The organism is Eikenella sp. NML120348 (assembly GCF_001648435.1).
GTDB lineage: Bacteria > Pseudomonadota > Gammaproteobacteria > Burkholderiales > Neisseriaceae > Eikenella > Eikenella exigua.
Genome location: NZ_LXSP01000004.1, coordinates 112853 through 167854, shown reverse-complemented (window position 1 = coordinate 167854; position 55002 = coordinate 112853). Strand labels below are relative to the sequence as shown.

At 53.6% G+C, this 55002-nt stretch carries 55 protein-coding genes, 7 tRNA genes, 1 other RNA gene and 6 pseudogenes (2 of these 69 only partly in view); 37 read left to right on the top strand and 32 right to left on the bottom strand.

Features of this window, described 5'->3' with window-relative positions:
* From A7P99_RS07895 to fur, 7 genes are all read right to left on the bottom strand, one after another.
* Positions 1-387, bottom strand: the start of a protein-coding gene (locus tag A7P99_RS07895; protein WP_067447954.1) for an IscS subfamily cysteine desulfurase. Its footprint begins 828 nt before the window's first position; only the first 387 of its 1215 coding nucleotides appear in the window; it begins with the start codon at positions 385-387; its stop codon lies off the left edge, out of view.
* 133 nt (positions 388-520) lie between these two features.
* Complete coding sequence (locus A7P99_RS07890; RefSeq protein ID WP_067448210.1) at positions 521-940, bottom strand: Fe-S cluster assembly transcription factor; 420 nt, start codon at positions 938-940, stop codon at positions 521-523.
* A 189-nt stretch (positions 941-1129) separates the two neighbouring features.
* On the bottom strand, positions 1130-2824 hold the full coding sequence (locus A7P99_RS07885; protein ID WP_067447956.1) for a glutamine--tRNA ligase/YqeY domain fusion protein: 1695 nt from the start codon (positions 2822-2824) through the stop codon (positions 1130-1132).
* Between the two features lie 138 nt (positions 2825-2962).
* Positions 2963-3559 (bottom strand): bifunctional nicotinamidase/pyrazinamidase, encoded by a 597-nt coding sequence (pncA, locus tag A7P99_RS07880; RefSeq protein ID WP_067447958.1) that lies wholly within the window; start codon positions 3557-3559, stop codon positions 2963-2965.
* Between the two features lie 69 nt (positions 3560-3628).
* On the bottom strand, positions 3629-4450 hold the full coding sequence (dapD, locus tag A7P99_RS07875) for a 2,3,4,5-tetrahydropyridine-2,6-dicarboxylate N-succinyltransferase (RefSeq protein ID WP_067447960.1): 822 nt from the start codon (positions 4448-4450) through the stop codon (positions 3629-3631).
* A gap of 197 nt (positions 4451-4647) precedes the next feature.
* Positions 4648-5397, bottom strand: a complete 750-nt coding sequence (aat, locus tag A7P99_RS07870) for a leucyl/phenylalanyl-tRNA--protein transferase (protein WP_067687148.1) — start codon at positions 5395-5397, stop codon at positions 4648-4650.
* A 44-nt stretch (positions 5398-5441) separates the two neighbouring features.
* Complete coding sequence (fur, locus tag A7P99_RS07865; protein ID WP_185737504.1) at positions 5442-5891, bottom strand: ferric iron uptake transcriptional regulator; 450 nt, start codon at positions 5889-5891, stop codon at positions 5442-5444.
* 87 nt (positions 5892-5978) lie between these two features.
* Between fur and A7P99_RS07860 the strand changes: the two genes are divergently transcribed.
* From A7P99_RS07860 to A7P99_RS07830, 7 genes are all read left to right on the top strand, one after another.
* Positions 5979-6365, top strand: a complete 387-nt coding sequence (locus A7P99_RS07860; protein WP_067448212.1) for an outer membrane protein assembly factor BamE — start codon at positions 5979-5981, stop codon at positions 6363-6365.
* A gap of 36 nt (positions 6366-6401) precedes the next feature.
* Positions 6402-7217: a 4-hydroxy-tetrahydrodipicolinate reductase gene (gene dapB / locus A7P99_RS07855; RefSeq protein ID WP_067528636.1), complete on the top strand. Its 816-nt coding sequence runs from the start codon at positions 6402-6404 to the stop codon at positions 7215-7217.
* 32 nt (positions 7218-7249) lie between these two features.
* Positions 7250-7525, top strand: a complete 276-nt coding sequence (locus A7P99_RS07850) for an oxidative damage protection protein (RefSeq protein ID WP_049257916.1) — start codon at positions 7250-7252, stop codon at positions 7523-7525.
* 90 nt (positions 7526-7615) lie between these two features.
* Positions 7616-9400 carry a DNA primase gene (gene dnaG, locus A7P99_RS07845; protein WP_067447966.1) on the top strand — a complete coding sequence of 595 codons (1785 nt, stop codon included), beginning with the start codon at positions 7616-7618 and terminating at the stop codon, positions 9398-9400.
* A 40-nt stretch (positions 9401-9440) separates the two neighbouring features.
* Positions 9441-11384 carry an RNA polymerase sigma factor RpoD gene (gene rpoD, locus A7P99_RS07840; protein WP_067528634.1) on the top strand — a complete coding sequence of 648 codons (1944 nt, stop codon included), beginning with the start codon at positions 9441-9443 and terminating at the stop codon, positions 11382-11384.
* A gap of 48 nt (positions 11385-11432) precedes the next feature.
* Positions 11433-11508: transfer RNA gene (locus A7P99_RS07835), tRNA-Ile, on the top strand.
* A 199-nt stretch (positions 11509-11707) separates the two neighbouring features.
* Positions 11708-11796: transfer RNA gene (locus tag A7P99_RS07830), tRNA-Ser, on the top strand.
* Positions 11797-12104: 308 nt separating this feature from the next.
* Here the strand turns inward: A7P99_RS07830 and recA are convergent.
* Positions 12105-13190 (bottom strand): recombinase RecA, encoded by a 1086-nt coding sequence (gene recA, locus A7P99_RS07825; protein ID WP_067528632.1) that lies wholly within the window; start codon positions 13188-13190, stop codon positions 12105-12107.
* 152 nt (positions 13191-13342) lie between these two features.
* On the opposite strand from recA, the gene trmB reads away from it, so the two are divergent.
* From trmB to ispH, 4 genes are all read left to right on the top strand, one after another.
* A complete protein-coding gene (gene trmB / locus A7P99_RS07820) occupies positions 13343-14038 on the top strand; it encodes a tRNA (guanosine(46)-N7)-methyltransferase TrmB (protein ID WP_067447972.1) in 696 nt (231 codons plus the stop codon).
* 250 nt (positions 14039-14288) lie between these two features.
* Entirely contained in the window at positions 14289-14780 is a 492-nt protein-coding gene (locus tag A7P99_RS09795; RefSeq protein ID WP_255361307.1) for a DUF4184 family protein, read from the top strand.
* A 139-nt stretch (positions 14781-14919) separates the two neighbouring features.
* A complete protein-coding gene (gene lspA / locus A7P99_RS07810) occupies positions 14920-15426 on the top strand; it encodes a signal peptidase II (RefSeq protein WP_153705563.1) in 507 nt (168 codons plus the stop codon).
* 31 nt (positions 15427-15457) lie between these two features.
* Positions 15458-16390, top strand: a complete 933-nt coding sequence (ispH, locus tag A7P99_RS07805; protein WP_067528630.1) for a 4-hydroxy-3-methylbut-2-enyl diphosphate reductase — start codon at positions 15458-15460, stop codon at positions 16388-16390.
* A 352-nt stretch (positions 16391-16742) separates the two neighbouring features.
* Here ispH and A7P99_RS07800 read toward each other — a convergent pair whose 3' ends face one another.
* The 3 genes from A7P99_RS07800 to groES all read right to left on the bottom strand — a co-directional run bounded on the left by A7P99_RS07800 (position 16743) and on the right by groES (position 19583).
* The gene (locus tag A7P99_RS07800; RefSeq protein ID WP_153705562.1) at positions 16743-17267 is read right to left on the bottom strand and encodes a hypothetical protein; all 525 of its coding nucleotides are present in this window, start codon (positions 17265-17267) and stop codon (positions 16743-16745) included.
* Between the two features lie 332 nt (positions 17268-17599).
* Complete coding sequence (gene groL, locus A7P99_RS07795) at positions 17600-19243, bottom strand: chaperonin GroEL (protein ID WP_067444056.1); 1644 nt, start codon at positions 19241-19243, stop codon at positions 17600-17602.
* A gap of 52 nt (positions 19244-19295) precedes the next feature.
* Positions 19296-19583 (bottom strand): co-chaperone GroES, encoded by a 288-nt coding sequence (gene groES / locus A7P99_RS07790; RefSeq protein WP_067528628.1) that lies wholly within the window; start codon positions 19581-19583, stop codon positions 19296-19298.
* A 215-nt stretch (positions 19584-19798) separates the two neighbouring features.
* Between groES and A7P99_RS09790 the strand changes: the two are divergent.
* A pseudogene (locus A7P99_RS09790) lies at positions 19799-20137 on the top strand (3-dehydroquinate synthase); the annotation flags it as partial.
* Between the two features lie 367 nt (positions 20138-20504).
* Here the strand turns inward: A7P99_RS09790 and A7P99_RS09785 are convergent.
* A pseudogene (locus tag A7P99_RS09785) lies at positions 20505-21157 on the bottom strand (IS1595 family transposase).
* Positions 21158-21201: 44 nt separating this feature from the next.
* Between A7P99_RS09785 and A7P99_RS07770 the strand changes: the two are divergent.
* From A7P99_RS07770 to grcA, 3 genes are all read left to right on the top strand, one after another.
* Positions 21202-21513: a molybdenum cofactor biosynthesis protein MoaE gene (locus tag A7P99_RS07770; protein ID WP_082880691.1), complete on the top strand. Its 312-nt coding sequence runs from the start codon at positions 21202-21204 to the stop codon at positions 21511-21513.
* 397 nt (positions 21514-21910) lie between these two features.
* Positions 21911-22249, top strand: coding sequence for a hypothetical protein (locus A7P99_RS07765; protein ID WP_067440978.1), 339 nt, complete (start codon positions 21911-21913; stop codon positions 22247-22249).
* Positions 22250-22332: 83 nt separating this feature from the next.
* Entirely contained in the window at positions 22333-22722 is a 390-nt protein-coding gene (gene grcA, locus A7P99_RS07760) for an autonomous glycyl radical cofactor GrcA (RefSeq protein ID WP_049257642.1), read from the top strand.
* A 243-nt stretch (positions 22723-22965) separates the two neighbouring features.
* Here grcA and glmU read toward each other — a convergent pair whose 3' ends face one another.
* Both glmU and A7P99_RS07750 read right to left on the bottom strand, forming a co-directional pair.
* Positions 22966-24336, bottom strand: a complete 1371-nt coding sequence (glmU, locus tag A7P99_RS07755; protein WP_067447988.1) for a bifunctional UDP-N-acetylglucosamine diphosphorylase/glucosamine-1-phosphate N-acetyltransferase GlmU — start codon at positions 24334-24336, stop codon at positions 22966-22968.
* 93 nt (positions 24337-24429) lie between these two features.
* Positions 24430-24699 (bottom strand): hypothetical protein, encoded by a 270-nt coding sequence (locus A7P99_RS07750; protein ID WP_067447990.1) that lies wholly within the window; start codon positions 24697-24699, stop codon positions 24430-24432.
* Between the two features lie 236 nt (positions 24700-24935).
* On the opposite strand from A7P99_RS07750, the gene A7P99_RS07745 reads away from it, so the two are divergent.
* Positions 24936-25544 (top strand): hypothetical protein, encoded by a 609-nt coding sequence (locus A7P99_RS07745; RefSeq protein WP_153705561.1) that lies wholly within the window; start codon positions 24936-24938, stop codon positions 25542-25544.
* Between the two features lie 64 nt (positions 25545-25608).
* Here the strand turns inward: A7P99_RS07745 and A7P99_RS07740 are convergent, their stop codons facing one another.
* Entirely contained in the window at positions 25609-26154 is a 546-nt protein-coding gene (locus A7P99_RS07740; protein WP_067687142.1) for an MFS transporter, read from the bottom strand.
* Positions 26155-26230: 76 nt separating this feature from the next.
* The gene (locus tag A7P99_RS07735) at positions 26231-26881 is read right to left on the bottom strand and encodes a pyrimidine 5'-nucleotidase (RefSeq protein ID WP_067528620.1); all 651 of its coding nucleotides are present in this window, start codon (positions 26879-26881) and stop codon (positions 26231-26233) included.
* A 203-nt stretch (positions 26882-27084) separates the two neighbouring features.
* Here A7P99_RS07735 and fba point away from each other — a divergent pair, with 203 nt between their 5' ends.
* Positions 27085-28152, top strand: a complete 1068-nt coding sequence (fba, locus tag A7P99_RS07730) for a class II fructose-bisphosphate aldolase (protein ID WP_003824241.1) — start codon at positions 27085-27087, stop codon at positions 28150-28152.
* A gap of 129 nt (positions 28153-28281) precedes the next feature.
* Here the strand turns inward: fba and A7P99_RS10125 are convergent, their stop codons facing one another.
* Positions 28282-28425 (bottom strand): hypothetical protein, encoded by a 144-nt coding sequence (locus A7P99_RS10125; RefSeq protein ID WP_153705560.1) that lies wholly within the window; start codon positions 28423-28425, stop codon positions 28282-28284.
* A 25-nt stretch (positions 28426-28450) separates the two neighbouring features.
* On the opposite strand from A7P99_RS10125, the pseudogene A7P99_RS07725 reads away from it, so the two are divergent.
* From A7P99_RS07725 to ffs, 4 genes and pseudogenes are all read left to right on the top strand, one after another.
* Positions 28451-29307 (top strand): annotated as a pseudogene (locus A7P99_RS07725) (homoserine O-acetyltransferase); the annotation flags it as partial.
* A gap of 84 nt (positions 29308-29391) precedes the next feature.
* Positions 29392-29568, top strand: a pseudogene (locus tag A7P99_RS09780) (hypothetical protein); the annotation flags it as partial.
* Positions 29569-29739: 171 nt separating this feature from the next.
* Positions 29740-30018 carry a hypothetical protein gene (locus tag A7P99_RS07720; protein ID WP_067440955.1) on the top strand — a complete coding sequence of 93 codons (279 nt, stop codon included), beginning with the start codon at positions 29740-29742 and terminating at the stop codon, positions 30016-30018.
* Positions 30019-30255: 237 nt separating this feature from the next.
* Positions 30256-30353, top strand: an RNA gene (gene ffs / locus A7P99_RS07715) — signal recognition particle sRNA small type.
* An 81-nt stretch (positions 30354-30434) separates the two neighbouring features.
* Here the strand turns inward: ffs and A7P99_RS07710 are convergent.
* Positions 30435-30629, bottom strand: coding sequence for a hypothetical protein (locus A7P99_RS07710; protein WP_067440952.1), 195 nt, complete (start codon positions 30627-30629; stop codon positions 30435-30437).
* 171 nt (positions 30630-30800) lie between these two features.
* The gene (gene rsgA / locus A7P99_RS07705; protein WP_067447998.1) at positions 30801-31676 is read right to left on the bottom strand and encodes a ribosome small subunit-dependent GTPase A; all 876 of its coding nucleotides are present in this window, start codon (positions 31674-31676) and stop codon (positions 30801-30803) included.
* Between the two features lie 132 nt (positions 31677-31808).
* Here rsgA and dxs point away from each other — a divergent pair, with 132 nt between their 5' ends.
* Both dxs and A7P99_RS07695 read left to right on the top strand, forming a co-directional pair.
* Positions 31809-33677: a 1-deoxy-D-xylulose-5-phosphate synthase gene (dxs, locus tag A7P99_RS07700; protein ID WP_067687139.1), complete on the top strand. Its 1869-nt coding sequence runs from the start codon at positions 31809-31811 to the stop codon at positions 33675-33677.
* 693 nt (positions 33678-34370) lie between these two features.
* Entirely contained in the window at positions 34371-34571 is a 201-nt protein-coding gene (locus tag A7P99_RS07695; protein WP_067528616.1) for a hypothetical protein, read from the top strand.
* Positions 34572-35052: 481 nt separating this feature from the next.
* Here A7P99_RS07695 and A7P99_RS07690 read toward each other — a convergent pair whose 3' ends face one another.
* From A7P99_RS07690 to A7P99_RS10115, 4 genes are all read right to left on the bottom strand, one after another.
* Positions 35053-37449 carry a TonB-dependent receptor gene (locus tag A7P99_RS07690; RefSeq protein WP_067448005.1) on the bottom strand — a complete coding sequence of 799 codons (2397 nt, stop codon included), beginning with the start codon at positions 37447-37449 and terminating at the stop codon, positions 35053-35055.
* Positions 37450-37688: 239 nt separating this feature from the next.
* The gene (locus A7P99_RS07685) at positions 37689-38315 is read right to left on the bottom strand and encodes a hypothetical protein (protein ID WP_197476517.1); all 627 of its coding nucleotides are present in this window, start codon (positions 38313-38315) and stop codon (positions 37689-37691) included.
* Positions 38312-38458 carry a hypothetical protein gene (locus A7P99_RS10120; protein ID WP_156496202.1) on the bottom strand — a complete coding sequence of 49 codons (147 nt, stop codon included), beginning with the start codon at positions 38456-38458 and terminating at the stop codon, positions 38312-38314. The genes A7P99_RS07685 and A7P99_RS10120 overlap by 4 nt, the downstream gene beginning before the upstream one ends.
* On the bottom strand, positions 38455-39453 hold the full coding sequence (locus tag A7P99_RS10115; protein WP_156499720.1) for a hypothetical protein: 999 nt from the start codon (positions 39451-39453) through the stop codon (positions 38455-38457). The genes A7P99_RS10120 and A7P99_RS10115 overlap by 4 nt, the downstream gene beginning before the upstream one ends.
* Positions 39454-39494: 41 nt before the next feature.
* On the opposite strand from A7P99_RS10115, the pseudogene A7P99_RS10705 reads away from it, so the two are divergent.
* A pseudogene (locus A7P99_RS10705) lies at positions 39495-40463 on the top strand (recombinase family protein); the annotation flags it as partial.
* A 543-nt stretch (positions 40464-41006) separates the two neighbouring features.
* On the opposite strand, the gene A7P99_RS07670 reads toward A7P99_RS10705, so the two are convergent.
* Positions 41007-41081 (bottom strand) — tRNA-Glu (locus tag A7P99_RS07670).
* A gap of 10 nt (positions 41082-41091) precedes the next feature.
* A tRNA-Arg gene (locus tag A7P99_RS07665) sits at positions 41092-41168 on the bottom strand.
* Positions 41169-41436: 268 nt separating this feature from the next.
* On the opposite strand from A7P99_RS07665, the gene dapE reads away from it, so the two are divergent.
* Entirely contained in the window at positions 41437-42573 is a 1137-nt protein-coding gene (gene dapE / locus A7P99_RS07660) for a succinyl-diaminopimelate desuccinylase (RefSeq protein WP_067687130.1), read from the top strand.
* 277 nt (positions 42574-42850) lie between these two features.
* On the opposite strand, the gene A7P99_RS07655 is transcribed toward dapE, so the two are convergent.
* From A7P99_RS07655 to A7P99_RS07645, 3 genes are all read right to left on the bottom strand, one after another.
* Positions 42851-43651, bottom strand: coding sequence for a 1-acyl-sn-glycerol-3-phosphate acyltransferase (locus A7P99_RS07655; RefSeq protein ID WP_067528602.1), 801 nt, complete (start codon positions 43649-43651; stop codon positions 42851-42853).
* Positions 43652-43672: 21 nt separating this feature from the next.
* Positions 43673-44422, bottom strand: a complete 750-nt coding sequence (locus tag A7P99_RS07650; protein ID WP_067528600.1) for a GNAT family N-acetyltransferase — start codon at positions 44420-44422, stop codon at positions 43673-43675.
* A 279-nt stretch (positions 44423-44701) separates the two neighbouring features.
* A complete protein-coding gene (locus A7P99_RS07645) occupies positions 44702-45247 on the bottom strand; it encodes an RNA 2'-phosphotransferase (RefSeq protein WP_067448019.1) in 546 nt (181 codons plus the stop codon).
* 361 nt (positions 45248-45608) lie between these two features.
* Here A7P99_RS07645 and rpmB point away from each other — a divergent pair, with 361 nt between their 5' ends.
* From rpmB to lolD, 4 genes are all read left to right on the top strand, one after another.
* On the top strand, positions 45609-45842 hold the full coding sequence (gene rpmB, locus A7P99_RS07640; protein WP_035579964.1) for a 50S ribosomal protein L28: 234 nt from the start codon (positions 45609-45611) through the stop codon (positions 45840-45842).
* Between the two features lie 25 nt (positions 45843-45867).
* A complete protein-coding gene (gene rpmG, locus A7P99_RS07635; RefSeq protein ID WP_003822324.1) occupies positions 45868-46023 on the top strand; it encodes a 50S ribosomal protein L33 in 156 nt (51 codons plus the stop codon).
* Between the two features lie 356 nt (positions 46024-46379).
* Complete coding sequence (locus A7P99_RS07630; RefSeq protein ID WP_067448021.1) at positions 46380-47630, top strand: lipoprotein-releasing ABC transporter permease subunit; 1251 nt, start codon at positions 46380-46382, stop codon at positions 47628-47630.
* A complete protein-coding gene (gene lolD / locus A7P99_RS07625) occupies positions 47623-48303 on the top strand; it encodes a lipoprotein-releasing ABC transporter ATP-binding protein LolD (protein ID WP_067448023.1) in 681 nt (226 codons plus the stop codon). The genes A7P99_RS07630 and lolD overlap by 8 nt, the downstream gene beginning before the upstream one ends.
* A 278-nt stretch (positions 48304-48581) precedes the next feature.
* Here lolD and A7P99_RS09765 read toward each other — a convergent pair whose 3' ends face one another.
* Together A7P99_RS09765 and A7P99_RS07615 are read right to left on the bottom strand one after the other, a co-directional pair.
* Positions 48582-49010 (bottom strand): tetratricopeptide repeat protein, encoded by a 429-nt coding sequence (locus tag A7P99_RS09765; RefSeq protein ID WP_231866528.1) that lies wholly within the window; start codon positions 49008-49010, stop codon positions 48582-48584.
* A gap of 192 nt (positions 49011-49202) precedes the next feature.
* Positions 49203-49355 (bottom strand): annotated as a pseudogene (locus A7P99_RS07615) (hydroxymethylbilane synthase); the annotation flags it as partial.
* Between the two features lie 100 nt (positions 49356-49455).
* On the opposite strand from A7P99_RS07615, the gene A7P99_RS07610 reads away from it, so the two are divergent.
* Complete coding sequence (locus A7P99_RS07610; protein ID WP_067448029.1) at positions 49456-49833, top strand: hemerythrin domain-containing protein; 378 nt, start codon at positions 49456-49458, stop codon at positions 49831-49833.
* 117 nt (positions 49834-49950) lie between these two features.
* Here the strand turns inward: A7P99_RS07610 and folD are convergent, their stop codons facing one another.
* Complete coding sequence (folD, locus tag A7P99_RS07605) at positions 49951-50814, bottom strand: bifunctional methylenetetrahydrofolate dehydrogenase/methenyltetrahydrofolate cyclohydrolase FolD (protein ID WP_067448031.1); 864 nt, start codon at positions 50812-50814, stop codon at positions 49951-49953.
* A 379-nt stretch (positions 50815-51193) separates the two neighbouring features.
* Between folD and A7P99_RS07600 the strand changes: the two genes are divergently transcribed.
* The 7 genes from A7P99_RS07600 to rplI all read left to right on the top strand — a co-directional run bounded on the left by A7P99_RS07600 (position 51194) and on the right by rplI (position 53110).
* Positions 51194-51271, top strand: a tRNA-Pro gene (locus tag A7P99_RS07600).
* 32 nt (positions 51272-51303) lie between these two features.
* Positions 51304-51380: transfer RNA gene (locus A7P99_RS07595), tRNA-Arg, on the top strand.
* Between the two features lie 12 nt (positions 51381-51392).
* Positions 51393-51468 (top strand) — tRNA-His (locus tag A7P99_RS07590).
* Between the two features lie 251 nt (positions 51469-51719).
* Positions 51720-52094, top strand: coding sequence for a 30S ribosomal protein S6 (gene rpsF / locus A7P99_RS07585; protein ID WP_067448033.1), 375 nt, complete (start codon positions 51720-51722; stop codon positions 52092-52094).
* Positions 52095-52104: 10 nt separating this feature from the next.
* Complete coding sequence (priB, locus tag A7P99_RS07580; protein ID WP_067441469.1) at positions 52105-52401, top strand: primosomal replication protein N; 297 nt, start codon at positions 52105-52107, stop codon at positions 52399-52401.
* A 6-nt stretch (positions 52402-52407) separates the two neighbouring features.
* Positions 52408-52638, top strand: a complete 231-nt coding sequence (gene rpsR, locus A7P99_RS07575; protein WP_067441425.1) for a 30S ribosomal protein S18 — start codon at positions 52408-52410, stop codon at positions 52636-52638.
* 19 nt (positions 52639-52657) lie between these two features.
* Entirely contained in the window at positions 52658-53110 is a 453-nt protein-coding gene (rplI, locus tag A7P99_RS07570; protein ID WP_067448035.1) for a 50S ribosomal protein L9, read from the top strand.
* Positions 53111-53483: 373 nt separating this feature from the next.
* On the opposite strand, the gene A7P99_RS07565 is transcribed toward rplI, so the two are convergent.
* A protein-coding gene (locus A7P99_RS07565; RefSeq protein WP_156496201.1) for a M3 family metallopeptidase crosses the window boundary here: on the bottom strand, positions 53484-55002 show its 3' portion. 515 nt of this gene lie beyond the right edge of the window; 1519 of the gene's 2034 nt are visible here — the last part of the coding sequence; its start codon lies beyond the right edge, outside the window; the stop codon is at positions 53484-53486.

Sequence of the window (55002 nt, the reverse complement as noted above, 5' to 3'; positions counted from 1 at the left end):
GTTTTCTTGTACGCCGAGGTAGGTGACTTCAAAACCTTGGCGTTCGAGGTCGCGCATGGTGTCGAGCACGGCTTTGTGTTCGGTTTTGACGGTGATGAGGTGTTTGCCTTTGGATTTATAGAAGTTTGCCGCGCCTTTGATGGCGAGGTTGTCGGACTCAGTCGCGCCGCTGGTGAAGACGATTTCTTTGGGGTCGGCGTTAATTAGGGCGGCGATGTTGGCACGGGCTTTTTCAACAGCTTCTTCCGCCGTCCAGCCGAATGTGTGGCTGTTGGAGGCGGGGTTGCCGAAGATGTCGCTCAAATAGGGAATCATTTTTTCGGCCACGCGTTTGTCTACGGGGCAGGTGGCGGCGTAGTCGAGATAGATGGGGGTTTGTTTGGCCATGATTTTCTCTGTTTGGTATGTGGTTGTGTAATTAATTCATAGCGGAAGCGCATTTCCAAAGCGGCTGGCTTACCCCCGCAGAAAGAAATAAGTGCCTTAGCTATAGTGGATATGGGTAAGGTCGATGGCGGCATCATGACAGGTAGTGGCTATGCCTTTTATCAAGCACATCTTGCAGGGAGATGCTGTTCAGGTAGCCTTGGATGGTTTGGTTGAGGTTCTCCCATAAATCATGCGTGAGGCAGGGCGTGCCGTGATGGCAGTTGGTTTGGCCGCCGCAGCGGGTGGCATCCAGCTTGTCTTCGGCGGCATAGATAATTTCGGCAATATTGATGCCGTCGGGCGGGCGGCTGAGTAAATAGCCACCACCGGGCCCGCGCACGCTTTCTACCAGCCCGGCGCGGCGTAGCTTGCCGAAAAGCTGCTCAAGGTAGGATAGGGAAATATTCTGCCGACCGCTGATGGCGTTGAGGCTGACGGGGTTTTCGTGCCCGTACAGCGCCAAATCAAGCATGGCGGTTACGGCAAAACGGCCTTTGGTGGTTAATCGCATAGGGCTATGGTCTTGTTGCATCAAGGGGATGCGGATTTTCCAATACCCAAGTAATTTAGTCAAGTATAGATACTGTCCGGCATGAAAGCAGGCTACCTGAAAATGACGTTTCGGCGCAGCCGAAGCAAAGTTTCTGCGAAGCTAAACCTGGCTCTGCCTTTTTCAGGTAGCCTTTGCATCATCGCAGGGTTATTGGGCTTTAGCCTGCCAAGTATCGCGCAAACCCACCGTTTTGTTAAACACGGGCTTGCCTTTTGCATGGTCTTTGCGGTCGGTCACGAAATAGCCCAGCCGTTCGAACTGCCAGCGGCTCTCCGCAGGCAAATCATTGGCGGCGGCTTCAACGTAGGCGGTGATTTCTTTAGCCGATTCGGGGTTGAGGAAATCGGTAAACGGCAGGTATGCGCCGTCCTCGCCGCGCACGGCATCAGGGCGGGGTTCGGTAAACAGGCGGTCGTACAGGCGCACGGTGGCGGGAACGGCATGTTCGGCCGAGAGCCAATGGATAACGCCCTTCACTTTGCGGCCTTCTGGGTTTTTGCCCAAGGTGTCGTAATCCAGGCTACATTTGAGCTCAACGATGTTGCCGCTGGCGTCTTTCACCACTTCGTCGCACTTCATCACATAGCTGTGGCGCAGGCGCACTTCGCCGCCGGGCGTCAGGCGTTTCCAGCCTTTGGGCGGGTTTTCGCTGAAATCGTCGGCTTCAATGTAGAGCGTAGACGAAATCGGCAGTTCGCGGCTGCCCATATCTTCGCGGTTCGGGTGATACGGCGCGATGCGGCTTTCGGTACGAGCGGCATCGTAGTTGGTGAGCGTTACCTTAATCGGATTCAACACAGCCATCATACGCGGGGCGGAGTTTTCCAGCTCTTCGCGAATCGCGCCTTCCAACACGCTCATATCAACGATGTTTTCAGACTTAGAAATACCGGCGCGTTTGGCAAACAGGCGCAGGCCTTCGGGCGTGTAGCCGCGGCGGCGCATACCGGAAATGGTGGGCATACGCGGATCGTCCCAGCCGGCAACGTGGCCGTCGGCAACCAATTGGTTCAGCTTGCGTTTGGAGGTGATGGAATACAACAGCTCCAAACGGGAAAACTCGTATTGGCGCGGGCGGGTGGGGTGTGGCGCGGGGATGTTGTCCAACACCCAGTCGTAGAGCGGGCGGTGGTCTTCAAATTCGAGCGTACACAAGGAATGCGTGATGCCTTCGATGGCATCGGAAATGCAATGCGTGTAGTCGTACATCGGGTAGATGCACCATTTGTCGCCGGTGTTGTGGTGATGGGCGCGACGGATGCGGTAGATGACGGGGTCGCGCATATTGATGTTGCCCGATGCCATGTCGATTTTCAGGCGCAGGGTTTTGCTGCCGTCGGGGAATTCGCCGTTTTTCATGCGCGTGAACAAATCGAGGTTTTCTTCGATGCTGCGCTCGCGGTAGGGGCTGTTTTTGCCCGCTTGTGTCAGCGTGCCGCGGTATTCGCGCATTTGTTCCGGCGTTAAATCATCCACATATGCTTTGCCGTCTTTGATTAAACCGACAGCATAGTCATGCAGCTGATCGAAATAATTGGAAGCGAAACGCGGCTCGCCCGCCCAATGGAAACCCAGCCATTCAACGTCTTCCTTGATGGCATTAACGTATTCGTCGTTTTCTTTTTCCGGGTTGGTGTCGTCGAAACGCAGGTTGCACAGGCCGTCGTAGATATAGGCCAAACCGAAGTTCAGGCAGATGGATTTGGCGTGGCCAATGTGCAGGTAGCCGTTGGGTTCGGGCGGGAAACGGGTTTGGATGGCGCTGTGTTTGCCGCTTTTGAGGTCTTCTTCGATGATGGTGCGGATAAAGTGGTTATCGGCGAATTGGTCTTTATTAAGCATGGTTTGGGCTACCTGAAAATAATGATGGTCGGGCGGATTTTACCTGAAAGCGCGGGCGGCTGTCAGATGCAGCGTTAGCTAAAATTTTTCAGGTAGCCTTTGATAACGCAGAGGCTACCTGAAAAACTCGAACCAAAACTAATCGGCCAGCGAAAAATTCGGATGCGCCAGCAACTCGGCTTTTTTGGCGGCGAAGCCTGCGGCATCGATAGCACGGGTTGCGTGCTCCAGCAGGCGCACGCGGAAGCCTTCGGCCAGCGCGTCGGCAATGCTGAAATACACGCAGAAATCAGCCGCCAACCCCACCACGTCAATATCGGTTACGCCGTGGGCGCGTAGGTAGGCGGCAAGCTGGGTGCTGCTACGGCGGCCGTTATCGTAAAACGCGCTGTAGCTGTCGGTGTGCTTGTCCATGCCCTTGCGGAATACGGCGGCGATGGGCGTGGTGTTGAGCTCGGGATGGAACGCTGCGCCGCTGCTGCCGGCAATGCAGTGATCCGGCCACAGCACTTGCTCCAAACCGTGCAGGTTTATGATGTCGAACGGTTTTTTACCGGCATGGGCGGAGGCGAAGCTCTCGTGCCCGGCAGGATGCCAGTCTTGCGAGGCCACCACCAGCGGATAGCCGCCGATAATCCGGTTTACCGGCTCGATAATGGCATCGCCTTCGGCCACAGGCAGGCGGCCGCTAGGCATGAAGTCGTTTTGGATATCGACAAGAAGAAGGGCTCGCATGGTTTTCTCCTAAGTTAAATAGCTTTCAGGTAGCCTTCTTGCAAACAGGCTACCTGAAAATCCGGCAAGCTACACGCCGCGCAGCAATTCGTTCACGCTGGTTTTTGCACGAGTTTGCGCGTCTACTTTCTTCACGATCACGGCGCAGTAGAGGCTGTGCGTGCCGTCTTTAGCCGGCAGGCTGCCTGACACCACCACCGAGCCGGCGGGCACGCGGCCGTAGTGGATTTCGCCGGTTTCGCGGTCGTAGATCTTGGTGGATTGGCCGATATACACGCCCATGGAAATCACGCTGCCCTCTTCCACAATCACACCTTCCACGATTTCGCTACGCGCGCCGATGAAGCAGTTGTCTTCAATAATGGTGGGCGCGGCCTGCAAAGGCTCGAGCACGCCGCCGATACCCACGCCGCCGCTCAGGTGCACGTTTTTACCGATTTGCGCGCAAGAGCCCACGGTGGCCCAAGTGTCCACCATCGTGCCCTCGTCCACATAGGCGCCGATGTTCACATAAGAAGGCATCAGCACCACGTTTTTGCCGATAAAGCTGCCGCGGCGCGCCACGGCGCCGGGCACGGCGCGGAAACCGGCTACCTGAAACTGCTGCGGAATCCAATCGGCGAATTTGGTGGGCACTTTGTCAAAATATTTGCTCACGCCGTCGCTGGACACTTCGTTATCGGCAATGCGGAAGGAAAGCAGCACGGCCTTTTTCGCCCACTCGTTCACTTTCCACTGCCCCACGCCCTGCCGCTCGGCCACGCGCAGGTTGCCGGAATCGAGCTGATAAATCGTATCGAGCACAGCTTCCTTCACTTCGGCGGAAACGTTGTGCGGAGTAATTTCGGCGCGCTGTTCAAACGCGGTTTCGATGATGTTTTGTAGAGACATGGTTTCTCCTTGTGGATGATGGGTGATACGGCGGATTCACTTTCCTTTTGCCGCGGCATGATAGCCCGCCCGGCATGAAAGCAGGTTTATCCGCCATAGAGTAAGCGGGAGGCTACCTGAAATTTTCAGGTAGCCTGTAATCTAAAACAGCCGATATTGTGCCATGTAACGCGCTTCTTGCGAACCGGTTTCGGCACTCACGCCTCCTTGCCGAACCACGCGCCCTGCTGTTGGAGCAGGCGCTGGCCGATGGGTTCGGCAAGTGTTTGTGCGGTCAGGCGGTTTAATTCAGCCTGGAAATCGTCAAAAGCCATCAGCTCCGAGCCGAAACGCACCAGATGCGGCGTGTCTTGCTGGCAATCAATCAAGGCGATGCTGCAGCGCTGCAAAAACGGCACGGCGTGGGCAAAGGCGATTTTCGAGGCATCGTTCTGCCAGGCAAACATCGACTCGCCGAAAAACACCCGCCCGATCTGCACGCCATAAAGCCCGCCGGCCAAAAGCAGATGCCCGCCCTCATCGGGATACCAGCATTCGAACGAATGCGCATGGCCGATGCGGTGCAGCTCGTTGTAGGCTACCTGAAACGCCGGTGCGATCCAGCTGCCGCCCTGATGCGGCCTGGGCGTGGCGGCGCAGGCGGAAATCACGGCGTGGAAGTTTTGATTGACCGTTACCGCATAATGCCAGTTGCGTATGGTCTTGGCCAGCGAGCGGCTGATGTGCAGCCGCTGAGGATGCAGCACCGTGCGCGGTGCGGTGGCAAACCAAAAAAACAGGCCATCCTCCTCAAACCACGGGAAGATGCCCTGTTGATAAGCCGCCAAAAGCCGCTGTGCCGTTAAATCCCGGCTCACTGCCACCAAGCCATCGTGTTCGGCAATGGCCAAGCGCGGGTCGGGAAACTGCAAACAGCCTTCCGGTAGCAAAGGAATATTTTGAGCCATAGAGGCTACCTGAAAATATTGCTGCCTGCTTTATAGAAGTGTTTCTACTGACAATTGCCGCACACACCATACAGATACAGCGCGTGGTCCACAATGAGGTAACCGTTTTCTTCGGCAATTTTGCCTTGCAAGTTTTCGATGGTGGGGTTGTGAAACTCGGTAACTTTGCCGCATTTCACGCACACGATGTGGTCGTGGTGGTCGCCCTTGTTCAGCTCGTACACCGCTTTACCGCTCTCGAAATGGTGGCGCAACAAAATATCGGCCTGCTCGAACTGGGTTAGAACGCGGTAAATGGTGGCCACACCGATTTCAACGCCTTCTTCCAAGAGGATGCGGTATACGTCTTCCGCGCTCAGGTGCTCTTCGGCATGGGTTTCAAACAAATCCAAAATCTTCAAACGCGGGCCGGTTACTTTCAGGCCGCTGCCTTTGAGTTGTGCAATATTGTTTTCCATGATGTATGATGTTCTGTCGCTCAAATTTGTCAGCAACCGTTATAATACGCATTTTTAAGGCACTTGCCCACCTTTAAATTACTCAGCCGGGGCGGTGCGCGATTTATCTTGAAAGGCATATTTGTGAATAAATCCGTTTATTTGGCCTTGGCTGCCTGCATCGGTTTGGCCGCGTGCAGCACCGAACGCCTCGCCCGCTTCCCCTCCTACAAGCTCACCATCGTGCAAGGCAACGAGCTCGATTTGCAGGCCGTAGCCTCGCTGCACCAAGGCTTGAGCAAAGAGCAGGTGCAGCACATTCTGGGCACGCCGCTGCTGCGCGACCCGCTGCACGGCAACCGCTGGGACTACGTTTTTGAAGTGAGCCGCGGCGGCAAAGTGCGCGAACGCAAAAACCTCACCCTGTATTTCGATGCGAACGACTCCCTGGTTAAAGCTGAAGGCGATGTGTTGGACGAATTGCGCAAGCAACAACAGCAAGCCGCACCTGCCGGCCAATCCGCACAATAATCCCGCTTGAGGAATATTACCCGCTTGAGGAATATTATGTCTGCCACCATTAGAGTTGCCCTGGCCGGGGTAAACGGCCGCATGGGCAAAGTGCTGGTTGAAGCCGTGGCGGCCAATCCGCACGCTGTGCTCACCGGCGCGCTGGAACACGAAGGCTCCGAAGCTTTGGGTTTGGATGCCGGCCATGCTTCCGGCTTGAAAACGGGCATAGCCGTCAGCAGCGACATCGATGCCGTGCTCGCCAACTGCGACGTGCTCATCGATTTCACTCGCCCCAATATTTCAGGTAGCCTTTTGCCCCGCTGCGCCAAGCGCGGCATCAAAATGGTTATCGGCACCACCGGTTTCGACGAAGCGGGCAAAGCCGCCATCGCTGCCGCTGCAGAACACACCGGCATTGTGTTTGCCGCCAACTTCAGCATCGGCGTAAACCTCACCTTCCACATTCTCGACACCGTAACCCGCGTGCTGAATGAAGGCTACGACATCGAAATCATCGAAGCGCACCACCGCCACAAAGTGGACGCCCCCAGCGGTACCGCCCTGCGTATGGGCGAAGTGATTGCCCGCGCCCTCGGCCGCAACCTGGCCGACTGCGCCGTGTATGGCCGCGAAGGCCACACCGGCGCGCGCAGCCCGCAAACCATCGGCTTTGCCACCGTGCGCGGCGGCGATATCGTGGGCGAACACACCGCCCTGTTTGCCGGCGAAGGCGAGCGTGTGGAAATCACCCACAAAGCCTCCAGCCGCATGACCTTCGCCGCCGGCGCCGTACGTGCTGCCGTGTGGCTGCAACAGCAACGCACCGGCCTATACGATATGCAAGACGTATTGGGCTTAAACAACCGTTAAACCTCATCCACACCACCCGAAAAGGAAAGCACATGACCCGCATGGTAAATTGCATCAAGCTGGGCAAAGAAGCGCCCGGCCTCAAATTCCCACCTCTGCCCAACGATTTGGGCAAGCGCATTTTTGAAAACGTATCGCAGGAAGCATGGGATGCCTGGACGCGCCACCAAACCATGCTCATCAACGAAAACCGCCTCAGCCTGGCCGACCCGCGCGCGCGCCAGTATCTGTCGCAACAGATGGAGAACTACTTCTTCGGCGACGGCGAAGCCGATGTGGTGCAAGGCTACGTTCCGCCTGCCAAATAAACCCATAGCTGTCCGCACAGCATTGAGGCTACCTGAAAACTCCCCCAACCCATTTTCAGGTAACCTTTCCTACCGAAACCCCGGCCCGCCATGATTCCCAGCGAATTCATCGACGAGCTGCTGGCCAAAACCGATATTGTCGACATCATCGACGAGAGCGTGCCGCTGAAGAAAGGCGGCGCCAACTACATGGCCTGCTGCCCGTTCCACAAAGAAAAGACTCCGTCGTTCTCCGTCAGCCCGAGCAAACAGTTCTATCACTGTTTCGGCTGCGGCGCACACGGCACGGCCATCGGTTTCGTCATGGAATACCAAGGGCTGGGCTTCACCGAAGCCGTGCAGTATCTGGCTGACCGTGCCAGCATGGTGGTGCCGCAGCAAAAAGGCCGGCAGGAAAGCCCCGAAGCGCGCGCGCGCCGCAAACAGCGCCAGCAAACCCTGGAAGAAACCACCGCCCAAGCTGCTGCCTTCTACACCCGCGAGCTTGCCGCCAACGAAGCAGCAAAAGGCTACCTGAAAAAACGCGGCCTCTCCAATGAAGTCGCCACCCACTACGGCCTAGGCTACGCGCCCGACAGCTGGCGGCCGCTGGCGCAAAGTTTCACCCCCTACCCTTCCGAAGCACTGGTAAACAGCGGCATGGTGATTGAAAAAGACGGCAGCCACTACGACCGCTTCCGCCACCGCATCATGTTCCCCATCCGCAACAGCAGCGGGCAGGTTATCGGCTTCGGCGGCCGCGTATTGGACGACTCAAAACCCAAATACCTCAACTCGCCCGACACCCCGCTGTTCGATAAAGGCAAAAACCTCTACGGCCTCTACGAAGCCCGTGCCGCTGTGAAAGAAGCCGGCCGCATCCTGGTGGTGGAAGGCTATATGGACGTGGTTGCGCTGGCGCAGTTCGGCATCGGCTACTGCGTGGCCGCACTGGGCACCTCCACCACCGCCGAGCACGTTAAAATTCTGATGCGCCAAACCGACAGCATCTATTTCTGCTTCGATGGCGATGCGGCCGGCCGCAAAGCCGCCTGGCGTGCATTGGAAAACGCCCTGCCCCAACTGAAAGACGGCAAATCGCTACACTTCCTCTTTCTGCCCGAAGGCCACGACCCCGACAGCTATGTGCGCGAACACGGGCGGGAACGTTTTGAAGATATGCTGCTGCACCAAAGCAAGCCGCTTTCCGCCTATTTTTGGGACGCGCTCACCGCCAAGCTCGATTTGCGCAGCCAAGAAGGGAAGGCCGAGCTGGTGAAAACCGCCACCCCGCTGCTCACCCAGATTACCGCCCCCGCTCTCGCCTTCCTGCTCAAGCAGAAACTGAGCAACTTAGTGGGCATCGATCCGGCCAATTTGGCGCATCTGATGGGGCAGGAAGTCCCCAAACGCCACGTTGCCCAGCAACGCTACACCCTGCCGCGCCAAACCTTCCGCCAGCCGCAAATGCTGAGCTTGGCGCAACAACAAATCCGCCGCCTATTGATAAATCCGCAATGGGCTACATATATCGACCTACCCGACCATCTGGAACTGGATGCCGACCTTGCCTGCCTGAGCGTCATGGCCGCCCATGTGCGCCGCAGCCGCTCGCCGCTATCCAGTGCCGGATTGATGGAAGCCATGCGCAACACCCCCTATTACGGCAATATCAGCCGCATCATGCAGTCCGGTACGGACAGCGCCCACTTTGAGGGGGATGGCGAATCCGACGCACTGAATTTCCAATCGGGTATGCAAAAATTGATGAACGCCTTGAAAACCCAGCAAGTTGAAGCGTTGAAACGCAAACGCATCGAACACGGCTTGAGCGATGACGAAACCAAACTGCTGCTGGAGCTTTTGAGGCGTCCTCCTGTCAACGGCACCATTTAGGCAATGCCGATTACACCGACCTGTGAACAACGAGAGAAACATGTCCGAACAGAACAACCCCGCCACCGAAGAACAAGACGAAAGCAACCGCCCGCTCACGCCGGAGGAGCAAAGGGCACGGCTCAGACAGCTGATTCTGCAAGGTAAAGAACGCGGCTACATCACCTACGCCGAAATCAACGACGCCCTGCCCGATGATATGTCGGATGCCGAGCAGATCGACAACATCGTCAATATGATTTCTGGCCTGGGCATTCAGGTAACCGAAGAAACGCCCGACAGCGAAACCCTGCTGTTGGCCGACAATACGGCCAACATGACCGACGACGATGCCGTTGCCGAAGCCGAAGCCGCCCTCTCCAGCGCCGACTCCGAATTCGGTCGCACCACCGACCCTGTGCGCATGTATATGCGCGAAATGGGGCAGGTGGATTTGCTCACACGCGAAGACGAAATTGTTATCGCTAAAAAAATCGAAACTGCCCTGCGTAACATGATTCAGGCCATCTCCGCCTGCCCCGGCTCGATTGCTGAAATCCTCGAACTGATTGAAAAGATTCGCAACGGTGAAATCCGGGTGGACGAAGCGGTGGAAGATATTATTGACCCGCACGAAGAGCTGCTTGATGAATTGGGCATCGGTGTGGGAAAAGCCGAAGAGGCGGCTCCCAATACCAATTTAGATGAAAACGAAGACAGCAATGCAGATGAAGAAGGTACTGAAGAAGATACTGGCGCCATCTCTGCCGCCAACCTCGAAGAGCTCAAGCAAAAAGTGTTGGCACACTTTGAAAACATCCAAGCTACCTATCAGAAAATGATTGCTGCGCTGCAAAAACACCACAGCCAGCACAAAACCTATCTGAACCTGCGCAACTATATTGCCGATCAACTGCTTAATGTACGCTTTACCACCCGCCAGATTGAAACTCTGAGCAACAATCTGCGCACTCGCGTAGACAGCATCCGCCGCCTGGAACGCGAAATCCGCGACATTTGCCTCAACCGTGTACACATGGATCGCGATTACTTTATCAACAATTTCCTGTCCAATATTACCGATTTAAATTGGGTGGAAGCCGAAATCAGCAAAAACCATGTGTGGAGCGAGGCCCTGAGCCGTTTCCAATATGCCATCATCGAAAAGCAGAATATTCTCATCGAACAGGAGAAACACGCGCAGATTTCCATTGCGGAACTGAAAAAAATCAGCAAAAACATGGTGGCGAACGAAAAAGAAACCGCCGCTGCCAAGCAAGAAATGATACAGGCCAACCTGCGCCTAGTAATTTCCATCGCCAAAAAATACACCAACCGCGGCCTACAATTCCTCGATTTGATTCAGGAAGGCAATATCGGTTTAATGAAAGCGGTGGATAAATTCGAATACCGGCGCGGCTACAAATTCTCCACCTACGCTACTTGGTGGATACGTCAAGCCATTACCCGTTCGATTGCCGACCAGGCGCGTACTATTCGCATCCCAGTGCACATGATTGAAACCATCAACAAAATGAACCGCATCTCGCGCCAGTATCTGCAAGAAACCGGTGAAGACCCAGACGCCGCCGAGCTGGCCGAATTGATGGAAATGCCGGAAGACAAGATCCGAAAAATCATGAAGATTGCCAAAGAGCCTATTTCTATGGAAACCCCTATAGGCGACGACGACGACAGCCACTTAGGTGACTTTATCGAAGACGTAAACAATATTGCCCCGGCCGATGCCGCCATGTATTCCGGACTACGTGAAGCCACCAAAGACGTTTTAGAAAGCCTCACTCCGCGTGAAGCCAAAGTTTTGCGCATGCGTTTCGGCATCGACATGAACACCGACCATACGCTGGAAGAAGTGGGCAAACAGTTTGACGTAACCCGTGAACGCATCCGCCAAATCGAAGCCAAAGCTCTGCGCAAACTGCGCCATCCCACCCGCAGCGACCGCTTGCGCAGCTTCCTAGACAGCGAGGAAAACAAGCAGTAATCCTTGCTAGGCCGGCGGCTTGTCGGTACAATGCCGCCCTTTCTAGCCGGGTCTGTAGCTCAGGGGTTAGAGCAGAGGACTCATAATCCTTTGGTCGCTGGTTCGAGACCAGCCAGACCCACCAAAAATAGCCAACAGGCTGCACGCAGTTGCAGCCTGTTTTCTATTGCAACAGCCTAAAAGCAAGGTTTCTCCACCCTGCTGTATGGCCAAATGAGACAAATCGGCGAACCAACACAGTACCCTTCCTATTTGGAACAGTTATACAAAATAATGCTGTTCAAATTCGCAAAAAACCTGTATAGTGCGCGCTTCACTAAACTGGAAGCGTGGCAGAGTGGTTTAATGCAGCGGTCTTGAAAACCGTCGTGGGTTAGGCCCACCGTGAGTTCGAATCTCACCGCTTCCGCCAAATTGAAAAACCTTTGTTGCGAAACAAAGGTTTTTTATTGCCTTTTGCTCTCTTGCAAAAGGCTGCCTGAAAGTGCAGTTTCACGAAGTGAGTTTTAATTGCGTTGCAGCTGTGATTTCAGGTAGCCCCATTTTTATTTCAGGTGCATTTTCCTTATTCCAACTACCTATCCAGCCCCTGTTGTACCATTTCGGCAGCAGGGCGGCGCTTTGGTGCAGTTGTTCGCGCAAGGCTTCTGCGAAGCTAAAATGAAAAAGGCTACCTGAAAATCTTGCATTTGGTATCTTCAGGTAGCCTTTTCGGCAGACTTACTCTTCCGGCTGTTCGCCGTCGGTCTTGTCGCGTTGCCCTTCGGTAATCTCGATATTGATACCGACTTCCTTGCGGATTTGCGCTTCAATTTCGGCGGCCACTTCCGGGTTTTCCTTCAGCCACACGCGCACGTTGTCTTTGCCTTGGCCGATTTTATCGCCGTTGTAGCTATACCACGCGCCGGATTTTTTGATGATGCCGACTTTATCGCCCCAGTCGATCAGCTCGCCTTCGCGGCTTACGCCTTCGCCGTAGAGGATATCGAACTCGGCTTGGCGGAACGGCGGCGCCACTTTGTTTTTAATCACTTTCACGCGGGTTTCGTTGCCCAGGATGTCGTCGCCTTTTTTAATCTGGCCGATGCGGCGGATATCGAGGCGTACGGAGGCGTAGAACTTGAGCGCGTTGCCGCCGGTGGTGGTTTCCGGGCTGCCGAACATCACGCCGATCTTCATGCGGATTTGGTTGATGAACACCACCAAAGTGTTGGTTTTCTTAATGTGGCCGGTGAGCTTGCGCAAGGCCTGGCTCATCAGGCGGGCTTGCAGGCCGACGTGGCTGTCGCCCATTTCGCCTTCGATTTCCGCTTTCGGCACCAGCGCGGCCACGGAGTCGATCACCACCATATCCACACCGCCGGAGCGCACCAGCATATCGCAGATTTCCAGCGCCTGCTCGCCCGTATCCGGCTGCGACACCATCAGCTCTTCCACCTTCACGCCCAGCTTGCGCGCATAAATCGGGTCGAACGCGTTTTCCGCATCGATAAAGGCACACACGCCGCCGTTTTTCTGACATTGCGCGATGGTTTCCAAGCACAGCGTGGTTTTGCCGGAAGATTCCGGGCCGAAGATTTCCACAATGCGCCCGCGCGGCAAACCGCCCACGCCCAGCGCCAAATCCACACCCAAAGAACCGGTGGAAATCACTTCCAAGTTTTCATCCTGATGGCTGCCGTCCATCTTCATGATGGCGCCTTTGCCGAAATTCTTTTCAATCTGCGCCAGCGCGGCGGCCAGAGCCTTTTTCTTATCGTCTTCAGGAGTAGACGCTTTATCTGCCTTGTTTTTTGCTTCTGCCATAATCAATCCCTGTTTCTGAAGTGTGAATAAATCTGGCGGATTATCGCACAAAGCACCGCCGCTGTGTTTGTCGGGAAGCGGTTGAAACTTGAGCGCCCCGCCCGATGCTGGCAATATAGCGCCATTTGAGCCACACATTGCAGATACCCAACATGACCCAATCCGATGCCCAACACGAACAACACCCGCGCAGCATCAAATCTTTCGTTTTGCGCCAAGGCCACATGACCCCCGCCCAACAGCGCGCCATCGATGAAAACTGGCCGCGCTTCGGCCTGGATTTCCAACACGCGCCCGTTGATTTAAATGCCGTCTTCGGCCGGGAAGCCCCGAAAATCCTCGAAATAGGCTTCGGCATGGGCACTGCCACCGCCGAAATCGCCAAAAGGCTACCTGAAAAAGACTTTCTCGCCATCGACGTGCACGGCCCCGGCGTGGGCAATTTGTGCAAACTCATGGCCGAACAGGATATTGCCAATATCCGCGTGATGCGCCACGATGCCGTGGAAGTAGTGGAAACCATGCTGCCCGATGCCTGCCTAAGCGGTATCCACATCTTCTTCCCCGACCCCTGGCACAAAAAACGCCATCATAAACGCCGCCTGATTCAAGCCCCCTTCGTGGCCAAACTGCTGCCCAAACTCAAAAGCGGCGGCTACATCCACCTCGCCACCGACTGGGAAGAATACGCCGTGCAGATGCTCGAAGTGCTGGGCAGTTTCCCCGAGCTGCAAAACACCGCTGAAGCCTATGCCCTCACTCCCGCCTACCGCCCCGAAACCAAATTTGAAGCACGCGGCAAACGGCTCGGGCATGGTGTGTGGGATTTGGTGTTTAAAAAACGCTGATGAGTGGGTTTCAGGTAGCCTTTGGTTTACCATAGCTAAAACCCTTACTCTCTTCATACCGCGTTGGCTTGGCTTTCCGTATTACTCATACTGCCTGCGGTTCGCCGCCTGGTATAAAAAAATAATTGTTTCAGCTATAATCTTGCGCCCACACACTAGCATTCGCATACCCAACTCAAAAAAGCTACCTGAAAACGAATGAAGTAAGTTTCAGGTAATTTCTTACCATACCTTCAAATCTTCCCCAACCATGCCCTTCACCCTTGCTCACCCCGTTGCCATGCTGCCCTTTACCCGCCGCCGCGTTCACTTCCCAGCCATGGTTATCGACAGCCTCGCACCGGATTTTGTGTATTTCCTGCACGGCCGCGCAGTGCCGGGCGGGCATAGTTGGCCAATCTGCTGTGGCCGAACCTGCCGCTGTGTTTCGCCATCTACGCGCTCTATACCGCCCGCCGTCGGCCGCACCGCTCAGCCAAAACCGTGCAGCAGAAAAGCCTCTTCATGGGCAGGCTGCACCCTGCTGACGTTCTCCGGCTGGGCACTTTGGCAAACCGCTGTCCCCGTACCGCTGGCCCATGCCGCTACGCAAACAATCCGCCTCATCGACTGCGGCGTGCTCAGATTATTACTACTCTGCACAGCGCTTTGCTTTCAGGTATCGCTAACGCACTTCTCTTCTCTTACTGCGTTGGCTCGTCTTGCTGTACTTTTGTACTGTCTACGGCTCATGGTCTGGTAGGAGAAGATGTTGCTTCAGCTATAGCCTGAATGGAGTTGAGAGAGGCGGGATGTTTGTTTGACGCTGGAGCCTGTTCCATAAGTTTGGCTGCATGCAGGCGCTTTATAGTACAGTGCAGCCACTTTTTATCTGTTAGGTGATGATGAATATGAAAGAAGTTTCGTGGTTCCGGCTGTGGTCGTATGCTTTGCTGGCTGCTTTGGTAGTGGTGGCCGATCAGTGGAGCAAATTGTGGGTGTTGGATCATATCGTGTTCAACTGGCGCGAACCGGTTATCGAGGGGTTTTTCGATCTGACACATGTGTACAACCCCGGTGCGGCGTTTAGTTTCCTGGCCGGTGCCTCAGGCTGGCAGAAATATTTGTTTGCCGGCTTGGCGGCGGTGGTTACGCTGTATTTGGCATTGGGTATCCGTTCTGGGAAATTCGGCCGTTTGGGTGATGTGGCAGCAGCGATGATTATCGGCGGCGCCATCGGTAATGTCATCGACCGCATCAACTACGGGCATGTAATCGATTTCTTGTTGTTTTATTGGAATAATCGCTACTATCCGGCGTTTAATGTGGCCGATAGTTTTATCTGTATTGGCGCAGTATTGTTCGTAATTGACGGTTTCTGTCAGGGCAGGCGAAATCAAGCTACCTAAAGATAGCAACAGACACACATAGAGGAAAAACATGGTGAAAACCATTATGCTGGCCAATCCGCGCGGTTTTTGCGCAGGAGTGGACCGTGCCATCAGTATTGTGGAACGGGCATTGGAGCTGTTTGGTGCGCCGGTTTATGTGCGGCATGAAGTGGTGCACAATAAATTCGTGGTGGACAATTTGCGCGCCAAAGGGGCGATTTTCGTGGAGGAGTTGGAGGAAGTACCGCCCGGCGCTACACTGATTTATTCGGCGCACGGCGTATCCAAGGCGGTGCAGCAGGAAGCGGCGGAGCGTGGTTTCCGTGTGTTTGATGCCACTTGTCCGCTGGTAACCAAGGTGCACCGTGAAGTGGCGCGATTGGACGAGCACGGCTACCAAATCATCATGATCGGCCATGCTGGCCATTCGGAAGTGGAAGGCACGATGGGGCAGCTGCCGCCTGGCAGTATGCTTTTGGTGGAAACGGCGGCGGATGTGGTCGATTTGGAAGTACACAACCCCGATAAGCTGGCGCACGTGAGCCAAACCACGCTGTCGATTGACGAAACCAAGGAAATCATCGATGCGCTGCGGGCGCGCTTTCCCAATATCCGAAGCCCGCACAAGGAAGACATCTGCTATGCTACCACCAACCGTCAAGAAGCGGTGAAGCAGCTGGCGGCGGCCAGCGATGTGGTGGTGGTGGTAGGCTCGCCCAATTCTTCCAACAGCAATCGTTTGCGCGAAGTGGCCGCGCAGCATGGCGTGGATGCCTATATGGTGGATAATGCAGGCTACCTGAAAAAGGAATGGTTCACCGGCAAAGAGCGGGTGGGGATTACTGCTGGAGCCTCTGCACCAGAGGTGCTGGTGCGAGAGGTAGTGGATACCGTGCACAGTTGGGGCTATGAAACGGTGCAGGAAAGGGAAGGCAAGAAAGAGGGCATCGTGTTTGTGCTGCCCAAAGAACTGCGTGGGTGAGTGTGGACAGATTGGGCAGCAGGTAATACCGGAATGTTTGTGTTCTCGGGAAAACAGATACTCTGGTTTTGGCTGTATTGAGGTAAGGGCAGATTTAAGCAACCAGTATGGCAAAGGTTGCCTGAAAATGGGTTTTAGGTAGCTCTTTGTTTGGTTTGTGTTATAAAAGATTCATAGCTAAATGCATTGATTTCTTTATACGGCGTAGACCTACCTTGTCGCACTCTTGTACTGTCTGTGGCTTGCTGCTTTATATGAAAAGTGTACTTTAGCCATATACTACGAATCATGCAGGCAAAAAGCAGGCTACCTGAAAAATCAAGCAGCCTAAAAGAACAGCTAGAGAGTAACTTTACTGGGTGCAGATGCTTTCGATAGCCTGCGGGATATCGCCGGCACAAGCCCAAATCAATTGACCCTGCGACTGCATTGGCAGCAGGAGAACCGCACGTTCGGCAGTGCTGCCGGCAGGAATAGCAGTAATCGCGCCTTGACTAAGAGTGATACTCTGCCAGAACTCCTCCTGACCAGCAGGAACGTCGATTGCTTCATTGATTTCATTCAAGCGGGTACCTTTGGCTAAGCGGGTTTCCACCCATACTTTCGCCATATTCAGTGCTTCAACGGCTTTCGGATCGGTGATGGTGGGGGCAGCAGGCACTTGCGGGGCGGTTGCGCCCATACCGCTTTCATTGGCCGGTTCGGCCAAGCCGACAATGGATTTTGCCTGCTCGATGATTTCCGGGTTTATATAGGCATATACGCCGCCACCCACCAGAATCAGAGCCAACAGAAGGCCGACTGAACGCAATGCGCCGCCGCCATTCCTGCCGCTGTGTTTGCTGCGGGATTTGTTGTTTCGGGATAATTTTCTCACTGCTGTAGCCATTTATTTGGTGTCCTAATAATTGTTGGATAGTTTAGATGGGTAGAAAAAGAAATTTCGATAGTGGATAAGCATAAAGCGTGCCAAAGTTTGATGTTGGATTAAGTTTGGCGTGATGAATTTTCATTTTGATTATTATTTGTTGTTATATATAGAAATTTATTTATAGAGAATATGCGGATTAGTGATGGGGAAGAGGCTACCTGAAAACGCAGCGCAGTGAAGTTTCTGCGAAGCTAAAATTTCAGGTAGCCTTTAACGGCAAACGGCAGGCAAGAAAAAGCACCCTCAGGCGAGGGTGCTTTTGCATGGCGTTGGGACAATTACATCATACCCATTCCGCCCATGCCTCCCATTCCGCCCATGTCCGGAGCGGCGGGCTTGTCTTCCGGAATGTCGGCTACCATGCATTCGGTGGTCAGCATCAGGCCAGCGATGGAAGCGGCGTTTTGCAGCGCAAAGCGGGTAACTTTGGCCGGGTCGATTACACCCATTTCCAGCATGTCGCCGTAGCTGTCGTTACCGGCGTTGTAGCCGAAGTTGCCGCTGCCTTCCAGCACTTTGTTCACCACCACGCTCGGCTCGCCGCCGGCGTTGGCCACGATTTGGCGCAGCGGAGACTCAACCGCACGCAATACGATTTGCACGCCGGCTTCTTGGTCGGCATTGGCAGTTTCCACTTTACTCAGGGCAGAGCGGGCACGCAGCAGGGCTACGCCGCCGCCGGCCACTACGCCTTCTTCCACAGCGGCACGAGTGGCGTGCAGCGCGTCGTCTACGCGGTCTTTTTTCTCTTTCATTTCTACTTCGGTGGCCGCGCCCACTTTGATTACGGCCACGCCGCCGGCTAGTTTAGCCACGCGCTCTTGCAGTTTTTCCTTGTCGTACTCGCTGGTAGCGGTGTCAATCTGGGTGCGGATTTCGACCACACGGGCTTCTACGGCGGATTTGTCGCCCAAACCATCGATGATGGTGGTGTTTTCTTTGCCCACTTCGATGCGTTTGGCTTGGCCCAAATCTTCCAGCGTGGCTTTTTCCAAAGACAAGCCCACTTCTTCGGCGATCACAGTGCCGCCGGTGAGGATGGCGATGTCTTGCAGCATGGCTTTGCGGCGGTCGCCGAAGCCCGGGGCTTTCACAGCCACGGTTTTCAGGATGCCGCGAATGTTGTTCACCACCAACGTGGCTAAGGCTTCGCCTTCCACATCTTCAGCGATAATCAGCAGCGGACGGCTGGTTTTGGCCACTTGCTCCAGCACGGGTAGCAGGTCTCGGATATTGCTGATTTTCTTGTCAAACAGCAGAACAAACGGGCTATCCAGCTCGGCCAGTTGTTTTTCCGGGTTGTTGACGAAATAGGGGGAGAGGTAGCCGCGGTCGAACTGCATGCCTTTTACCACTTCCACTTCGTTTTCCAGCGATTTGCCGTCTTCCACGGTAATCACGCCTTCTTTGCCCACTTCATTCATGGCTTGGGCGATGATGTTGCCGATGGATTCGTCGGAGTTGGCGGAAATAGAAGCCACTTGGGCGATTTCCTTAGATTTCTCTGGCACTGGCTTGGCAATGTTCTGCAATTCTTTTACCAAAGCGGAAACGGCTTTATCGATACCACGTTTCAGATCGGTCGGGTTCATGCCGGCGGTAACGTATTTCATGCCTTCGGCCACGATGGCTTGTGCCAACACAGTAGCGGTAGTGGTACCGTCGCCGGCCACATCGTTGGTTTTGGAGGCGACTTCTTTCACCATCTGTGCGCCCATGTTTTCAAACTTGTCTTTCAGTTCGATTTCCTTGGCCACGGTAACGCCATCTTTGGTGATGTGCGGGCCGCCGAAAGTGCGGTCCAACACCACATTACGGCCTTTCGGGCCGAGTGTTATTTTCACGGCGTTAGACAAAATGTTTACGCCGTTTACCATCTTCTGGCGGACTTCATTGCCAAACTGTACATCTTTTGCTGCCATATGTATGACTCCTAAAATAAAAAATCAGAAATTATTATCTTGACGGGCTTGCTTATTCCACGATGCCGAAAATGTCTTCTTCGCGCATCACTAGCAACTCTTCGCCGTCTGCTTTCACGGTTTGGCCGCTGTATTTGCCGAAAATCACGCGGTCGCCCACTTTCACATCCAGCTTACGGCGCCCGCCGTCTTTGGTGAGCTTGCCGGCGCCCACGGCCACTACTTCGCCCATATCGGGTTTTTCAGAGGCAGAGCTGGGCAAAACAATGCCGGAAGCGGTTTTTTCTTCGGCTTCCAGACGTTTGATAACCACACGGTCGTGCAACGGACGAATTTTCATAAATCTTCTCTCCAGAATTGAATTTGATGATTTGTTGCTACCCGATTGAGGGTAAACAGAAATATGCCGGACAGGGCACGGCACACCACTTGTGCGGGCTTGAAGATAAGGCTGGTGACGTTGAATTCAAGAGTGGGGTGGGAAAAATATTTGGCTGAAGGAGGAGAGGATGGCAGAGAGCAAACTCTGCATGTCCCCCCGGCCACAGCTACCCCATCCACATCGGCTTTCGCCTGCTTGATAATCTGGCCGAACACATCCGCCCACACATTAGCAGCAAAGCCGCCATCATCAGCAACCAGACCGTTGCCCCGCTCTACCTTGCTTCTATTGAAGCCGCCTGCCGACAACTCGGCATCAGTACCTGCAGCATCATCCTGCCCGACGGCGAACAATACAAAAATAACGAATCCCTCCAGCAAATCTACACTGGATTGTTGCAGCACCATGCCGACCGCCGTACCACCATCCTCGCTCTCGGCGGCGGCGTAATCGGCGACCTTGCCGGTTTTGCTGCCGCTACCTACCAGCGCGGCATCCCCTTTATCCAAATCCAAGATATCTGCCTAGATACACAAATTCGGAGGTGAACATTGAGTTCAACTGTTGAAATCACTGAGCTGTATTTCGCCGCCCTGTGCGAGCAGGCAAAGAAGGAAAAATCCACATCGCCGAAGGCTGGGCCACGGCAGCCTTATACGAACAACTTTCACAGCAATACAGCTTTACTCTATACAACAGGAACGTGTGCGCGTGGCGGTACATGCTTTTGCCGGTTGAGAGCAGCTGATTGTTGCCAACGACATCGTGGCCTTTATCCCTCCGGTAGTAGTAGGCTGAATATTTGATTTGAATGAATAAGCAATAGAAAGCTAAGCCCTGCACCAACAGCTTTTAATAAGGGGCTGTACTAGATTAGCCCTAAATTCCACACCACTTCCGCAGCGTTTTAAGCTGCCGGGATGGTGTGCCGAAGTTAAGCCGGAATTCGCATTCTTTCAAGAACAGCAGGAAAGATTTGCGGTCGATTCCGTTGTATTTGCGTAAGGCGCGTTTTGCCTGATTCCAAAAATTTTCGATGCCGTTGATGTGGTTCTGACGGTCTGCAAACGCTTTGGCATGATTGATGCGGTGATAGATAAAACCACTCACATCCAGTCTGTCGTAGCTGCTTAGGCTGTCCGTGTAAATGATGCTGTCAGGGATAATTTTTTATTTGATGACAGGCAGTAAAGTTTCATACTTGTCGTTATCTGCAACCACCGTATAGGCCTTATCATGCTGTTTCAGAATACCGGAGACGACCACTTTGCCTGCCGCCACGCGACCGCGCCTACCCTTACGCCGTCTGCCAAAATAACTTTCGTCCAACTCAACTGGGCTATCAAAAATCTCATTAGTAGCCAGTGCCAGATGATGGCTGATGACTTAGCGGATTTTGCGGTAGAACAGGGCTGCCGAATTGGGATGGATACCTAAAATATCGGCAGTGGCACGGGCAGTAACTTCCAGCACAAAAAAACGGATCAGTTCTTTCTGTACTTTTTCTTTAATTTGCAGTGTGTTATCTTCATACTCTGAGGGTAACATAGATTGCTAATCTAGTACGGTCCTCTTAATAAATGAGCAATGCGGCGCTTTCCTCAGCTTCGAAGACTGGATACGCCGTCAAAACGATGGGCAGCGCGTGAATTATTTGGTGTACGGCGTGTATGAAGAATTGGCGTGCTGCCAAGGGCAGGCTGTGATTGAAGAGGCCAAACGCTGCTTTGGCTTGGAAGCAGCCGTGTGCGTGTACCACTACAGGTGGCTGGAAGTGGGTGGCATGGCGGTGTGGGTGGGTGTAACCACCTGCCACCACGATATGGCCTTCGCCGGCTGCCGCTACGTTATCGACATGGTGAAAGCCGAAGAGCTGATTTGGGAATAGGAATTCTATAAGCGTCCAAGTTGTTGTCTCATGATTTGGATAACCAAACGGCGGGTGGCGAACGCCAACAGGTCAAATAGCGGGTTGCAGTCATAAACAAGCTACTTGAAATTTCATGTAGCCTTTTGCCTTGTGTGGTTTTTTAGCCAATCGCATCCGCCACGCGGATTTTGGAGCGGTCGGTAATTGAGGCAAGCCAGTAAAATCTGTAAAATAGCAGAATAGGGCGGCAGGTTTGGAATAATTGCCCACATCCTTTCGCCCTGTGCCGTTTCAGTCTGGCCGTCGGCGCGTTTTTTGCCGAATTTAATTTAAAACCGAATGGTTGTCGTATCCCAATGGCCCTATTGTAGTGCCAACCTGGCATTGGCAGCATTCGGTTTTCAGGAAAAACACCATGCGAGGCTATCAACTCAACCCCAACCAACCCGTAGGCGGCGTTATTGCGGAGGATGCTGACCAGCAAATCGTGCAGCTCAACCTGCAAAAAGGCAATGAAGTGCCACCCTATTCGGCTGAAGCCATTATTACCATCACCGTCCTCTCTGGCGCGGTATGCCTGAAAACCGAGCAGGGGCAGATTGATTTGCAGCCGATGACCCTAGCGCGGCTTGAACCGCAGGAAACCCATGCCCTCGTGGCTTTGGAGGATAATACCTCCGTACTCGTGGTGAAACAGCTGTGCTACCACGCCCTGTTAAACCAAAAACTGCGCTTTGGCCGCTGCTGCGTTTAACCGTTTTCGTGCCGTATTGCCTGGCAATGCGGAATTATTTTAAAACCATAGCTTTACAACACAACTCTTGGAGATGAATCATTATGATTAAAGGTATTCAAATTACCCAATCAGCCCAACACCCCGCCTTGGTGCACTCTTTCTGGCTGTTGGACGACGAAACCCAGCAGGCGCGTTGCCTGTGCAGCAAGGACGAGCATTTCGCTGCCGACCAAATCGTTGCCCTGAGCGATTTGGGCGATGTGAGCTACCAAGAAGTGGCCGTAGACAGCTATATGCGTCCGAAAGTGGAAGGTGGTCAGCACCTGAACGTAAACGTGATGAGCCGCGAAATGCTGGAAGACGCAGCCGCCAACCCCGATAAATACCCGCAGCTCACCATCCGCGTATCCGGCTATGCCGTGCGCTTCAATTCCCTCACGCCCGAGCAGCAACGCGATGTGATTACCCGCACCTTCACGCAGCATATGTAAACCGGAATCACAACACAGCCCCGCCGTTTCAGATGGCGGGGCTGGTTTTTTTGGGGGTATGAAATAGATAAGGGTAGGCTGCAAGATAAGTAAAAGTAGCTCCGGTTTTGCTGAGCCATGACCAAACAGATTCTAGGTCGCCTGATTAGTACGCAGGAAGGCTACCTGAAAATTCAAAATGGTTTGATTATGTGGACCAAATTTTTCAGGTAGCCTGATGTCACCGAAGCTTTATGCTTCGGCTTATTTTTTCTCTTTTTCCGGCCGTATCCAGCCGGATATGGTGGTTTGACGAGCGCGGGTGAGGGTGAGTTCACCTTCGGGGCAGTTGCGGGTGAGCGTGCTGCCGGCGCCGGTGGTGGCGCGGTGGCCGATGGTGAGCGGGGCAACCAGCATGTTGCCGGAGCCGATGCGCACTTCGTCGCCGATAACGGTTTGGTGTTTGTGTACTCCATCGTAGTTGCAGGTGATGGTGCCGGCGCCGATGTTGCTGCGGCTGCCGATTTGCGCGTCGCCGAGGTAGGTGAGGTGGTTGGCTTTGCTGCCGCGGCCGATGGTGCTGTTTTTCACTTCCACGAAGTTGCCGATGTGCACTTCGTCGGCCAAATCGGCATTGGGGCGCAGGCGGGCGAAGGGGCCGATGCGGGCGCTGCTGCCGATGCGGCAGTTTTCGAGGTGCGAGAAGGGCTCGATAACCGTGTTGTCGCCGATGACAGCGTTTTTAATCACGCAGTTGGCGCCGATGGATACGTTGTTGCCGAATTGGTTTTCGCCTCCCAGCACCACGTTCACATCAATCACCACGTCTTGGCCGTGCTGAAGGCTGCCGCGCAGGTCGAAGCGGGCCGGGTCGCGCAGGGTGAGGCCGGCTTGGAGCAGGCTTTGCGTCTGTTCGCGTTGGAAGATGCGCTCGAGTTCGGCGAGCTGGATTTTATTGTTCACCCCGGCGGCAAGGTAGGAGGAGGCTACCTGAACGGGATGCACGGCCACGCCATCGGCGCGGGCAAGGGCGATGACGTCGGTGAGGTAGTATTCGCCTTGAGCATTGTTGCTGGAGAGGCTGCCCAGCCAGCGGGCAAGGTGTGCGTTGGGCAAAACGAAAATGCCGGTGTTGGTTTCGCGGATGGCTTTTTGCTCTGGAGAGGCGTCTTTTTCTTCCACAATGGCCGCTACTTGGCCGTTGGCCTCGCGGATGATGCGGCCCAGCCCGAAGGGGTTGGGCGGGATGTCGGTGAGCAGGCCGATTTCGCTGCCGGCGGCTTGCAGCAGCTCTTCCAGGGTGGCGTGGTTAATCAGCGGAACGTCGCCATAGAGCACGAGGGTGCGGCCCGTGCTGCCGAGGTGCGGCAGGGCGGTTTGCACGGCGTGGCCGGTGCCGAGCTGTTCTGTTTGCTCCACCCAACGGATGCCTTTGCGCTGCACTTGTTCACGCACCTGCTCTTTGCCGTGGCCGATCACCACGTTGATGCTTTGCGGGCTGAGGCTTTGCGCGGTGTCGATAACGCGCTCAAGCATAGTTTTGCCGCCGATGCGGTGCAGCACTTTGGGCAGGGCGGAATACATGCGCGTGCCTTTGCCGGCGGCGAGGATGACGATATGGAGGGGCTGGTGCATGAGTGGGCTTTCTAGAAACGATTTCTTTGAAATGATGGTTTTCAGGTAGCCTGCTTGGGGCTACCTGAAAAAAGAGGATTCAAACTGCCGATATTAATGGCCGCTTGGTGCTTCGGGCACGCTGTCGCCGCTCCAGGTGGTGCGCGGCACGCTGTGTTGGTGTTGTTCGCGGGTAACAGGCACGGGCACGGGGCGGTATTCGTTGTAGCGTTGGTCGCGGGCGAAGGTGCCGTCTTGGTATACCACGGGCGTGCCTGGGGCATAACGCTGGCGCAGGCCGGTTTTGCCTTGTTGGTCTTGGTAGGTCTCCCAAGTGCAGGCGGAAAGGGCGATGAGGGCGAGCAGTAGAACGGCGGGGCGCATGACTTTATCCTTTTTCTGTTGTGAGACGGGTGTTGCTTTTGTTGCCAATTATAACGCGAACAGCCGGGGCTGGCTGTTGGTTTTTAGGCTTTGAGGGAGGTAGGGAGTTGGGGATAGCTGTGTGTCCGTTGAGTTTTCAGGTAGCCTTTGGTCGGCGTGGGGTGGTTGTCGGTGTTGAGGCTACCTGAAAGATTGGCCAGTATATCGGCTTAATGGTAGAGTAGCGGGAGGCAATCGTGCCGTTCAAGCAATGGGAGAAAATCATGAAGCGTTTGGGTTTGATGTTGGCCATTTGTGCGGCGATAAGTGGGGCATATGCTGCTCCAGCATGGGACACGGGCTATGCGTATGGGGCAAACCATTGTTATGGTTTCCACGCACCAGCAGGCTGGACGCAGGATAACCGGTTGCTGGCCGATAAGGGCGTGCCGATGGTGTTTCTGCCGCAAGATGGCAAGTTGCGTGCGGCGCGGGTGATGATTTATGCGGGCAGCATCGGCCGCAAGCCGCACGAGAGCTTTACTGCAGCCGTGCGCGGGCAGGTGAATGATGTGGTGGCGCAATATGCCCAATCGAATGAGCGCATACGGCCAGCCATATTGCGCCGTATCCGTGCCCGCGACGGGGTGAGCGGCGAACTGTGGCGTTTTACCGGTTACAGCAACGGCGGGCAGGAGCTGGTGGCCTATCTGCCGGGCAGCCGTTCGGTGAATTATTTTGTGGCGCAAATCCCCGCGCAGGCAGATGCGGCGGCTGTGGAAACCGCTATGCTGGCTTTGGCAGCCAGCTACCACGAGCGGCAGTCGTGCCCGCCGTGCCGTGGCGAAGGATGTGTGTCGGAGTGATGATGTAATGGGTAAAAGGCTACCTGAAAGTTCAGGTAGCCTTTTGCTTTGTCGGACATAAATTCTAATCGCTGCTTTTGCCGTGCGGCTTGAGCCGGTAGGCACAGACGATGGTGAGGATGCCGACGGCGAGGGCGAAGCTCATATTCAGGTGGATGCCGTTGAGCATGGCTTGCTGCGGGCTGCTGCTGCTGGAGAGGTGTTCGCCGATGTTGGTGGTGCCCACGAAGGCGGCGGATATGGCCTGCACCATGCGCCCGGCCAGCAGCACGCCGAAATTGGGCGCGAGGGCGCAAATCAGCGAGCCGGCGAGGAAGGTGGCTTGGGTGATGAGCACCATTTTGCGGGTTTCAAACCATTGGATGACGCCGGCGGTAATCGGCGTGAATGCGCCCATCACCAGAAGAAAGCCGGTGGTGAGCCATTGGGCGGTGGTTTTATCGATGTGGAAATCGCGCATGATGGGCGTGAGCGCCACGTTGAGCAGGGTGTCGTTCAGGTAGCCGAAGAAGGCGCCGATAAAGAGCGTGGCCACGATGGTTTTGGCGGGGAAGCCGGGGCGGTCGGCAAAATATTCGTGTTGGGTATCGGCAGAATCGGTGTGTTGCATGGGGTGTTCTTTCTTGTTATTCGATTATGGCCAAGAGGCTACCTGAAATCCAGTATTGGAATGCAAGAGCCAGATTTTACATGATTTTTCCAGCTAGAGCCTGCAGCTCGCACATATTGCGGGCGATATGGTCGGCACATGGCTGCGGCTGGGCACGGCTGCCGAACCACACCGTGCGCATGCCCAAAGCTTTGGCCGCTTGCAGATTAGCCGGGCTGTCGTCCACCAGCACGCATTGCTGCGGCGGCACGGCCAGCGCGGCGCACACCATGTGGAAGGCCTGCGGCTGCGGCTTGTAGTGCAGGGCAAGGTCGTCCACGCCGAATAGGGCTTCAAAATGGCTGCCCAGCTGCATGGCTTCGATTAGGGCGTGCACATAAAATGCAGGGCCGTTGGAAAACACGGCTTTGCGGCCGGGTAGGGCGGCGAGCGCGGTATCGATGTGCGGCATCGGCTGCAAGGCGGCGATGAGTTCGGGCAGATGATGACTTTGGCGCAGGAATTCGGCGGGGCAAACCTGCGGATGGTGCTGCTGCAAACCGCCGAGCGTGGCGCCGTAGAGTTGCCAATAGTGCTCGCGCAAGTCGGAGGCTTCGGGCAGGCTCAGGCTCAGTTCGCGTGCCATGAATTCGGTCATGCGGCGGTTGATGAGGCGGAAAATGCCCGCATCGGCGCGGTGCAGGGTATCGTCTAGGTCGAACAGCCAAACGGGCTGGGAGGGCGGCATGAGGCTACCTGAAAAATAAAAAACCGAATTATATAGCTGCTTCAAATGAGCATTCTACTTCTTTGCCCGCCGTGCCATACTTGCCGCTACGGCCTGCTGCCATGCCCAATTTGAATTGGTGGAACTCACACTCCCGCCATCGGGACGGTTTGCTGCTATAATCCCACTGATTTTCACAACCAATTATCATTCAGGAGATTGCTATGGCTCTGGTATCCATGCGCCAGCTTTTAGACCACGCCGCCGAACACGGCTACGGCCTGCCCGCTTTTAATGTGAACAACTTGGAGCAGATGCGCGCCATCATGGAAGCGGCCGACCAAGTGAACGCGCCCGTTATCGTGCAGGCTTCCGCCGGCGCGCGCAAATATGCCGGCGCCCCCTTCTTGCGCCACCTGATTTTGGCGGCAGTGGAAGAGTTTCCGCATATTCCCGTGGTGATGCACCAAGACCACGGTGCCTCGCCCGATGTTTGCCAGCGCTCTATCCAGCTGGGCTTCTCCTCCGTAATGATGGACGGCTCGCTCCTGGCCGACGGCAAAACCCCGTCTTCCTACGAATACAACGTGGACGTTACCCGCACCGTGGTGAACTTCTCCCATGCCTGCGGCGTGTCGGTGGAAGGCGAAATCGGCGTGTTGGGCAACTTGGAAACCGGCGAAGCGGGCGAAGAAGACGGCGTGGGCGCGGTGGGCAAATTGAGCCACGACCAAATGCTCACCAGTGTGGAAGATGCCGTGCGCTTCGTGAACGACACCGGCGTGGACGCGCTGGCGATTGCCGTGGGCACCAGCCACGGTGCATACAAATTCACCCGTCCGCCCACAGGCGACGTATTGCGCATCGACCGCATCAAAGAAATCCACGCAGCCCTGCCGAACACGCATATCGTGATGCACGGCTCCAGCTCGGTGCCGCAGGAATGGCTGAAAGTGATTAACGAGCACGGCGGCGGCATCGGCGAAACCTACGGCGTACCGGTGGAAGAAATTGTGGAAGGCATCAAACACGGCGTGCGCAAAGTGAATATCGACACTGACCTGCGCTTGGCCAGCACAGGGGCAATCCGCAAATTCTTAGCCGAAAACCCTGCCGAATTCGACCCGCGCAAATACCTGGCCAAAACCATCGAAGCCATGAAAGGCATCTGCCTGGCCCGTTATCAGGCCTTCGGCTGCGAAGGCATGGCCAGCAAAATCAAACCGATTTCGCTAGAAAAAATGGCCACCCGTTATGCCAAAGGCGAGCTGAACCAAGTGGTGGCGAAGTAATATAGTGAATGCAATTTAAATCGAGGAAAGGCGGCGAGCCGCAGGCAGTACGCGCGTACAGTCAGGCGAGCCAACGCGGTATCGGTTTAAATGTAATCTGCTATAACTTGATTTGAATGATGTAACAGGCTACCTGAAAATATGTTCAGGTAGCCTGTTTGTTTGGGGCAAGAGGCTACCTGAAAAAGCAGCAGAGCAGCTCCAATGCAGTTTCAGGTAGCCTTCTCCGTTGCCCATCATGAATTTCCCCGCCTCATCCGCTATAATCCACATAAATTAATCACGCCAATTTCTATCTATGAACCCACCCGCTTTCGTGGGCATCGTTACCCCGCAAACCATTGCATTCGAACAGCCCTTTGCCCTGCAAAACGTCGACACGCTGCTGCGTTTTGATTTGATTACCGAAACCTATGGCACGCTCAATGCCGATAAATCCAACGCCATCCTGATTTGACATGCCCTTTCCGGCATGCACCACGTGGCCTGCCGCCACCATCCGGACGACGAACACTCCGGTTGGTGAGGCAACATGGTCGGCCACAATAAACCGGTGGATACCAAGCTTTTTTGTGGTCGGGCCCAATAACCTGGGCAGCAGCGGCCCGTTGAGCATCAACCCCGCCACAGGCAAACCTTACGGCTCGGATTCTCCGATGGTTATCGTAAAAGCCCGGGTGCGCTCGCAAGCCATGCTGGCCGACCATTTCGGCATCAAGGGGCGGCAGTCTCGGCAGTATACAGACCTTGCAATGGGCAACCGACTTCCCCGAACGTGTGCGTCACGTGCCGGTGATTGCCTCTGCGCCTAAATTGTCCACCCAAAACATCGTGTTTAACGACATGGCCCGCCAGGCTATCCTCACCGATCCCGACTTCCACGAAGGCCACTACTCCAGTCGCCAAGCCGTGCCCCGGCGCGGCCTGAAGATTGCTCGCATGATGGGGCACATTACTTATCTGGCTGAAGACGGGCTGGGCAAAAAATTCGGCCGTCAGATGAGGAGCGGTAAGCTGCAATACGGCTACAGCATTGAATTTGAGGTGGAAAGCTACCTGCGCTACCAGGGCGACAAATTCGCTGACCGCTTCAATGCCAACACTTATCTGCTTATGACCAAGGCGCTGGACTATTTCGACCCCGCCGCCGATTTCGACTACTGGCACAACCGTTTTCAGGTAACCTTCGGTGGGCACATATGCTCGTGAGCAAGGGTATGTTTTAGTGATTGGTACGACACGCCGAACATCCATTGGTGCATCCTGGGCTATTTCGATCACCTGTGCGCGAGAAACCGCATCCACGTACTGGAACGCGCGGTGACAGTTGGCAGCCAGCGTATTTCCTACCTGCCGAACCTGTTGGGTGGTTTGGTGTCTTATCGCGAGGGTCAAATGATATATTTGGTTTTATAATTCAGCCTGTTGCCTATATTAACGGGGAGATTGTTTAAACATACCTAATTCGCCATTTGTTTGATTTAAGTCAAATATATCGCGCCCACAGGCAATGGTATCGCCTGTGGGCAAAACGTATAATCAAGTTAAATTTTTTAGACATTTTGTAATGTCAAGGGGGAAAGCAGTATGTTGCGCAATTTTTCAGACAAATTTTTCGGCAACGACGACAAGGGTGACTTCGAGCTGCAATGCCTGATGATGATTATCGAAGACCCGGCACGCCGCCAATGGGCGGTGCGTTTGAAAATCACCAAAAAATACGATGTTAGCAACGCCCGCACCATATTGTTGGAAAAATTCGAAAAAGGGTTTGAAAAAGAACATGATGCCCAGTTGTTTGTGTTGGACGAGCTGGATGAGTTTCCGATATTCCGTGTTAAGGTGTTGGAAGGTTTCCGACAGTAATTGAGTTGTTGATTTATACAAAAGGCTACCTGAAAGCTGGATTAGGCTTTCAGGTAGCCTTTTTAGGAATGTTGAGCAAGTAGGTGAATTTTATCTTCGTGAGGGCAGGCAATACCAGGCTACCTGAAACACTGTAGCAGCTGAGCTTGCACCCATCAGCTGTACCAGTTGAGGCTACCTGAAAATGGTGCCGTCTTGGCAAAACGCATTCGGCTCCGTATAATTCGCACTTTCTACGGCGGGTCTCCCCGCATGCAGGTTTGGGACAAGGGGTCAGGTGCGGAAGCAAGCAGCCCACCCTGAATTCAGCAGTGCCGGGGCTCCGGCTCGCCACCTCATATAAAAACCGCTCCAGTGTAATACCGGAGCGGTTTTGCTATATATGGCTGAATAGCTGAAGCTATTTCAGCAAGAGCTTATTTGTAAAAACGCTCAATAGAATGAATTTTAAACGCGCTTACTTGGCATTTGTCGGCCACGAATTTTTTAAATTCGGCCTGGTTCAGATAGCGCACTTCCTCGCGTGGCAGCTGCAACAAGACCTGGCGGTTTTGGTTGCTGTTGATGGCATCAGCAATGGTTACAACGTAGTTGGTGGTTTTTTTTGTCATAATTTACTCTCGTTAAAGCTGTTATTTTCTAGTGCAAACAGAATTTTTATTATCTGATAGATTGCTTTTGTAAAAATGGTAAATTATCTATTCTGATTGTGCAAGGTTCAGGAGGGTAAAGATATGCAGGGCTATGTAAATGCAGTAATGTCGGTAGGCGGCCTCAGAGGTTTACCACTTTTTTGTGGATAGTTCATCGGTCAGCTGTTGCAGAAGCTGTAAGCGGTTGGCACGGATATGGCCGGCTTCTGCAGTGGCTTTGATCGCGCAGCCAGGTTCTTGGCGGTGGCTGCAGTTGTGGAACCGGCATTGGCCGATGAAGTCGCGCATATCGGGGAAATAGTGGGGCAGGGAGGCTACCTGAAGATGGTGCAGGCCGAATTCCTGCAGGCCGGGGGAATCGATGATGTGGGCGGTTTCGTTTAGGTCGTAGAGCTGGGCGTGGGTGGTGGTGTGTTTGCCGGAGTCGAGGGCGCTGGAGATTTCGTTGGTGTGGGCGATGCTTTGGCCGAGCAGGGCATTAATCAGGGTAGATTTGCCCATACCGCTTTGGCCAAGCAGGATGCTGGTGTGCCCATTCAACACTGGCAGCAGGGCGGCGGCATCTTGCATGGCGCTAACGGGCAGCACGGGGTAGCCCAGGCCTTCATAAAACTCTAGTTTGCTGCGCCATTGTCCTGTTTCCGGCAAATCGGTTTTGTTCAACACAATCACTGCGCCGATATCGGCTGCTTCTGCCGCCAGCAGGGCGCGTTGTAACAGCAGCTCGCTGGGTGTAGGCACAGCAGCCAGCACAATCAGCAGTTGACTCACATTAGCGGCAATCAGCTTGGTTTTCCAAGCATCTTGGCGGAAGAGCAGGCTGCGGCGCGGCAGGAAATCTTCAATCACCGCTTGCTCGGCATTCAGCGGCGTGATGTGTACTTGGTCGCCGCAGGCGAAGTCTACCCGCTTTTTGCGGGTGGTGGCCTCGAAGGTGTGGCCGCCGGTGGTGCGTACAATAAAGCGGCGGCCGTAGCTGGTAACGATTTGGGCGGTGTCGGTCATGGCAGTGTGCCGGGTGGGAAAGTGTCATCATAGCAAGGATTGGCATGCTGATGCCAATTTGCCTGCTGTGCCGGGCAGAATGGCTATATAATCCGGCTTTATTTATCCCGATCAATAGGGAATCGCCACACCATGACTACCACGCCGCTTCTCGATACCATCGACTACCCGCAGGATTTGCGCCGTTTGCGTGAAGACCAGTTGCCGCAGCTGGCTGCTGAATTGCGTACCTTTTTGCTCGACAGCATCAGCAAAACCGGTGGCCATTTCGCTAGCAATCTGGGCGCAGTGGAGCTGGCTGTGGCATTGCATTATGTGTACGATACGCCTAACGACCACTTAATTTGGGACGTAGGCCACCAAAGCTATCCGCACAAAGTGCTCACTGGCCGCCGCAATCGCATGCACACCATGCGCCAATACGGCGGCTTGGCCGGTTTCCCCAAGCGCAGCGAATCGGAATACGACGATTTCGGTGTTGGCCACTCCTCCACTTCCATCGGTGCGGCATTAGGCATGGCGGTGGCCGACAAGCTTTCAGGTAGCCCCAACCGCAGCGTGGCTGTTATCGGCGACGGCGCGATGACCGCCGGCCAAGCTTTTGAAGCACTGAACAATGCGGGCGATATGGACATCGATTTGCTGGTTATCCTCAACGACAACGAAATGTCGATTTCCCCCAACGTGGGCGCTTTCCCCAAATACCTTGCTGGCAGCCAGGCCAAAGACTGGCGCGCCACCCTGCGCAGTATCAAACACAAATCCGAAAAAGTGCTCGACAAATTGCCCGGCGCGCTACACATCGCGCAGAAAGTGGAGCAGCGGCTGAAAAGTGTGCTCGACGGCTCGCGCATCCGTCCAGATTCCCTGTTCGACAACTTCGGCTTCACCTACACCGGCCCGGTGGACGGCCACAACGTGCGGCAACTGGTGGCCGTGCTCAAAGATATGAAACAGCGCAAAGGCCCGCAGCTTTTGCATGTGCTCACGCAAAAAGGGCAGGGCTACAAACTGGCTGAAAACGATCCGGTCGGTTTTCATGCCGTGGGCAAATTTAATCCCGACCAGGGTCCAGTGAGTGGTGGCGCTGCCCCTTTGAGCTACACTCAGATTTTCGGCCAATGGATATGCGACCAAGCCGCTGCAGATGGCAAATTGGTTGCCATCACTCCCGCCATGCGTGAAGGCAGTGGGTTGGTGGAGTTTGAGCGACGCTTTCCCGAACGTTATTTTGACGTCGGTATTGCCGAGCAGCACGCCGTTACCTTTGCTGCCGGCCTAGCCTGTGGTGGCATCAAACCCGTGGTGGCGATTTACTCTACTTTCCTGCAACGCGCTTACGACCAACTTGTGCACGACGTGGCATTGCAAAACCTGCCAGTATTGTTTGCCATCGACCGTGCCGGTATCGTCGGCGCCGACGGCCCCACCCATGCCGGTGCCTATGATTTGAGCTTCCTGCGCTGCATTCCGAATATGGTGCTGGCTGTGCCCAGCAGTGGCGAAGAATGCCGCCTGCTGCTTTCTACCTGCTACGCGTTGGATTGCCCCACTGCCGTGCGCTACCCGCGCGGTGTCAGCGGCAGTACGGTAATCGGCAGCAGCTTGGATACCGTGCCGGTAGGCAAGGGCGTGGTGCGGCGGCAGGGCAGGGGAACTGCTGTGTTGGCTTTCGGCAGTATGGTGCAGCCCGCGTTGCAGGCAGCGGAACAGCTGGATTTAACTGTGGCCGATATGCGCTTTGTGAAACCGCTGGACGAAGAATTGATTGCCGATTTGGCTGCCACCCATCAGCAGCTAGTGTGCATTGAAGAAAACGCCGTGCAAGGCGGAGCCGGCAGTGCGGTGTTGGAGGTGCTGGCCAAACAAGGCTGCCGCTTGCCCGTGTTGCTACTGGGCATCGAAGACATCGTTACTGGCCACGGCGACCCGACTATCCTGCTGGACGACCTGGGTTTGAGTGCTGAGAAACTGACAGCACGGATTGAAACATTTGCATAATTAGTTGGCTGAGTACAGCTGAGAGCAGCTATTGTGATGGGATGAATCATAAAATGATGGTAAAAAGGCTACCTGAAAATTTCAGGTAGCCTTTAATTGCGGTTGAACAAAAAGGGTTGTAATGTATTGGTTATTGCCAAAGCACTTTACTTCCTACTATGTTGGCTTACCTTGTTGTATTCCTGTATTGTTTGTGATTAGCCATCTTGTATCAGTTTCAGTAACTCCGATAAAGCAATAACAAATAATTGTAGCAGCTATAATACACAAAACATAAATAAAAAGAACTTAACTTGGCTTCCAAAGTTAAGTTCTAAAGTCATTATTTTTTGTTATTCTAAAACCCAAAATTAACTGAACTCTTGAAGTCTTGGCACGCTGTACTTTCTATACTATGAACTCAACGGATGCATATCCTACTACCAAAAATCTTTCGTGTTCAGCCTAGCTCTCGCTTCTGGCAACAATCTTGTAAATCTGTGAAGGGTGAATTTGCTCGCCCAAATTCTTGGTAGCTTGCTTGGCTATTCTCGTTATTCCTACCCCTATCATTGCTTTTGTGCAGTATCACAATATGTCGATTCCTCCTCAAATATTGGTGGTAACAAACAACACATAGTCTCCATCTGACTGGCTGCGGTCGATACTTTTCAGCTCGTCATGTTCTTGTCGTGCATCGCTCAGGCATTGGAAGTGAACTTCGAATGGCTGGCCACCGGCAAAGGAGAAATGACCGGCATCATGTATGAGCCAGTGCGAGAGGTGCTGGTCGAAGCCTTGCCCGAATACAACAACTATACCGAAGAGCAGCGCGAGTTTTTGTGCCTGTTTGATAAACTGCCCAAGGGCAAGCGTGAAATTCTGTTCACGTTTATGTGGGAGTGGGTGAGGTGAAAAATTTGGAGCCGGTGGAGTTCTTGGAATTTCAGGTAGCCTGCAGGTTTTTGAGTTTGATCTGCTCGCAAACCTACGGGCTGGAGTTACGCGATTACTGTGATGTTTTTAGATGTTGGAATACAGTTAGAAAATCAGCGAACTGCTCAATAAAAAAGTATTTGATACTCTGTTGCTTATTAACGATGGGAAACCGGAACATAAAGCATTGATGGAATAGTGCTCAGGCTGTTGGCCCAGCTTGTTTCCTCTTCTAGGCAGAGATGGGCATGAGATGACGGCCAGAAATATCCAACAGCTTCTGCTTATGTGGTCTTAATATCAGGGAATTCAAACTCATTGCCCTTCCATTTTGATCAACACCTACAGGGTAGGTAGACAAGCTGGCTGTTATGTTTGTTGGTAGGCAATTCAATTGGTATTAAAAAATGACGGATTTACACTACTGTAAATCCGTCATTTTAGATAATGGGATACTTAGTTAGAAAGAAACCCGCACTCCCGTTCGTACCGATCTGCCCGGCAACGGAGCCAAATACTTCAAGGTGGAGTTATGCGGACGTGCTTCGGTATTACTCAGATTTCGGGCATCCAAAAACCATTCCATTTGAGCGGACTGTCCCAATTGATGGGAGTAATTCAGGTACATATCCCAAATAGTATACCCACCCAAACTGATTTCTTCGTTGATGACGCGCCCTAAATGTTTTTGTGGTAAATAGTGAGTCAAACTGCTGCTGAGCATCCAGTTTCCTTTACTCCAAACTAAACTTGCTCCGTATCGTGATGCTGGTAGTCCGGGCATATAATCACCATCATTTTTACGGCGCACATATTCATCCCATGAAGAACTATTGGAATCATTTTTACCGGTAAAAACCGGACTATTTTTTACCCAATCTACAAATACTTTTGCTTCTAAAGTACCATAACGATCTAAATGAAAATGATGGGATGCTTCTAATTCCATCCCTTTAATCCGGGTATCTCCCTGCCGCCATTCTTTATAAGGCAGCCCATCCCCTTTATCTGTGCCAGTTTGTCCCAAGTAGATATAGTCCTGGAAACGGGTTTGGTAATAATTAACCTTCAGTCGGCTATTTCTCCAACTAATTTGTTGGCTGAATTCCCATGTATTGGCCGTTTCAGGCTGCAAACGCGGATCGCCGTGCTCATTGGTTAAAATGGCGTAGTGTCGGTTACTGGCAAACAGCTCGTTTACTTCCGGCGCCCGTTGCGAACGGCTGTAGCGGATACCGGTTTCCCAACCTTCAGCAGGCTGCCACTTTAAAGCTGCCTGATAGCTGTTCAATTCAAACATTTTATTATTATGTTGTTTGATATAACCTTCATTTAAGCCGCGCCCAGGCTGGTAATTGCCCAATATGGCTTGCTGACGGGTGCGTCCATGCCGCGCACCGATATCAGTTGACCAATTTCCCCAATTAAACTTCTGCAACGCAAACACCGCATATTCGGTCGTTTTTGTGTCCGGCAGATAACGATCAACCCCCTCACCGTTAGTGCGGCGTTGTGTCCAATCCCCGCCTAACACTCCCTGCCACCATTGGATAGGTCGGTAATTTATCTCTAGTCTTCCTTGGTTGCTTTGGCTATTCAGGCTGTCGGCAAATTGGTTGCCGAGCAACTCACGGTTTGTCGCATCAATATGCGCAAAAGAAAACCTGACGTTATCCAACCAGGGTTGTTGCGAACGATACATCCCATCCAGTAGCCAACGGGCTTGGCTGCTTTCTATATTAACTGGTGACAATGCATTCTTCCTACCAGCTCGCGTGGATAAGGAGGCATAGCCCGGTACCCCGTAGCGGTTCAGATAACGGCTGACCCCCAACCCAATATATCCATCTGCACCGATATAGCTGACACCGGCCGATACAGATTGTTGGTGCATATGGCTATTGGCCATTTTGCCGTGTTCATTAGGTGTTACATCTTCAATACTTCTCAACCGTCTGCCTTTGCCTTCGGTAACAGATGGATCATATCCGGGATTTTCCACCCAATTGCCGTAAGAAGGCTTATCCCGACGGTAAACATCGGAAATATCCAATTCGTATTGGTCTAAGTAGTCTTTACCTCTGAGTAGATAATTCCGATCTACATATTTATAGAACCCCTGATTGAAGAAATACTCGTAATTCCTCGAAACTTGACACAAGAGAGTCAGCGGATAATTGGTATTGATTTCTGCCCGATTGTGGCATATCGCAGCCTTACTGTCTCCCGGTACGCGGTAGGATGAAATCTTGTTATTCATCCCGTCGATATGCCAGGCAATCTGCCCGCTTTTGCCGGTAAGGTTGAATAACTGCGTGGTCGGAGTATTGTATCCCCCGCTGATTTCCCCCTTGCCGCCAAAATTTTTCTCCGGCAGTTGTTGGGGAATCTGCCCAGTTTCCACTTGAACCGCCCCTCCAACAGCATGCCCTCCATACAACACGGCAGCAGAAGATTTCTGTACAGTTATCTTATCAGCTAGGAAAGGCTCAACCGCACTGGGCAGATTGCCGCTGATACCGGCCATATCCGATATACCCAAACCATTTTGCATCAGGTATACCCTCGATCCGGTCAAGCTGCGGATTTGCGGCAAACCGTTATTGGGGCCGAAGCTGTTGTTGTGAACACCACTGATTTTTTCTACCGTCTGCCCCAAGGATATTGCTCGAACAGATTGCAGATCTGAGTTATAAAGCACGCTCTTGCTACCGCTATCCAAACGGGCACCCGATTGCGGGGTTTTACGTCCCGTGATATGAATCTCCGATAACTCTACTGCATCTTCAGCCCAAACTGTTGTTGGGTAAGTATTAAAAACAACTAAACCTACTGACAGAAAAACAAAAAACTTCATAGCTACACCAGTTACACTATGTTATTCTATAACATAGTGTAACATGATTTAATAAAACAGCTCTACTGAGATCTTAAAATAGGTAGTGATGCAGATGCCGGGCACTATGATGCAGCTATTACTTACCCATACGCCGGCCATTTGGGCAGGTCGTTGCACTGGTTGTCGGCTACTTTTACCAGTCCTGCATATTTTTTGCACGGCGTCCGAATAGCTGCCAGCTGGCGGTAGTGGTTTCATCAATCGTGCCGGTGGTGTTGGCGGTTTTGCGGGTAGAAATTCACCGAACTATCCACCCCCAGACGCCGAGCCGAACCCAGCATAGGCAGGAAGCGGGAAAACAGCCGGTCGGCCGGCATGTCGTCGATTTCTTCCAGCGAACCGATACTCAGGCCGTCACCGTCAATTTGGCTCATGATGCCGTAGCAGACGGCCTTACTGCCGTTGTGGAACTGGTAACGGGTATCGGCAATCTGTCGCCGCCCGGATTTATAGCCGATCCAACCACTCAAAATCGGACTGCGGCGGATGGCATCGATGTGATACATCAGGTTGGTTTGGCTCTGCTGTAAGCGCGGCGCCACAATCCCTTCTTCTTGGAAAGGGGTGGTAGCCAAATATTCCAGGCAGTACATTTCTTTCACTGCAGTTTTACCGGTGCGGCGGCAGGAGAAATCCACCGTATTGCGGTGGTCGTCCATCTCCTGCATCTTCAACACCTGCATCGGGTCGAGACCGACGTTGTGCACATGCTTGTGCCACAGGGCATGCGGCCTGATGCCGGTAACCGGGTCGGGTCGGGCATAGCGCATGATTTCCTGCTCGGCACTATGCTGTATTTGGATGCGTTGGGCGGCGGTCGTCATGCAGCCTCCTCCTGTGGAGCCAACTGCGCCAAATAGGCCGCCCATTCCTCATGGCAGTCGCGGCACACGTCCAAATATTGCAACTGCTCGTGCCTGTCCAATTTGGCGCCGCAGTCGGCACAGTAGTCAGCTGGCAGCATCATTTATCCCCGTTCTGCTGCCGGTATTCAATCAACACCGGATCTTGTTGTAGCCGTTGGTTGGCGCGTTGTGCCAGTACCGATAAATTTTCCAACGCTTTGGCACTGCGCTCGGAGAATTCCAAAAGCGACTGCTGGGTGGCGGCATCCTGTTTCAGGTGGCCCAACGCCTGCTCTTCCTGCTCGATGACTTTCGGTGTCATACCCATATCGGCCAACGACAGACCGTTTTTACTCAAGAAATCCTGCAGGCTGCGAATCAGCGGATGGGAGTGGACTTCGTAAATCACCTTCATCTCGCCGCTGGCCCGGTCGAGGTATTCGCCGATCACTACATTGCCTTCCTGATCCACCTTCCATGCCGGTGCGCGCAAAACCACCCCGTCCGCCACAATCGTCTGCAGTATCTGCTGGACGATAGCGGTAATGGCCGCCTGCATATCGACATAAATCTCGGTCAAATACCGTGGGTCGCGCTGCTCGAACGCGGCGTGGTGCAGCATAAACAGCTGCGTCTGCTTTACGCAGGCCGGCTGGCTTCGGCAGTATTCGCGATCCACAGTGCAGGTGCGGCAGGCCGAGTAGCCGTCCGGCTTGGCCGGGAAATAGGTGGCGGTGCGGGCATTCATGCCGTGCTTGAGCGCATTGAAGCGGGTCCTTCGTGTTTCCTCCGGCGTCGGGTGGCCTTCCAGATTCTTACGCACCGCCGCCTTGCCTTCCGCCGTCTTCGGACCGGTGGCATTTGCCCAACCCTTCATTAGGTTGCGGTGCCAGGCCGCCTGGGCGCAGGTCTCCCCGCATTTCGGGCAGGCTGCCTGATAGGCAAACGGATGCCACTCGCATTCAGGTGCATCCCGCACCGTCTGCGGGGCACACTCAAAAGTGTGCTTGCAGGCGGTGCAACGGAAAACAACGGTATCGAGGGATTGGGAAGAATGGTCGGCCATACGGGCATTAAACGACCAAAGACAAGAACAAAACAGGGGTATTTTTGGCACAGGATAGGCAGTAAAATCCACCCTACACAGGAAGGGAAATCATGAAACGAGCAATCATCTATGTGCGGGTCAGTACCGCCCGCCAAGCCGACGAGGGCATTTCAATCGATGCCCAGACAGATCAATGCAAAAAGAAAGCCCAAGAGCTCGGTGCCGGTGTGCTGCAGATATTCCGCGATGAGGGTATTACCGGTACTTCGGCTGTGAAGAGGCAGGCATTTCAACGCGCGATTCATTATTGTGCGGTAAACGATGTGGACTACTTCATCGTCTGGTCCACCTCCCGTTTCGCCCGTAATAAGTTGGATGCCGCCCGCTACAAACTGCTGCTGCGTGAAAGCGGCACCCGCCTGGTATATGCATCGATGAATATCGATAGCGACACCGACGAGGGCTGGTTCACCGATTCGATTATGGAGATTATGGATGAGCAGGTATCGCGCCAAATCAGTCGCGACACCCGCCGCGCCATGTTGAAAAATGCGGAAGAAGGCTGGTTTAACGGCGGGCGCGCACCGTTCGGCTATCAAATAACCAGCCAGGGCAAACGCCGTAAACTGGTACCGAACGATGCCGAAAAACCACTGGTGCAGGAAGCCTTCCGCCGTTTTGCGGCAGGGGAGGGCGCCGTTGCCATCGCCCGCAGCTTTACTGGGCGCGGTCATACCCGGCGCGGGGCCGAATGGCAGGCCGCCAGTCTGTCGCATATGCTGAAAAACCGTGTCTACATCGGGCAGACCGTGTATAACAAACGCAGCGGCAACAAACCCAACCCGCCGGAAGAGTGGATTATTCGGCAAACCCACGAGCCGTTGGTTTCGGAAAAAGATTTCGAAGCCGTACAAAAACGCTACCGGCCGGATTATAAGCAAACCGGCAGCCCTTCCAGCCGTTTCCTATTCACCGGTTTGCTGCGGTGCGGTCACTGCGGCAAGGCCATGAGCATTGAAACCGCTACCAGCAAAACCAAACGCCGCTACAATTACTACAACTGCAGCGGCTTCAAGAAAGGTTGCAATTGCATATCGCGCCGCATATCGGCCGAAAAGCTGGATGACTACCTGCTAAATATTGTGGTCGACAAACTGCTTACCCAAGAGGTGGTCAGCGATTTTATTGGTGAGGCTTATCGGAAATACGTCGAAAAACGTACCAATAATGCCGAGCAGCACAAACTACTGCAGCAAGAGCTCACCGAACTACGCCGCCGGCGCAATACCCTATTCGAACTGGTGGAATCAGGGCTGTCCGGTTCAGACAGCCGCTCCCTACTTGAGCGCGTGGCCGGTTATGATGAACGGGAACAAACCCTGCTCATCGAACTCGACAAGCTGGCTGGCGCGCCCGATGTCGATGCAATCCCGGAGATTGATGTCGACAGCGCATTACGCACGCTGAAAACTATCCTCCTGAATACTGCAAATGAAAAAAAGCTCCGCATTTTATTGCAGAGCTTTATCGGAAAAATTGATATAAATCCCACTGAAGTGGTTATACACTACAACCCGGAACGAATTATCAATGATTCCATAGGGGTTCATAGTACGGAAAGTTGGCACGCCCAGGGGGAATCGAACCCCCGTTACCGCCGTGAAAGGGCGATGTCCTAACCGCTAGACGATGGGCGCGGATAAATTATGGCGCACCCGGAGCGATTCGAACGCCCGACCCTCTGGTTCGTAGCCAGATACTCTATCCAACTGAGCTACGGGTGCGCTGTGAAGTTCTGAATTATATTTAGGATTAATTTCCAAGTCAAGCTATTTCGCCGAAAATATTCCCTATTCATGCACAATATTGTCTAGCTGTTTCATTCATCAGTAAAAATAAATGTTATATAAGCCCTTTTTATCAAATACTTTTAAACTGTACAGCTTGGTTTCCAGGTAGCTTTCCCTAGCTTGCAGACTACCTATAACTTGGCAAATCCAACCAAACTCGCTATAACCCAGCTTCATCACCATCTACCCAATTCTGCTCCTCATGACCGAAACTTCTTCCCTCTGGCTGGCCAAACAGCTTATTGCCCGGGCCTCCATCACCCCGGATGACCACGGCTGTCAAGAGATAATTGCCGAACGTTTACGCGCCATTGGTTTTTCTATTGAACACATGCCCTTTGGCCACACACAAAACTTATGGGCGCGGCGCGGCAGCGGTATGCCGCTATTGTGCTTTGCTGGCCATACTGACGTTGTTTCGCCCGGCTCCGTTGGAGCATGGGCATCTCCGCCGTTCCAGCCCACCGAACGCAACGGCAAACTCTACGGGCGCGGCTCAGCCGACATGAAAACCAGCATCGCCTGTTTCATTACTGCCTGCGAGCGCTTTATTGCACAGCATCCACAATTTTCAGGTAGTCTCTCCCTGCTAATTACTTCAGACGAAGAGGGCGACGGCAAAGAAGGCACCGTGCGCGTGGTTGAAACCCTGCACCAACGTGGTGAGCATATCGACTACTGCATCATCGGTGAGCCTACCGCGGAACACATCCTGGGCGATACCATCAAAAATGGCCGACGCGGCTCGCTTTCAGGTAGCCTCACCATCCACGGCAAACAAGGACACATCGCCTACCCCCACCTCGCCGCCAATCCCATTCATCTGGCCGCTCCCGCTCTAGCCGAGCTCACTGCCGAGCATTGGGACAACGGCAACGCCTACTTCCCGCCCACCGGCTTCCAAATTTCCAATATCCACGCCGGCACCGGCACCACCAACGTTATCCCTGGCGAGCTATCCGTTCAGTTAAACTTCCGTTTCTCCACCGAATCCGATGCCGAAAGCCTGCAACGCCGCGTGGAAGCCATCTTGGATAGACACCGTCTACACTACAGCCTCCAATGGCAGCTCTCCGGCCAACCCTTCCTAACCGAAACCGGCCGCCTCACCCAAGCCACCCAAGCCGCCATTGCCGAAGAGTGCGGCATTAAAGCTGTGTTCTCCACCAGCGGCGGCACATCGGACGGCCGCTTTATTAAAGCCATTGCCCGCGAGCTCATCGAGCTCGGCCCGGTGAATGAAAGCATTCACCAGATCGACGAGCACATCGAGCTTGCCGCCATCCCCCGCCTATCCGCCGTCTACGAAAACATCCTGTGCCGCCTACTGCTTGGTTAGGCCTGTTGGATATTTCAAATTGAATGCCACAAAATTTCAAGTAGCCTGCTCTGCCCACAGGCTACCTGAAACTTAGCTTCCTACTGCGTTGGCTTGCCTTGCCGTACTACTTACTGTCTGCTCTTCGCTTTATTGGTGTGAAGAGATCATTATTTCAGCTATAGCTGCCGATTTTTGGTTGGAGGCTACCTGAAAATCCAATACACTGAAATCAAGTTATCAGGCCAAACAAAAGCCGCCCCAACAAATGGGACGGCTCAATAATCATCACAGCGGATTAAGTCCGCTCGAACACAGCCCCCTTTTCTTCCACCACGCTCTCCGGCGGCAGCCCGCGCAGTTCGGCTAGTTTGGCCGCAATTTGTGCTTGGGCGGCGGCACATAGGTCTTGTCGTGTTTTGCCTTCCGGCGAGATCGGTTCCAGAAAATACAGCACACCTTCGCTGCGCCGTTGCGGAAGGATGCGGCAGAACGACTGCCAAAGGCTGGTTTCACCGCAATAGGCCACATCCGTGTTCGGGCTGCCATCTTCATTCGGGTAGTACACCAACACCGGCCACACTGGATATTTGCCGATGATGGCGGTATCAAACAGCCCGCTCTTAAACGGCTTGATGCCCCGCCCGTCGGTGCTTGTTCCTTCGGGGAATACCACCGCATAATCCTTTTCTGCCAAAATCTGCAACAGCACATCCATCACCTGCTGCGATGATTGGCGGTTGCCGCGTTTAATAAAAACCGTGTCCACCCGCGCCACCAGCCAGCCGATTACCGGCCAGTCGCGCACTTCCTGCTTGGCCACAAAGCGCACGGCCTGCACGGAGTTGATGAGGAAAATATCCAGCCAGGAGATGTGGTTGCCCACCATAAACTGGCCACCTTCGGCGAAAAAACGTTCCGCTCCGTGCACGGTCAGCTTGGTACCGAACACTTTCATGCACTGGCGCGACCAGCATTGAATCCGCCATTGGCGTTTGGCCTTATCTTCACGGCCGAAAAACAAGGCTACCTGAAAGCAGCCCCACAACAAAATGGCAGCCACCCCAAATAGCCTGACAATCAGTCTGAGCCTACGCATCAGCTAACCTTGTCTTCTGATTTATTTAACAAAATGTTTGGCGTAACGCGGATGGATATTGGCCATCGGCATCATCACCAGCATATCGGCACTACCGAAATCCTTATCCCAATGCGGTTCGCCGCAAATCCACACGCCGGCGCGCAGGTAGCCTTTCATCAGAGGCGGTGCTTCCACCTCCAAATCCTGCCGCAGTTCATTCAGCGGCAGCGGTACTTTCGGGAACACGCGGTATTCCTCGGGCGAGTAATGGGTCTGTTTGAGCTGGTTAAACAGGCTGGCAGCATAATGCCCGCCGTCATCTACATGCACGCTGCCACAGCCGATCATGTATTCCAGACCATGTGCTTGCATGAAACTGATCAAACCCATCCACAGCAGTGAAATCGTGCCGCCGGTACGGTAGTCTTTATGTACGCAGGCGCGCCCCAGCTCCACGGTTTTGGGCAGGATATGGCGAATGCGGGAGAGGTCGAATTCCGAATCGGAATACCAGCCGCCGGCGGCTTGGGCAGCTTCTTCGGTGATCAAGCGGTAGGTGCCGATGATGCGGCCGCTGGTTTTGTCGCGCACGATCAGGTGGCGGCAGAATTCATCATAACGGTCGATATCGCGGCCGTCTTCACCGTGTATACCGGCGCCCATCTCGCGGCCGAAGATGTCGAAACGCAGACGTTGCGCTTCTTCCACGGCATCAGCTTCGCGGGTCACACTCACCTCAAGATTGCCGCCGTCCACCAGCAGCCATTCTTGGTCTTTTGTCTGTTGCATGGGTGTTTCTCCTGAGAAACGTGCATTTCGCACAGGCCGAACTGTAAAGCCACAAGGCGCAAGTGGCAAGTAGATTGTTTGCCCGTGCGGCGGAAATGGCGGATTTTAACAAAGGTTTTACTCGACAGCGAAATGGCACGCCTTAGATTATTCAAGAATATCGTCGGCCAAATGTTTGCTCTAGGTTAAAGTTTGTGCCTTCAGGTAGCCCTGTTAATCCATAGCTAAACAGGCTACCTGAAAGCCTGCCTAAGTAGTATAAATCTTTCAGGTAGCCTCTTACATTCGCCGTAAAAACCGTGGCGGCACTTCCTTAATTAGCCATACTTTATTGGCTGTTAAATAAAACACAAAACCCTGCCGCCGCATCAGCCCGGCCTGCACTTCCAATACCAACGGCTTGCCGTGGCGGCCACCTACCGACACAGCCGTCTCCACATCGCCCGACAGGTGCACATAATGCCGGCTGCCCGGCAACAAGCCTTGCTCTTCAATAGCTTCGGCAAAACGCTGCGCCGTGCCGTGATACAGGATTTCCGGCGGCTCGGTTTCGGTGTGGGCAATATCCACCTGTGCAGTGGAATGCCCTTGCTCGGCACGGATTTTGCGGCCATCGGCAGACAGCGTAAACCGTTTTTTATTATTGGTAGCCACCACTTCATGCAATAGCGGCAGGCTGATGTTGCGCCCGTGCGCAGCTGCCTGAGTTAATAGTTCACCCACATCTGCCCAGCCTTCGCCATCTAGCGTCAAACCGATGGCTTCGGGATGATGGCGCAGGATATAACTGAGGAATTTGCTCACGCCGGCGTTTGATTTGTCCATTGTATTGCCTTTAAATCTGGTGTTTGGCTGTATTTTGATATCGCGCTGGGATTAAAAAACGAAAAATATTAAATGAGCCCTACCACATTCATCAAACCATACCGGCCTGATGCAGCACTTGTTCCTAGCAATTAAGGCTACCTGAAAATAAAATCATTAAATAAATAAACTTGTTAAAACAGCATGTTAAATACAAAAACCTATCCAGCACACCGTTGTAGGCACCCTACCCACAAAATGTTGTATCCAGCAGCACATCCGCCAAGTTCATCGCGATAGAACTTGAACCGAAAATGCTTTCTATGGTATAAAGCAAGTTTCGTTTCTATCTAATATTTTTTTGAAGTTTGGAGAATTAACCATGGCACGAGTTTGCAAAGTAACCGGGAAGCGGCCGATGTCCGGTAACAACGTATCGCACGCCAACAACAAAACCAAGCGCCGTTTTTTGCCGAACCTGCAATCGCGCCGTTTTTGGGTTGAGAGCGAAAACCGCTGGGTGCGCCTGCGCGTTTCCAACGCGGCTTTGCGTTTGATTGACAAAGTTGGCATTGATGCCGTTCTGGCTGATCTGCGCGCACGCGGCGAAGCCTAATCACATTATTTAAGGAATTAGAGTCATGCGCGATAAAATCAAGCTGGAATCCAGCGCCGGCACCGGCCATTTCTACACCACCACCAAAAACAAGCGGACTACCCCCGGCAAATTCGAAATCAAAAAATTCGATCCGGTTGCCCGCAAGCACGTGGTTTACAAAGAAACCAAGCTGAAATAATCTTTCAGCCACACTTTCTACTCAGACTGCATTTTCTGCTTGGCAGAGAATGCAGTTTTCTATATCTGCCGCACTAAGGGCGCATCTGCCGTTAAATAGGGCAAATGCGCGTAATACCAATGCCCTGCCGGGCAAAGAGCCTGTATACTATGCGCCGCTTTTTGCAAATCTAATGCTTGACCAAGTTTGCATATCGTGTGCCTTGCCGCCATATCAAATACACTGCTGAAGCATATTTTGCAAATGAAGCGAACTGATGCTGCATGAAGTGATTTTTAGCCAGATAAAGGCTACCTGAAACCCTGCCAATCCCATGATTGCAGCCTGCTTCGGCAGACTGCGGAGCCCATTCCACTATGCTTTCCTTAGAAACTTGGATCGGCCTGCGCTACATGCGCGCCAAAAAACGCAACGGGCTGATGTCTGTTATCAGCATCATCTCGATTTTCGGCATTGCCACCGGCGTAACCGCGCTGATTGTGGTGCTTTCCGTAATGAACGGTTTTCAAAAAGAAATTCGCGGCCAGCTGCTGCAAGTTACCCCGCATATGCAGATGAGCTATCTACAAGCTGATCCGGGTGACACTTGGCAAGGCTTGGCCAAAATCGCTCAAGTCAACCCACGTGTGCTGGGTGTGGCGCCCTACGTGAGTGGGCAGGCGCTGTTGGCTAATTCCGGTGAGGTGCAGGGCGTGCAGGTAAAGGGGATCGACCCGGCTGAAGAACCAAAAGTGTCAGAATACGGCGAAAAGCTGCCCAATGAGCTGTATCAGCAGCTCAAACCTGGCCAGTTTGAAATGATTTTGGGCAAAGATATTGCTGATCGCTTAGGCGTGCAGCCGGGCGAAAAAGTTACTCTGATTTCGCCTGAAGGCAACGTTACACCGGTAGGCATGGTGCCGCGCATGAAGCAATTCACCGTGGCTTCCACTGTTTCCACCGGCATTTTCGCTGTGGATAACAGCTTGTCTATTATCCATATTGAAGACGCCAAAACCCTGTATCGTGCCGGGGATGGCGATGTTAGCATTCAGCTGCGCCTTTCGCAGCCGGAAACCGCACCCGACGTGACCGCCACTATTGTGCCCGCCGAGCAGCGCAACCGTATCGCCGCTTTCGACTGGACCTACCAAAACCGCGACTACTTCCAAGCCGTGGAAGTGGAGAAGAAGATGATGTTTGTCATCATGTTCTTCATCAGCCTTGTCGCCTCCATCAATCTGATTTCCACCCTCATTATGACTGTAACCGAAAAGCAGGCTGCCATCGCCATTTTGCGCACCCTCGGCCTGCCCCCGCGCGGCATCATGAAGATTTTCTTGGTGCAGGGTACGCTCTTGGGCGTGGTTGGCACCGCCATCGGCGTGGTGCTGGGCGTGACTGTGGCGCTGAATGTGGGCGTTATCGTTTCTGCCATCGAGCAGATGGCCGGTCGCAAGCTGGTTACTTCCGCCATCTATTTCATCGACTATATGCCTTCGCAAGTAAAGCTGTCTGATGTGCTAGCGATTATTGCTATTTCCCTCGGCCTCTCCTTCGTGGCCACCATGCTGCCCAGCTGGCGCGCATCCAAAACCCAACCCGCAGAGGCCTTGCGCTATGAATAAAGAAGCCGTTATCCAATGCCAAAACGTAGGCAAAACCTACGACGACGGCAGCCTCAAAGTAGAAGTGCTGCGCAATATCGATTTTCAGGTAGCCTCAGGCGAAGGCATCGGCATCATCGGCGCCTCCGGCAGCGGCAAATCCACCCTGCTGCACATTCTCGGCGGGCTGGATAAACCCACCAGCGGCGAAGTGAAAATCCAAGGTCAGGGCCTAAACAGCCTCTCCCAGGTGGCTATCGGCCAGCTGCGCAACCGGCATTTGGGCTTCGTTTACCAATTCCACCACCTGCTGCCCGAGTTTTCCGCGCTGGAAAACGTGATGATGCCGCTTTTGGTGGCACGCAAGAGCCGGGCCGAAGCGCAGACGGCCGCTGCCGAAATTTTAGAAAAAGTCGGCCTTGGCAGCCGTATGACCCACCGCCCCGGCGAACTCTCCGGCGGCGAACGTCAACGTGCCGCCATCGCCCGCGCCCTGGTAACCAAGCCCGACTGCCTGCTGGCTGACGAGCCCACCGGCAACCTCGACCGCAAAAACGCTATCCATGCATTGGAAATGATGCTGGAGCTCAAACATGAGCTGGGTACCGCTCTCATTGTAGTTACCCACGACGAGCAACTGGCCAAACGCTTCGACCGCGTGCTCACTATGGACGACGGCAGTTTGCGGGCTTGAATCTATCCAACAACTATCCAAGCCGCCTAGCGCATAACAAAGGCTACCTGAAAGCTCAAACTAGAAAGAGTTTGGCAATTTTCAGGTAGCCTTTGCCCATTTCCGAAAATGAAGGCATAAATCACCCTGCCCCGATAGCATTTCAGGTAGCCATTTATTTCAGATGGTATCGGGGTACCTGAAAACAGAGGTGATTTACTTATCCAACCGTTTCAATTGTTTGGTAGCATATTTATCATCTGCTGCCGCAGCGCAGCGGTAGTAGCGGATAGCTTTTTTCAGATGGCCTGCATCTTCATACAGGACACCGAGGTTGGATAATGCAAGGATGCTACCCGCGTGGGCGGCGAGTTTGTACTATTTCTCCGCCAGTTTTTTGCTGCAGGGCACGCGCCTTTGCCGTTGTTAAAACCGAGGTTGTTACAGGCGGCGGCATTAACCTGCAAGGCGGCGCGGGCGTACCATTTGCGGGCTTTGGCGTGGTTTTGTGGCAGGCCGAGGCCTTTTTCGTATAGGTAGCCGATGGCTTCCTGTGCTTCGGCATGGCCGTAGTTGGCAGCGCGGTGGTAGTGCTTTTCAGCTTTGGCAAGGTTTGGCTTGACGCCGTAGCCGTATTGGCGGGCGCGGCCGAGGACGAACCAGTTGTCGGGGCAGCCTTTTTTGGCGAGTTTGCGGTAGGTGCGGCAGGCGGTGCTGGCTTCGGCCAGGTCGGCGGAGAAAGAGGCGCAATGGAGGTATTCGAGCAGGGTGGCGCGGTAGAGGGATTTGGGGTTTATGATTTTCCTTTAGAGGTGTTTTCAGGTAGTCTCAAGCACAGGCTACCTGAGACGTTTGGAGGGCATTCGTTTTGATTTTACTGAATACTGCCCTGATGCCGTTCAGTTTTGTTCCTACTTTTTTTAAGTAGCCTGCTCGGCCAACACGGCGGCGATGAGCTCTTGAGCGCCGTTGTCGGCCAGTTTTTTGGCTACGGCACGGCCGAGAGCATCGGCGTATTCGCGCAGAGCTTGGGCCTCTTCACGCAGGATGACGGAGCCGTCGGAATGGCAAACGGCGGGCAGTCTATCATGAAACGGCGGCGTGTTTGTGGGCGTTTTGCGCTGCCCACTATATAATCTGGCCATCGTTCGACCACTTCAGGCTACCTGAAAAATGAAACGCCATCCCCTGTTGATTCCGCTGTCGCAAGACCACCACCATTCGCTGGCCATGTGTGCCCGCATCTTGCGCGACCCTGCCGCCGACCATCGTGCCGATTTTGCCAAGCAGAAAGATGATTTGCTGGCGCATTTTGCCGAAGAGGAAGCGCTGTTTGCGCCGTGGTGGGATAAATTGGCACAGCCGGCCATGCAACGGCGTTTTGAGGACGAACATGTGCTGTTGCGCCAAATGCTGGCCGCGCCTCAGTTCGACAATCCCGGTTGGATGAAGACTTTTGCCGAAATCCTGCGCGGCCATGCGCGTTTTGAAGAGCGCGAACTATTTCAGGCGTTTCAGGAAATCTTGGGTGAAGAGGGAGAGGCTACCTGAAAATATTGTGTGGCTTGCCCAGTAGGGTTTCAGGTAGCCTTTTGAGTGGCTATATCATATAGAAAAACAAGAGCAAACTGCCGATATAGCAGTTTGCTCTTTACATACAAGTACGCCTTAGGCTGTCGGCTTGTCGTGCAGCGTAGCGGCATAGTAGGTGTTTTCCAGCAGGATGGCGATAGTCATCGGACCTACGCCGCCGGGAACGGGAGTAATCATGGAGGCACGCTCTTTGGCGGCTTCAAAATCCACATCACCACAGAGTTTGCCGTCTTCTAGCCGGTTGATGCCCACATCCACCACCACGGCGCCAGGTTTAATCCAGCTGCCCTGAATCAGCCTGGCTTTGCCCGTGCCCACTACCACTACGTCGGCTTTAGAAACCTCATGCTCCAAGTTTACAGTAAAGCGGTGGCATACGGTAACAGTGGCACCAGCCAACAGCATTTCCAGCGCCTGCGGGCGGCCAACAATATTGGATGCGCCCACGATTACCACTTTTTTGCCGCGCAGCTCCACGCCGTAAGTTTCTAGCAGGGTCATCACTCCTTTGGGTGTGCAAGGGCGCATCAGCGGCATTTTCATGGCCAGCCGGCCGATGTTGTAGGGGTGGAGGCCATCCACGTCTTTATCCGGCTGGATGCGCTCGATAACCGACTGGCTGTTAATGTGTGCCGGCAAGGGTAGCTGCACCAAAATGCCGTCCACGGTGGGGGCGGTATTGAGTTCGTCAATCAGCTGAAGCAGTTCTTCTTCGGTAGTGGAAGCGGGCAGCTCGTAGGAACGGGAATCGAAATTAGCCTTTTCACAGGCAATTTTTTTGTTGTGCACATACACTACACTGGCAGGGTCACTACCAATCAGCAAAACAGCCAAACACGGGGGGCGCAAGCCTTGTTTGCAGCGCTCGGCCACTTTGTCGGCAAGTTTCAGCAGACGTTCGTTGGCAACGGCTTTACCATCGAGAATCTGGGCTGTCATGGACTGTTCCTTTTCTGTCGGGGTGGGTGGGGAAGTAAAATGGATTGGCTGAATGGCTGCCACGAATAGAAGTAGCAATCTATTGATAAAAAATAAAGATAATCCATGCAGCACTATGCGCTGCAGTCAGCAATTGTTAAGGTTTCAACGATTGTCGACGTGGCGATTATAGCATGTTGCTAATAACTCTTTTGGGCTGCTGGAAATCTTGCCCGTGTGAGTTTACTGTGCATATACGTACTGGTGTTGTGAATTAGATATTCTATTAATAAATTGTTATTTAACATGAAATGTTATCCATGAAAGCAAGGCGACATTTAATTTTGAATCACCTGCTTGACAAAACAAAAGCAGCGTGGGTAAAATCCTTATTTCTTATCGGGGCGTAGCGCAGTCTGGTTAGCGCATCTGCTTTGGGAGCAGAGGGTCGTGAGTTCGAATCCCACCGCCCCGACCAAAGTTCTCTGAGAAATTGTGAACGACAGGATAGCGCCCGTAGCTCAACCGGATAGAGCACCCGCCTTCTAAGCGGGCGGTTACAGGTTCGATTCCTGTCGGGCGCGCCATAAAGTTTTATGGTGGCTGTAGCTCAGTTGGTAGAGCCCCGGATTGTGATTCCGGTTGTCGTGGGTTCGAGCCCCATCAGCCACCCCAAATTGAAAACCCGTATGCTGAAGCATGCGGGTTTTCTTTGTATCCCAAGCTTATTTCACCCCACTAAATCCTCTTTTTCAGGTAGCCTGTGTTGATTGTGCAAATATTGTACACACACTAAGCCACGATTATTCTGCTACCCCCAGCAAATACTTGCTTACGCTATACTTTACCGATATAATGCCACGCTTTCCACCCTTGCCCGCTGTTTCCGCATGACGGCGGGCTGTATTTAGCCATAAGGAGAGAACATGCGTCATTACGAGATTGTATTTATCGTTCATCCCGACCAGAGCGAGCAAGTACCTGCCATGGTTGAACGTTACAAAGCCCTGATTACCGAAACCGGCGGCCACATTCACCGCTTGGAAGACTGGGGTCGCCGCCAGTTGGCCTACCCCATCAACAAGCTGCACAAAGCACACTACGTGCTGATGAACATCGAGTGCACCCCGGCTGCCATCGAAGAGCTGGAAACCGGTTTCCGCTTCAACGACGCCGTATTGCGCCACCTGACCATCAAAATGGACGAAGCTGTTACCGAAGCTTCTCCCATGATGAAGGAAGAAAAATCCAAAAACCTGCTGAATGGCCAGCCTCAGGAAGAAGTTGCCACCAAAGCCTAAGAGTGAGATTTTGAACAATACTGTAAGCCTTACCGCCCGCATCAAGGATGTCGATGCCTTGCGCTACACCCCGGCCGGCATAGCCGTATTGGGATTGGTTTTAGAGCATGAATCGTGGCAAACAGAAGCAGGCGAACATTATCTCGCCCGGTTTGAACTCCAGGCGAAATTAATCGGCAAACAGGCAAAATTCTGGCAATACAAAGCAGGCAGTATGGTGGATATATCCGGATTTCTTGCGGCTTACAGCCAAAAATACCGTCGCCCCATATTGCATATACAGACAATTATTGAAAATAAAGGTTGAATTGAGATGGCTCGTCAAACATTTAAACGTAGAAAATTCTGCCGCTTTACCGCAGAAGGCATCAAACAAGTAGATTACAAATCAGTTGATTTGCTGAAAGATTTCATTTCCGAGAACGGTAAAATCATTCCTGCCCGCATTACCTGTACCAAAGCCCATTATCAGCGCCAGCTGTCTGTGGCCGTAAAACGTGCCCGTTTCCTGGCTCTGCTGCCGTACACCGACCAACACAAATAATTAACGGAGAATTTATATTATGCAAATCATTCTGTTAGAAAAAATTGGCGGCTTGGGCAATCTGGGTGATGTGGTAACCGTAAAGAATGGCTATGCCCGCAACTTCCTGATTCCGCAAGGTAAAGCCAAACGTGCTACCGAAGCTGCACTGGCCGACTTCGAGGCTCGCCGTGCCGAACTCGAGGCTCGTCAGGCTGCAATCCTGGCTGATGCACAGGCTCGTCAGGCTAAACTGGAAGGCCAATCTATCACTATCGCCCAAAAGGCTGGCGTGGACGGACGCTTGTTCGGTTCTGTAACTAACGCCGACATTGTCGAAGCTATCCGTGCATTTGGTGTGGAAGCTGTTAAAGCCAACGTACGTCTGCCCAACGGCCCTTTCAAAGTAGTTGGTGAATACGAAGTCGAAATTGCCCTGCATGCTGATGCTGTAGCCAATATTACCGTGGTTGTTGTGCCGGCCACAGAATAAGTCCACGCTGTTATCTGCAACATCAAAAAGGCTACCTGAATATTTCAGGTAGCCTTTATTTTATTGTTTTTACTGTATAAGGGATAAATACGTTTTTTAATGTGGCTAAAGCAATTATTTTCATAAAAGTAAAAGGCCACGCGGCATAAACAGTATGGGTAGATAAGATGGCGAAATATAGCTAAATACTTATTTCTTCATCCGATGTTGGTTCACTTTGCGGTATTCCCGTGCTGTCTGGGACTGCAGCTTTGTCTCTTTCCTGTTTGGCATGACTATAATTTATTCAGTAGAAGGGCTACCTGAAAATTTTAGTTTCGTAGAAAAATGTGCTGCGCTTCGTTTTCAGGTAGCCTTTTCTTTACTCTGCGGTTTAGGCACCGTTCAAATCGAAGCCGCTGTGCCGGAGTAGGGCGTCGATGCTGGGGGCGCGGCCGCGGAAGGCTTGGAAGGATTCGGCGGCGCTGCGCGAGCCGCCCACGGCGAGGATTTCCTGCCAGAAGCGGCGGCCGCATTCGGCCACATCGCCGCTTTCTTCAAATGCGGCGTAGGCATCAGCGCTGAGCACTTCAGCCCAGGCATAGCTGTAGTAGCCGGCCGAGTAGCCGCCGGCGAAGATGTGGCCGAAGCTGTTGGCGAAACGGTTGTAGGCGGGCGGTTGCACCACGGCCACTTCGCGGCGCACGCTGTCCAACACTTGAGCCCAGCCGGAAAGACGGTTGGGATTGGTTTCGCTGTAAATCAGCATGTCGAACAAGGCGAATTCCATCTGACGCACGAGGAACATGCCGCGTTGGAAGTTTTTGGCGGCGAGCATTTTGTCGAACAATTCCTGCGGCAGTGGTGCGCCGTTGTCTTCGTGTTCAGACATGCCGCGCAGCACATCGTATTCCCACACGAAGTTTTCCATAAACTGGCTGGGCAGCTCCACAGCATCCCATTCCACGCCGTTGATGCCGCTCACGCCCAGCTCGTCCACTTGGGTGAGCAGATGGTGCAGGCCGTGGCCGGTTTCGTGGAAAAGGGTGAGGATTTCATCGTGGGAGAGGCGGGCTTCTTTGCCTGCTGCGGGCGGGGTGAAGTTGCATACCAGATAGGCGGTGGGGCTTTGCAGCTGGCCGTTGGGCAGGAGGCGGCGGCCTTTATAGTCGTTCATCCACGCGCCGCCGCGTTTACCTTCGCGGGCGTACAAATCCATAAACACGCCGCCGATGTGCGCGCCGTTTTGCGAGAGCTCGAAATAGCGCACGTCGGGGTGCCACACAGGCACGGTTTTTTCGGTGAAATCCACGCCGTAGAGCAGTTTGATTTGGGCGAATAGGCCGAGGAGCACTTTGTCCACGGGGAAGTATTTTTTCACTTCGGTTTCGCTGAACGAATATTTGGCCTGACGCAGTTTTTCGGAGGCGTAGGCCAAATCCCAGGGCTGCGGGTTTTCAATGGCGAGGGTGTCGCGGGCGAAGGCCTGCACGGCGGCAAAGTCTTGTTCGGCGAATGGTTTGGCGCGTTTGGCCAAATCGCGCAGGAAGTCCAGCACTTGCGCGGGAGAATCGGCCATTTTGGTGGCCAGCGAGAGCTCGGCGAAGTTGGCATAGCCCAGCAGCTTGGCTTCTTGTAGGGTGATTTCCAGGCGGCGGGTAATGTTGGGGCTGTTGTCGAACCGGCCTTCATTGGAAAGCTCGCTGGCGCGGGTAACGTAGGCACGGTATACCTCTTCGCGCAGTTCGCGGTTGTCGGCGTATTGCATCACGGCGAGGTAGTGTGGCATTTGCAGGCCGATTTTGTAGCCGCTTTTGCCTTCGGCCTGCGCGGCGGCAGCAAACATGGCCATGGCGTCTTCAGGTAGCCCGGAGAGCGGCTCGGCATTGTCGAAATAGAGGGCGAAGGCATCG

Bases quoted from the DNA above. Each gene is read 5' to 3' on its own strand.
- recA (WP_067528632.1), bottom strand. From the start codon at position 13,190: ATGGCAGAAGCAAAAAACAAGGCAGATAAAGCGTCTACTCCTGAAGAC.
- dxs (WP_067687139.1), top strand. From the start codon at position 31,809: ATGACTACCACGCCGCTTCTCGATACCATCGACTACCCGCAGGATTTG.
- A7P99_RS07720 (WP_067440955.1), top strand. From the start codon at position 29,740: ATGTTGCGCAATTTTTCAGACAAATTTTTCGGCAACGACGACAAGGGT.
- lspA (WP_153705563.1), top strand. From the start codon at position 14,920: ATGATGAATATGAAAGAAGTTTCGTGGTTCCGGCTGTGGTCGTATGCT.
- A7P99_RS10120 (WP_156496202.1), bottom strand. From the start codon at position 38,458: ATGATGCTGCCAGCTGACTACTGTGCCGACTGCGGCGCCAAATTGGAC.
- A7P99_RS07885 (WP_067447956.1), bottom strand. From the start codon at position 2,824: ATGCTTAATAAAGACCAATTCGCCGATAACCACTTTATCCGCACCATC.
- A7P99_RS07685 (WP_197476517.1), bottom strand. From the start codon at position 38,315: ATGACGACCGCCGCCCAACGCATCCAAATACAGCATAGTGCCGAGCAG.
- aat (WP_067687148.1), bottom strand. From the start codon at position 5,397: ATGGCTCAAAATATTCCTTTGCTACCGGAAGGCTGTTTGCAGTTTCCC.
- A7P99_RS07750 (WP_067447990.1), bottom strand. From the start codon at position 24,699: ATGCGCCCCGCCGTTCTACTGCTCGCCCTCATCGCCCTTTCCGCCTGC.
- trmB (WP_067447972.1), top strand. From the start codon at position 13,343: ATGACCCAATCCGATGCCCAACACGAACAACACCCGCGCAGCATCAAA.
- glmU (WP_067447988.1), bottom strand. From the start codon at position 24,336: ATGCACCAGCCCCTCCATATCGTCATCCTCGCCGCCGGCAAAGGCACG.
- A7P99_RS07630 (WP_067448021.1), top strand. From the start codon at position 46,380: ATGCTTTCCTTAGAAACTTGGATCGGCCTGCGCTACATGCGCGCCAAA.
- A7P99_RS07710 (WP_067440952.1), bottom strand. From the start codon at position 30,629: ATGACAAAAAAAACCACCAACTACGTTGTAACCATTGCTGATGCCATC.
- A7P99_RS07645 (WP_067448019.1), bottom strand. From the start codon at position 45,247: ATGGACAAATCAAACGCCGGCGTGAGCAAATTCCTCAGTTATATCCTG.
- rpsR (WP_067441425.1), top strand. From the start codon at position 52,408: ATGGCTCGTCAAACATTTAAACGTAGAAAATTCTGCCGCTTTACCGCA.
- A7P99_RS09795 (WP_255361307.1), top strand. From the start codon at position 14,289: ATGCCCTTCACCCTTGCTCACCCCGTTGCCATGCTGCCCTTTACCCGC.
- A7P99_RS07890 (WP_067448210.1), bottom strand. From the start codon at position 940: ATGCGATTAACCACCAAAGGCCGTTTTGCCGTAACCGCCATGCTTGAT.
- A7P99_RS07850 (WP_049257916.1), top strand. From the start codon at position 7,250: ATGACCCGCATGGTAAATTGCATCAAGCTGGGCAAAGAAGCGCCCGGC.
- A7P99_RS07740 (WP_067687142.1), bottom strand. From the start codon at position 26,154: ATGCAACACACCGATTCTGCCGATACCCAACACGAATATTTTGCCGAC.
- A7P99_RS07765 (WP_067440978.1), top strand. From the start codon at position 21,911: ATGCGAGGCTATCAACTCAACCCCAACCAACCCGTAGGCGGCGTTATT.
- fba (WP_003824241.1), top strand. From the start codon at position 27,085: ATGGCTCTGGTATCCATGCGCCAGCTTTTAGACCACGCCGCCGAACAC.
- ispH (WP_067528630.1), top strand. From the start codon at position 15,458: ATGGTGAAAACCATTATGCTGGCCAATCCGCGCGGTTTTTGCGCAGGA.
- A7P99_RS10125 (WP_153705560.1), bottom strand. From the start codon at position 28,425: ATGTGGATTATAGCGGATGAGGCGGGGAAATTCATGATGGGCAACGGA.
- groES (WP_067528628.1), bottom strand. From the start codon at position 19,583: ATGAAAATTCGTCCGTTGCACGACCGTGTGGTTATCAAACGTCTGGAA.
- dapE (WP_067687130.1), top strand. From the start codon at position 41,437: ATGACCGAAACTTCTTCCCTCTGGCTGGCCAAACAGCTTATTGCCCGG.
- lolD (WP_067448023.1), top strand. From the start codon at position 47,623: ATGAATAAAGAAGCCGTTATCCAATGCCAAAACGTAGGCAAAACCTAC.
- dnaG (WP_067447966.1), top strand. From the start codon at position 7,616: ATGATTCCCAGCGAATTCATCGACGAGCTGCTGGCCAAAACCGATATT.
- A7P99_RS07690 (WP_067448005.1), bottom strand. From the start codon at position 37,449: ATGAAGTTTTTTGTTTTTCTGTCAGTAGGTTTAGTTGTTTTTAATACT.
- rpsF (WP_067448033.1), top strand. From the start codon at position 51,720: ATGCGTCATTACGAGATTGTATTTATCGTTCATCCCGACCAGAGCGAG.
- rplI (WP_067448035.1), top strand. From the start codon at position 52,658: ATGCAAATCATTCTGTTAGAAAAAATTGGCGGCTTGGGCAATCTGGGT.
- folD (WP_067448031.1), bottom strand. From the start codon at position 50,814: ATGACAGCCCAGATTCTCGATGGTAAAGCCGTTGCCAACGAACGTCTG.
- dapD (WP_067447960.1), bottom strand. From the start codon at position 4,450: ATGTCTCTACAAAACATCATCGAAACCGCGTTTGAACAGCGCGCCGAA.
- rpmB (WP_035579964.1), top strand. From the start codon at position 45,609: ATGGCACGAGTTTGCAAAGTAACCGGGAAGCGGCCGATGTCCGGTAAC.
- pncA (WP_067447958.1), bottom strand. From the start codon at position 3,559: ATGCGAGCCCTTCTTCTTGTCGATATCCAAAACGACTTCATGCCTAGC.
- dapB (WP_067528636.1), top strand. From the start codon at position 6,402: ATGTCTGCCACCATTAGAGTTGCCCTGGCCGGGGTAAACGGCCGCATG.
- A7P99_RS07655 (WP_067528602.1), bottom strand. From the start codon at position 43,651: ATGCGTAGGCTCAGACTGATTGTCAGGCTATTTGGGGTGGCTGCCATT.
- rpmG (WP_003822324.1), top strand. From the start codon at position 45,868: ATGCGCGATAAAATCAAGCTGGAATCCAGCGCCGGCACCGGCCATTTC.
- A7P99_RS07610 (WP_067448029.1), top strand. From the start codon at position 49,456: ATGAAACGCCATCCCCTGTTGATTCCGCTGTCGCAAGACCACCACCAT.
- groL (WP_067444056.1), bottom strand. From the start codon at position 19,243: ATGGCAGCAAAAGATGTACAGTTTGGCAATGAAGTCCGCCAGAAGATG.
- A7P99_RS07650 (WP_067528600.1), bottom strand. From the start codon at position 44,422: ATGCAACAGACAAAAGACCAAGAATGGCTGCTGGTGGACGGCGGCAAT.
- grcA (WP_049257642.1), top strand. From the start codon at position 22,333: ATGATTAAAGGTATTCAAATTACCCAATCAGCCCAACACCCCGCCTTG.
- rpoD (WP_067528634.1), top strand. From the start codon at position 9,441: ATGTCCGAACAGAACAACCCCGCCACCGAAGAACAAGACGAAAGCAAC.
- rsgA (WP_067447998.1), bottom strand. From the start codon at position 31,676: ATGACCGACACCGCCCAAATCGTTACCAGCTACGGCCGCCGCTTTATT.
- A7P99_RS07735 (WP_067528620.1), bottom strand. From the start codon at position 26,881: ATGCCGCCCTCCCAGCCCGTTTGGCTGTTCGACCTAGACGATACCCTG.